Source organism: Bacillota bacterium, from assembly GCA_013177945.1.
Taxonomy (GTDB): Bacteria; Bacillota; DSM-12270; order Thermacetogeniales; family Thermacetogeniaceae; genus Ch130.
The window spans coordinates 1-55,451 of record JABLXW010000004.1; the positions used below are offsets into that span (position 1 = coordinate 1).

61 protein-coding genes, 3 tRNA genes, 1 rRNA gene and 2 pseudogenes (1 of these 67 running past the window's edge) are annotated in these 55,451 nt (G+C 58.1%); 5 read left to right on the forward strand and 62 right to left on the reverse strand.

Annotated elements, in window-relative coordinates; genetic code table 11:
* The 12 genes from HPY58_03325 to nadA all read right to left on the reverse strand — a co-directional run.
* Positions 1 to 83 (reverse strand): 16S ribosomal RNA (locus HPY58_03325); the annotation flags it as partial.
* 186 nt (positions 84 to 269) lie between these two features.
* Entirely contained in the window at positions 270 to 1,775 is a 1,506-nt protein-coding gene (lysS, locus tag HPY58_03330) for a lysine--tRNA ligase (GenBank protein NPV28687.1), read from the reverse strand.
* 19 nt (positions 1,776 to 1,794) lie between these two features.
* The gene (greA, locus tag HPY58_03335) at positions 1,795 to 2,271 is read right to left on the reverse strand and encodes a transcription elongation factor GreA (protein ID NPV28688.1); all 477 of its coding nucleotides are present in this window, start codon (positions 2,269 to 2,271) and stop codon (positions 1,795 to 1,797) included.
* A gap of 224 nt (positions 2,272 to 2,495) precedes the next feature.
* Positions 2,496 to 3,578 carry a shikimate dehydrogenase gene (locus HPY58_03340; protein ID NPV28689.1) on the reverse strand — a complete coding sequence of 361 codons (1,083 nt, stop codon included), beginning with the start codon at positions 3,576 to 3,578 and terminating at the stop codon, positions 2,496 to 2,498.
* 36 nt (positions 3,579 to 3,614) lie between these two features.
* On the reverse strand, positions 3,615 to 4,523 hold the full coding sequence (locus tag HPY58_03345) for a quinate 5-dehydrogenase (GenBank protein NPV28690.1): 909 nt from the start codon (positions 4,521 to 4,523) through the stop codon (positions 3,615 to 3,617).
* A gap of 46 nt (positions 4,524 to 4,569) precedes the next feature.
* The gene (locus tag HPY58_03350; protein ID NPV28691.1) at positions 4,570 to 5,055 is read right to left on the reverse strand and encodes a helix-turn-helix transcriptional regulator; all 486 of its coding nucleotides are present in this window, start codon (positions 5,053 to 5,055) and stop codon (positions 4,570 to 4,572) included.
* 178 nt (positions 5,056 to 5,233) lie between these two features.
* Positions 5,234 to 6,178, reverse strand: coding sequence for a tRNA dihydrouridine synthase DusB (dusB, locus tag HPY58_03355; protein NPV28692.1), 945 nt, complete (start codon positions 6,176 to 6,178; stop codon positions 5,234 to 5,236).
* 142 nt (positions 6,179 to 6,320) lie between these two features.
* Complete coding sequence (locus tag HPY58_03360; GenBank protein ID NPV28693.1) at positions 6,321 to 7,085, reverse strand: type III pantothenate kinase; 765 nt, start codon at positions 7,083 to 7,085, stop codon at positions 6,321 to 6,323.
* A 1-nt stretch (position 7,086) separates the two neighbouring features.
* Complete coding sequence (locus HPY58_03365; GenBank protein NPV28694.1) at positions 7,087 to 8,145, reverse strand: biotin--[acetyl-CoA-carboxylase] ligase; 1,059 nt, start codon at positions 8,143 to 8,145, stop codon at positions 7,087 to 7,089.
* A complete protein-coding gene (gene nadC / locus HPY58_03370; GenBank protein ID NPV28695.1) occupies positions 8,108 to 8,968 on the reverse strand; it encodes a carboxylating nicotinate-nucleotide diphosphorylase in 861 nt (286 codons plus the stop codon). Before nadC ends, HPY58_03365 begins: the two co-directional genes overlap by 38 nt.
* A gap of 20 nt (positions 8,969 to 8,988) precedes the next feature.
* Positions 8,989 to 10,596 (reverse strand): L-aspartate oxidase, encoded by a 1,608-nt coding sequence (gene nadB, locus HPY58_03375; GenBank protein NPV28696.1) that lies wholly within the window; start codon positions 10,594 to 10,596, stop codon positions 8,989 to 8,991.
* A gap of 53 nt (positions 10,597 to 10,649) precedes the next feature.
* A complete protein-coding gene (gene nadA, locus HPY58_03380) occupies positions 10,650 to 11,576 on the reverse strand; it encodes a quinolinate synthase NadA (GenBank protein ID NPV28697.1) in 927 nt (308 codons plus the stop codon).
* 182 nt (positions 11,577 to 11,758) lie between these two features.
* Here nadA and HPY58_03385 point away from each other — a divergent pair.
* Both HPY58_03385 and HPY58_03390 read left to right on the forward strand, forming a co-directional pair.
* A pseudogene (locus HPY58_03385) lies at positions 11,759 to 12,262 on the forward strand (metallophosphoesterase family protein).
* Positions 12,263 to 12,283: 21 nt separating this feature from the next.
* Positions 12,284 to 12,694, forward strand: coding sequence for a hypothetical protein (locus HPY58_03390; protein ID NPV28698.1), 411 nt, complete (start codon positions 12,284 to 12,286; stop codon positions 12,692 to 12,694).
* On the opposite strand, the gene HPY58_03395 is transcribed toward HPY58_03390, so the two are convergent.
* From HPY58_03395 to spoIIID, 33 genes and pseudogenes are all read right to left on the reverse strand, one after another.
* Complete coding sequence (locus HPY58_03395) at positions 12,687 to 13,055, reverse strand: aspartate 1-decarboxylase (GenBank protein ID NPV28699.1); 369 nt, start codon at positions 13,053 to 13,055, stop codon at positions 12,687 to 12,689. The two genes, HPY58_03390 and HPY58_03395, sit on opposite strands and share 8 nt — an antisense overlap.
* Positions 13,037 to 13,906, reverse strand: a complete 870-nt coding sequence (locus HPY58_03400; protein NPV28700.1) for a pantoate--beta-alanine ligase — start codon at positions 13,904 to 13,906, stop codon at positions 13,037 to 13,039. The genes HPY58_03395 and HPY58_03400 overlap by 19 nt, the downstream gene beginning before the upstream one ends.
* Positions 13,907 to 14,007: 101 nt before the next feature.
* Positions 14,008 to 14,817 (reverse strand): 3-methyl-2-oxobutanoate hydroxymethyltransferase, encoded by an 810-nt coding sequence (panB, locus tag HPY58_03405; GenBank protein ID NPV28701.1) that lies wholly within the window; start codon positions 14,815 to 14,817, stop codon positions 14,008 to 14,010.
* A gap of 21 nt (positions 14,818 to 14,838) precedes the next feature.
* Positions 14,839 to 15,735, reverse strand: coding sequence for a DUF2520 domain-containing protein (locus HPY58_03410; protein ID NPV28702.1), 897 nt, complete (start codon positions 15,733 to 15,735; stop codon positions 14,839 to 14,841).
* A 230-nt stretch (positions 15,736 to 15,965) separates the two neighbouring features.
* The gene (gene folK, locus HPY58_03415) at positions 15,966 to 16,469 is read right to left on the reverse strand and encodes a 2-amino-4-hydroxy-6-hydroxymethyldihydropteridine diphosphokinase (GenBank protein ID NPV28703.1); all 504 of its coding nucleotides are present in this window, start codon (positions 16,467 to 16,469) and stop codon (positions 15,966 to 15,968) included.
* A complete protein-coding gene (gene folB / locus HPY58_03420; GenBank protein NPV28704.1) occupies positions 16,466 to 16,846 on the reverse strand; it encodes a dihydroneopterin aldolase in 381 nt (126 codons plus the stop codon). The genes folK and folB overlap by 4 nt, the downstream gene beginning before the upstream one ends.
* 25 nt (positions 16,847 to 16,871) lie before the next feature.
* Positions 16,872 to 18,095, reverse strand: coding sequence for a dihydropteroate synthase (folP, locus tag HPY58_03425; GenBank protein ID NPV28705.1), 1,224 nt, complete (start codon positions 18,093 to 18,095; stop codon positions 16,872 to 16,874).
* Between the two features lie 35 nt (positions 18,096 to 18,130).
* Positions 18,131 to 18,655 (reverse strand): HD domain-containing protein, encoded by a 525-nt coding sequence (locus tag HPY58_03430; GenBank protein ID NPV28706.1) that lies wholly within the window; start codon positions 18,653 to 18,655, stop codon positions 18,131 to 18,133.
* 139 nt (positions 18,656 to 18,794) lie between these two features.
* Positions 18,795 to 20,548, reverse strand: a pseudogene (locus HPY58_03435) (formate--tetrahydrofolate ligase).
* Between the two features lie 444 nt (positions 20,549 to 20,992).
* Positions 20,993 to 21,442 (reverse strand): nucleoside-diphosphate kinase, encoded by a 450-nt coding sequence (gene ndk, locus HPY58_03440; GenBank protein ID NPV28707.1) that lies wholly within the window; start codon positions 21,440 to 21,442, stop codon positions 20,993 to 20,995.
* 21 nt (positions 21,443 to 21,463) lie between these two features.
* Complete coding sequence (locus HPY58_03445; GenBank protein ID NPV28708.1) at positions 21,464 to 23,269, reverse strand: ATP-dependent metallopeptidase FtsH/Yme1/Tma family protein; 1,806 nt, start codon at positions 23,267 to 23,269, stop codon at positions 21,464 to 21,466.
* 77 nt (positions 23,270 to 23,346) lie between these two features.
* On the reverse strand, positions 23,347 to 24,747 hold the full coding sequence (tilS, locus tag HPY58_03450) for a tRNA lysidine(34) synthetase TilS (protein NPV28709.1): 1,401 nt from the start codon (positions 24,745 to 24,747) through the stop codon (positions 23,347 to 23,349).
* A 4-nt stretch (positions 24,748 to 24,751) separates the two neighbouring features.
* The gene (locus HPY58_03455) at positions 24,752 to 26,350 is read right to left on the reverse strand and encodes a SpoIIE family protein phosphatase (protein ID NPV28710.1); all 1,599 of its coding nucleotides are present in this window, start codon (positions 26,348 to 26,350) and stop codon (positions 24,752 to 24,754) included.
* A 168-nt stretch (positions 26,351 to 26,518) separates the two neighbouring features.
* A tRNA-Glu gene (locus tag HPY58_03460) sits at positions 26,519 to 26,594 on the reverse strand.
* 16 nt (positions 26,595 to 26,610) lie between these two features.
* Positions 26,611 to 26,687 (reverse strand) — tRNA-Met (locus HPY58_03465).
* A gap of 11 nt (positions 26,688 to 26,698) precedes the next feature.
* Positions 26,699 to 26,774, reverse strand: a tRNA-Met gene (locus HPY58_03470).
* Positions 26,775 to 26,839: 65 nt separating this feature from the next.
* Entirely contained in the window at positions 26,840 to 27,505 is a 666-nt protein-coding gene (hypB, locus tag HPY58_03475) for a hydrogenase nickel incorporation protein HypB (GenBank protein ID NPV28711.1), read from the reverse strand.
* A 3-nt stretch (positions 27,506 to 27,508) separates the two neighbouring features.
* The gene (hypA, locus tag HPY58_03480; GenBank protein ID NPV28712.1) at positions 27,509 to 27,850 is read right to left on the reverse strand and encodes a hydrogenase maturation nickel metallochaperone HypA; all 342 of its coding nucleotides are present in this window, start codon (positions 27,848 to 27,850) and stop codon (positions 27,509 to 27,511) included.
* Positions 27,851 to 27,926: 76 nt separating this feature from the next.
* On the reverse strand, positions 27,927 to 28,391 hold the full coding sequence (locus HPY58_03485; protein ID NPV28713.1) for a hydrogenase maturation protease: 465 nt from the start codon (positions 28,389 to 28,391) through the stop codon (positions 27,927 to 27,929).
* A complete protein-coding gene (locus tag HPY58_03490) occupies positions 28,391 to 29,704 on the reverse strand; it encodes a Ni/Fe hydrogenase subunit alpha (GenBank protein ID NPV28714.1) in 1,314 nt (437 codons plus the stop codon). Before HPY58_03490 ends, HPY58_03485 begins: the two co-directional genes overlap by 1 nt.
* On the reverse strand, positions 29,701 to 30,468 hold the full coding sequence (locus tag HPY58_03495) for an oxidoreductase (GenBank protein NPV28715.1): 768 nt from the start codon (positions 30,466 to 30,468) through the stop codon (positions 29,701 to 29,703). Before HPY58_03495 ends, HPY58_03490 begins: the two co-directional genes overlap by 4 nt.
* Before the next feature lie 13 nt (positions 30,469 to 30,481).
* Positions 30,482 to 32,383 carry a hypothetical protein gene (locus HPY58_03500; protein ID NPV28716.1) on the reverse strand — a complete coding sequence of 634 codons (1,902 nt, stop codon included), beginning with the start codon at positions 32,381 to 32,383 and terminating at the stop codon, positions 30,482 to 30,484.
* A 630-nt stretch (positions 32,384 to 33,013) separates the two neighbouring features.
* Positions 33,014 to 33,457, reverse strand: coding sequence for a DMT family transporter (locus HPY58_03505; protein NPV28717.1), 444 nt, complete (start codon positions 33,455 to 33,457; stop codon positions 33,014 to 33,016).
* 5 nt (positions 33,458 to 33,462) lie between these two features.
* Positions 33,463 to 34,383 carry a Ppx/GppA family phosphatase gene (locus tag HPY58_03510; GenBank protein NPV28718.1) on the reverse strand — a complete coding sequence of 307 codons (921 nt, stop codon included), beginning with the start codon at positions 34,381 to 34,383 and terminating at the stop codon, positions 33,463 to 33,465.
* 21 nt (positions 34,384 to 34,404) lie between these two features.
* Positions 34,405 to 34,764, reverse strand: coding sequence for a hypothetical protein (locus HPY58_03515; protein ID NPV28719.1), 360 nt, complete (start codon positions 34,762 to 34,764; stop codon positions 34,405 to 34,407).
* Complete coding sequence (locus tag HPY58_03520) at positions 34,761 to 34,997, reverse strand: sigma-70 region 4 domain-containing protein (GenBank protein ID NPV28720.1); 237 nt, start codon at positions 34,995 to 34,997, stop codon at positions 34,761 to 34,763. The genes HPY58_03515 and HPY58_03520 overlap by 4 nt, the downstream gene beginning before the upstream one ends.
* A 106-nt stretch (positions 34,998 to 35,103) precedes the next feature.
* Positions 35,104 to 35,637 carry a hypothetical protein gene (locus HPY58_03525; protein NPV28721.1) on the reverse strand — a complete coding sequence of 178 codons (534 nt, stop codon included), beginning with the start codon at positions 35,635 to 35,637 and terminating at the stop codon, positions 35,104 to 35,106.
* The gene (yabP, locus tag HPY58_03530; GenBank protein NPV28722.1) at positions 35,634 to 35,912 is read right to left on the reverse strand and encodes a sporulation protein YabP; all 279 of its coding nucleotides are present in this window, start codon (positions 35,910 to 35,912) and stop codon (positions 35,634 to 35,636) included. Before yabP ends, HPY58_03525 begins: the two co-directional genes overlap by 4 nt.
* Before the next feature lie 169 nt (positions 35,913 to 36,081).
* Positions 36,082 to 36,408: a hypothetical protein gene (locus HPY58_03535; protein ID NPV28723.1), complete on the reverse strand. Its 327-nt coding sequence runs from the start codon at positions 36,406 to 36,408 to the stop codon at positions 36,082 to 36,084.
* 62 nt (positions 36,409 to 36,470) lie between these two features.
* Entirely contained in the window at positions 36,471 to 37,268 is a 798-nt protein-coding gene (gene flgG, locus HPY58_03540) for a flagellar basal-body rod protein FlgG (GenBank protein ID NPV28724.1), read from the reverse strand.
* 223 nt (positions 37,269 to 37,491) lie between these two features.
* Positions 37,492 to 38,298: a flagellar hook-basal body complex protein gene (locus tag HPY58_03545; GenBank protein ID NPV28725.1), complete on the reverse strand. Its 807-nt coding sequence runs from the start codon at positions 38,296 to 38,298 to the stop codon at positions 37,492 to 37,494.
* Positions 38,299 to 38,462: 164 nt separating this feature from the next.
* Entirely contained in the window at positions 38,463 to 39,485 is a 1,023-nt protein-coding gene (locus HPY58_03550) for a rod shape-determining protein (GenBank protein NPV28726.1), read from the reverse strand.
* Between the two features lie 150 nt (positions 39,486 to 39,635).
* On the reverse strand, positions 39,636 to 39,884 hold the full coding sequence (gene spoIIID / locus HPY58_03555; protein NPV28727.1) for a sporulation transcriptional regulator SpoIIID: 249 nt from the start codon (positions 39,882 to 39,884) through the stop codon (positions 39,636 to 39,638).
* Positions 39,885 to 40,040: 156 nt separating this feature from the next.
* Between spoIIID and HPY58_03560 the strand changes: the two genes are divergently transcribed.
* The 3 genes from HPY58_03560 (at position 40,041) to HPY58_03570 (ending at position 41,748) form a co-directional block, all read left to right on the forward strand.
* Positions 40,041 to 40,241, forward strand: coding sequence for a ferritin-like domain-containing protein (locus HPY58_03560; GenBank protein ID NPV28728.1), 201 nt, complete (start codon positions 40,041 to 40,043; stop codon positions 40,239 to 40,241).
* Positions 40,242 to 40,307: 66 nt separating this feature from the next.
* Positions 40,308 to 40,607 (forward strand): spore coat protein, encoded by a 300-nt coding sequence (locus HPY58_03565; protein ID NPV28729.1) that lies wholly within the window; start codon positions 40,308 to 40,310, stop codon positions 40,605 to 40,607.
* A gap of 145 nt (positions 40,608 to 40,752) precedes the next feature.
* Positions 40,753 to 41,748 carry a P1 family peptidase gene (locus HPY58_03570; GenBank protein ID NPV28730.1) on the forward strand — a complete coding sequence of 332 codons (996 nt, stop codon included), beginning with the start codon at positions 40,753 to 40,755 and terminating at the stop codon, positions 41,746 to 41,748.
* A 13-nt stretch (positions 41,749 to 41,761) separates the two neighbouring features.
* Here HPY58_03570 and spoIID read toward each other — a convergent pair whose 3' ends face one another.
* The 17 genes from spoIID to HPY58_03655 form a co-directional block, all read right to left on the reverse strand.
* Positions 41,762 to 42,829, reverse strand: coding sequence for a stage II sporulation protein D (gene spoIID, locus HPY58_03575; protein ID NPV28731.1), 1,068 nt, complete (start codon positions 42,827 to 42,829; stop codon positions 41,762 to 41,764).
* Positions 42,830 to 42,963: 134 nt separating this feature from the next.
* Complete coding sequence (murA, locus tag HPY58_03580) at positions 42,964 to 44,226, reverse strand: UDP-N-acetylglucosamine 1-carboxyvinyltransferase (GenBank protein NPV28732.1); 1,263 nt, start codon at positions 44,224 to 44,226, stop codon at positions 42,964 to 42,966.
* Positions 44,227 to 44,358: 132 nt separating this feature from the next.
* Positions 44,359 to 45,123 (reverse strand): hypothetical protein, encoded by a 765-nt coding sequence (locus HPY58_03585; protein NPV28733.1) that lies wholly within the window; start codon positions 45,121 to 45,123, stop codon positions 44,359 to 44,361.
* Positions 45,124 to 45,243: 120 nt separating this feature from the next.
* Positions 45,244 to 45,681, reverse strand: coding sequence for a F0F1 ATP synthase subunit epsilon (locus tag HPY58_03590; protein ID NPV28734.1), 438 nt, complete (start codon positions 45,679 to 45,681; stop codon positions 45,244 to 45,246).
* A gap of 1 nt (position 45,682) precedes the next feature.
* A complete protein-coding gene (gene atpD, locus HPY58_03595) occupies positions 45,683 to 47,125 on the reverse strand; it encodes a F0F1 ATP synthase subunit beta (protein NPV28735.1) in 1,443 nt (480 codons plus the stop codon).
* A gap of 14 nt (positions 47,126 to 47,139) precedes the next feature.
* Entirely contained in the window at positions 47,140 to 48,003 is an 864-nt protein-coding gene (locus tag HPY58_03600; protein NPV28736.1) for a F0F1 ATP synthase subunit gamma, read from the reverse strand.
* A 27-nt stretch (positions 48,004 to 48,030) separates the two neighbouring features.
* Positions 48,031 to 49,566 carry a F0F1 ATP synthase subunit alpha gene (locus tag HPY58_03605; GenBank protein NPV28737.1) on the reverse strand — a complete coding sequence of 512 codons (1,536 nt, stop codon included), beginning with the start codon at positions 49,564 to 49,566 and terminating at the stop codon, positions 48,031 to 48,033.
* Position 49,567: 1 nt separating this feature from the next.
* Positions 49,568 to 50,131 (reverse strand): ATP synthase F1 subunit delta, encoded by a 564-nt coding sequence (gene atpH / locus HPY58_03610; protein ID NPV28738.1) that lies wholly within the window; start codon positions 50,129 to 50,131, stop codon positions 49,568 to 49,570.
* Positions 50,128 to 50,613 (reverse strand): F0F1 ATP synthase subunit B, encoded by a 486-nt coding sequence (gene atpF, locus HPY58_03615; protein NPV28739.1) that lies wholly within the window; start codon positions 50,611 to 50,613, stop codon positions 50,128 to 50,130. The genes atpH and atpF overlap by 4 nt, the downstream gene beginning before the upstream one ends.
* An 87-nt stretch (positions 50,614 to 50,700) precedes the next feature.
* A complete protein-coding gene (gene atpE, locus HPY58_03620) occupies positions 50,701 to 50,892 on the reverse strand; it encodes an ATP synthase F0 subunit C (protein NPV28740.1) in 192 nt (63 codons plus the stop codon).
* 171 nt (positions 50,893 to 51,063) lie between these two features.
* Complete coding sequence (gene atpB / locus HPY58_03625; GenBank protein ID NPV28741.1) at positions 51,064 to 51,744, reverse strand: F0F1 ATP synthase subunit A; 681 nt, start codon at positions 51,742 to 51,744, stop codon at positions 51,064 to 51,066.
* A gap of 123 nt (positions 51,745 to 51,867) precedes the next feature.
* Positions 51,868 to 52,164 carry a hypothetical protein gene (locus tag HPY58_03630; GenBank protein ID NPV28742.1) on the reverse strand — a complete coding sequence of 99 codons (297 nt, stop codon included), beginning with the start codon at positions 52,162 to 52,164 and terminating at the stop codon, positions 51,868 to 51,870.
* Positions 52,165 to 52,173: 9 nt separating this feature from the next.
* A complete protein-coding gene (locus HPY58_03635) occupies positions 52,174 to 52,428 on the reverse strand; it encodes an AtpZ/AtpI family protein (GenBank protein ID NPV28743.1) in 255 nt (84 codons plus the stop codon).
* A 74-nt stretch (positions 52,429 to 52,502) separates the two neighbouring features.
* Positions 52,503 to 53,612, reverse strand: coding sequence for a UDP-N-acetylglucosamine 2-epimerase (non-hydrolyzing) (wecB, locus tag HPY58_03640; protein NPV28744.1), 1,110 nt, complete (start codon positions 53,610 to 53,612; stop codon positions 52,503 to 52,505).
* A gap of 40 nt (positions 53,613 to 53,652) precedes the next feature.
* On the reverse strand, positions 53,653 to 54,003 hold the full coding sequence (locus tag HPY58_03645; protein NPV28745.1) for a nucleotide pyrophosphohydrolase: 351 nt from the start codon (positions 54,001 to 54,003) through the stop codon (positions 53,653 to 53,655).
* On the reverse strand, positions 53,966 to 54,478 hold the full coding sequence (locus HPY58_03650; protein ID NPV28746.1) for a cytidine deaminase: 513 nt from the start codon (positions 54,476 to 54,478) through the stop codon (positions 53,966 to 53,968). Before HPY58_03650 ends, HPY58_03645 begins: the two co-directional genes overlap by 38 nt.
* Before the next feature lie 13 nt (positions 54,479 to 54,491).
* A protein-coding gene (locus HPY58_03655) for a serine hydroxymethyltransferase (protein ID NPV28747.1) crosses the window boundary here: on the reverse strand, positions 54,492 to 55,451 show its 3' portion. The gene runs 288 nt beyond the window's last position; the window shows 960 of its 1,248 coding nt (coding positions 289-1,248); its start codon lies off the right edge, out of view; the stop codon is at positions 54,492 to 54,494.

Here is a 55,451-nt window from a genome sequence, read left to right on the forward strand (position 1 = left end):
GTTGAGTGCGGGACCGTTCGACTTGCATGTGTTAGGCACGCCGCCAGCGTTCGTCCTGAGCCAGGATCAAACTCTCCGTGGAATCTTTTCGAGGTGCCCTATACGGCTGTTCAGTTTTCAAGGACCTGGTTCTGGCGACTCAGAGCCGGTCAACAACCGGCTCCGGGTTTTTATCATAGCATACTCCCGTTCTCTTGTCAACTGCGTTCTCTTCTCTTCCTGCGGTTTTTTCTATTTTTTCTTCTTTATTTTCTGCACCCAGCCTTTCCTCATATTTCCCTCGGGCGCATGGTGGGAAAGAAGATAACATCCCGAATCGAAGGGGAATCCGTCAAAATCATGACCAGACGGTCAATCCCAATCCCAAGCCCTCCCGCAGGAGGCATCCCGAATTCCAGGGCATGCAAAAATTCCTCATCCATCATGTGCGCCTGTTCATCCCCCCGCTCCCGCGCCTCCAGCTGCTGCTGGAAGCGCGCCCGCTGCTCGAGGGGATCGTTCAATTCGGAAAAGGCATTTGCAATTTCCCAGGATATGATAAACAGCTCAAAGCGGTCTGTCAAGCGAGGGTTGTCCCTGTTCCGCTTCGCCAGCGGCGAAACCTCAACCGGGTGCCCCGTGATAAAGGTCGGCTGCACCAGATGTTCCTCGCAAAAAGCCTCAAAAACTTCGTTCAAGACGATCCCCCAGGCCGCCCCGGAGGGAACTTCCAACCCCAAATTCCGGGCCTGCCGGCGCGCCGCCTCATCGTCGAAGTGGCCGAAATCCTCACCGGTATACTTTTGGACCGCCTCGAGCATGGTCATCCTTCGCCAGGGGAGGGAAAAGTCAATCACCCGGCCCCCATACTGAACCTGAGTCGTCCCCAAAACCTCCTGGACCACTGTATTCAGGAGTTCCTCCGTAATCCGCATCATGTCTTCGTAATCTGCATATGCCTGGTAGAGTTCCAGCATGGTAAATTCGGGGTTGTGCTTTGTGGAAATCCCTTCGTTCCGGAAGCTCCGGTTGATTTCGAAGATTTTCTCGAATCCTCCTACAAGGAGCCGCTTCAGGTACAGCTCCGGGGCAATCCGCAAATAAAGAGTCATATCCAGGGCGTTATGGTAAGTAATGAAAGGCCGGGCTGCCGCTCCTCCTGCAACCGGATGCATCATCGGCGTTTCCACTTCGAGAAACCCGCGGGCTTCCAAAAAGCGGCGAATCGCACTGATGATCTTGAACCTGGTAAGAAAGGTCTGCTTTACCTGAGGGTTGACGATCAAATCCAGGTAACGCTGCCGGTAGCGCAAATCCACATCTTTCAGGCCGTGCCACTTTTCCGGAAGGGGATGGAGGGACTTGGCCAGAATTTGAAAAGATGCCACCTCTACAGAGATTTCCTGGCGCCTGGTGCGAAAGACCTTCCCCCGGACCCCGACAATGTCTCCGATATCGAGCCTGTTAAATAAATCGTACGCATCGGCCCCCAAACCATCCACCCGGGCGTAGATCTGGATCCGGCCCGAAAAGTCCAGCAGATCCGCAAAGCAGGCTTTGCCGTGGCTTCTTTTCCCCACCAACCGCCCGGCAAGCGCCACTTCCTTTCCTTCCATGGCAGGGAAGTTCTGAACGATTTCCCCGGCATGGTGGGTTACAGGGAACCTCCCGCCGAAAGGTTCAATCCCGCGCGCCCGCATTTCCTCCAGCTTTTCGCGCCTTGTCATGAGGAGATCAGATGCCTGGCCCTCACGAATGGTAGACATAATATTCCTCCCCTGCAGTCGCTGTAGCATCTCTTAAATCGTCGCCTGTTTACTTATGGATTTCAAGAATCTGATACTTCAAAATTCCCGCGGGAACCTTGACCTCAACCACGGCCCCCGTCTTTTGCCCCAAGAGCGCTCTTCCTACCGGTGAGGCATGAGAGATTTTGTTCGCGGCAGGATCTGCTTCCGCAGAGCCGACGATGGTATACTCGATCTCATCGCCGTATTCCAGGTCCTTTAAGCGCACCGTGGCGCCGATGGAAACGGTGTCAGTGGGAACTTCACTGGTATCGATAACCCGCGCGTGGCGAAGCATCTTTTCAAGAGTGAGAATCCGGCCTTCGACAAAAGCCTGCTCATTTTTTGCCTCTTCGTATTCGGAGTTTTCGCTGATATCGCCAAATTCAATCGCGGCCCGGATCCGGTCCGCGATTTCCCGACGCTTGACGGATTTCAAATACGCAAGCTCCTCCTCAAGCTTCTTGATCCCGTTTCCCGTCAAAAGAACTTCTTTTTCTGGCAATGCGCTCGCTCCCTCAAAGTGATTTTGCTCCTAAAATCTTATGAACATCACCTTTTTTTTATTCGGCCCCCACCATGACCAAAAAAAGGCGACAAGGAAATGTCTTGCCTGCCTTCCCTCAAATTAAAAATTAAAAACCCTATAGGACTAAGGAGTCCAGCCTGGGGCTGGACGCTGCTGTTGCACCTTTACCTACCTTATACGCTATTATATGTAACCTGCTTTCAACTTGTCAAGGATTTCGCGCGGGCAGCAGCGGCGCGGATCCTTTCCAGCTCAGCCTGGCTCAATGCGCGCTCAAAACTGCGGAAGCCTGCAAGCTTAAATCCGTGCTTCGCAGCAAGGCGGCTGATCTCCTCCACCTGGGCAACGGTGAGGTCGCGCCCCAGGGAGAAATTCTCGCACCTTCCTTCAAGCGCCAGAATCATCGTTTCGGCCATGCAGGCGTAGGCTGTTTTCGAAGGGAAGCCGAAATTGAAATTAAATTCCACATCCCCCGGCACCTCCACGACGCCCCCTTCGATGACGAGGACATCAGGGCGCACCTCCGCCACCCGGCGCGACACGTCGCGAGGGCGGGCAACGTCGCAGACCACCGCCCCCGGCTTCAAATCCCCGGGCTCGATCACGGCATCGACCGCAGAAGTTACGGTGATCACCACATCTGCGCCGCGCAGCGCCTCCCTTACATTTGTCGCCAGACGCGCCGCAACTCCCGTTTCGTACAAGATCTGGCGGGCAAGACGCTCCAGGCGGGAGCGCTGGCGGGCAACCAGAGTCAGGCGCCCCGCCTCCCGCGCCATGATTTTGGCGCAGACGCTTCCGATCGAGCCTGTTGCCCCGATGACCGCCACCTCAGCACGCGCCAGATTAATCCCCATGAATTCGGCGGCTTTCCGCGTCCCTTCGAGGGCTGTCGCGACGGTGTAGCTGTTTCCCGTTGTCACGGCAATCTTTAAATTCTTTGCGATAGTAACACCCGCGTCACCCACCACCGAAGTCATCGCTCCAAGCCCCACGATCCCGGCCCCCAGCCGTTCTGCCAGCCTCCCCGCTTCAATGATCCGGCGGGTCACGTAGGATGCGGGAAGCTCCAGCATCTGGCGGGAAGTAAGCGGACAGATGATAAACCACCCCTCGGTTTCAGCCCAGGGGGATTTCACCCCCCGGATCTCCGAGGCCTTGTAAACAGGAAAGCGCCTGACGATCCCCTCCACCATGCGGCCCGGCAAAAGCCTGAAAAACTTCAGCCTTTTCGTAATATCCTCGAGGTCGATGGGGTGAATGATAAAGGCAAATCTGACCATTTTTCGCCCCCTCTTCAAAGAGATGAAAAACTCGACCTAAGGAGTCTGCAGGTACTCCACGCGGGGTTTAAATCCGATTCTATCCAGGAGAGCACTGTAATCCTCCGGAGTAACTTCGGCCGTTGTTTTCCCCAAAAGGCTAATCAAAACCCCCTCCAGGACATTCGTTCCAAAGGAGCGGCCGCCAAACTCCGGGGTGGTGGTTACGAGAACAGCGGCCCCCCGCTCCCGCAGCAGTTCTACGTCGTCCCTGGTAACCGTATTCGTAATGACGATCTTCCCCGGGAGCTTCGGGGGCATGTACCTGCGAATGAAGTGGAAGTCGCCGGCGATGATGTCCGCATCCAGGTAATACCGCTCGTACTTCGCGGTCACCTCTTCCTGCTTTGCCCCAGTAGGATAGAGGTACTTAAAGGGAAGCTGGCTCAGAATGGGAAGCAGGAGGCGGGCAAGCATCTCCAGCGTCTTCAGGTTGTGAAGGGGAATCGGAATCCCCAGCGCGAAGATCAGATCCCCGAACGTCATCATGCATCCTGCCTCGGTCAGGGCTTCGGCCAGCCCGAAGCGGTCCACAGCGGAGACCATCAGCGCGCGCTTTCCCGCGAGGGACCAGCCCAACTCTTTTTGCAGATAAGGAACGACTTTTCGCTCCAGCGTGTTTTTAAGCCCGCTGCCGTCCACAATGGGAGTGAGCCGGGCGGCCGCCGCGATCTTTTTTGCTTCCCGGATCATCCAGCGCCGTTTTCCTGCAACCAGGTAAAGGTCGATCCCCCCCATCCCAAAGGCATCCACCTTGCCGTCCAGTTCGCGGATCATCTGGATCGCCCTGTTCATATCCCCGTCTGTACCGATGCGCTCGATAAGGAATTTCTCTCCTAGAAATTCCGCTTCCACCTTGTGGTCCCGCTTTGATGAGCCAAGGCTCACGCTGATAATGCGCTTCATAAACCGCCCCCGCTTTCTGAAATTTCCATGGCCTTACCGAAAAGATTCATCGAACCGCCAGGATCAGCTCCTGCAGGCGTTCCGGATCCACGTACTGATCCTCTGTCAGCGGCGTTTCTCCCAAATTAATGCCGAGCACCTCCTTGTCCAGCAGGGCTGCTCCCCAGTTAATCCGCTGCCGCGAACCGATCAGAATCACGACGTCGTAGGCCCGGACCCGGGCGATGAGATCCATCACTTCGTTGAACAGCTCCAGGCCGGATTTCTCTTCGACAAAACGCCAGCGCTCCTCATTGGTCATGATGAGATGGAAATCGACGCCAAGTTCTTCCAGCAGAGAAACAATTTCATCTTTGTTCTTGACGGGAAAACCAACAACGGCAATGCGGGCTCCCCTCCGGACCGCGCCCAGGCTCTCCAGCCTCGAAACAAAGCTCCGGTCCACTCCAACGCGGTCGGCAACTTCCTGTTGGGAAAAACCCTGGCTGCGCAGGGATAAGATCTGATTGAGGACGCGGCTGACCTTCTCCATGCTGACCAGCTTGTCCCCGATGCGGAAGAAATCGCGCAATCCCCACACCCTTTTCTGTGCACACTTTTGTGTACATTAATTTTAACAAAAACACCCTGCCGGAGCAAGCACAGAATTTTCAATTTAGCAATTGGCCGGGCCAACACACAGGAGAAATACGCCGGCCATGTTCACCAAATCAAATGGGATTGTGGGGAGCAAGAGAAGCAAGGGAGGCTTCTTTTAAAAAGGTGACGAGGAGGGTGCGGACTTCGTCCGGGGTTCTGGCAGCGTTGATTGCAGCACGCTTCTGGGCGGCCCCGGGAAGGCCCTTGAGGTACCAGGCAAGGTGCTTCCGCATCTGGGGGAGGGCCTTCTCCCCTTTGAACGAGAGAAACAGGTCGAGGTGGCAGAGGGCAAGTCCAATCCTCTCCGCCGGGGCTGACGGGGGAAGGAGTTCTCCTGTGGCCAGGAAGTGGACGGTGCGGCGGAAGAGCCAGGGGTTCCCCAGCGCGCCCCGCCCGATCATCACCGCGTCGCACCCCGTTTCTTCCAGCATCCGGAGGGCGTCCTGGGGGGAGAAGATGTCGCCGTTTCCGATCACGGGGATGCGAACGGCCTGCTTGACGAGGCGGATGATCTCCCAGTCGGCCTTCCCCGCGTAAAACTGGTCCCTGGTACGCCCGTGCACGGCGACGGCATCGGCTCCGTTCTCCTCCGCCAGGAAGGCAAGTTCAGGCGCGGTCACCTCCTGCGCGTCCCAACCCTTGCGCATTTTGACTGTCACGGGAACGGACACCGCCTCTCTCACGGCCCGGATGATTGCTGCAGCCCGGGGGAGATCCCGCATCAGGGCGCATCCCTCCCCGTTCTTGACGATTTTCGGGGTGGGGCACCCCATGTTGATGTCGACCAGCGCCGCCCCCCGGGCGACCGCAGCCCGGGCCGCCTCTGACATCTTCCCGGGATCCGAGCCGAAAATCTGCACCCCTACGGGCCCGGGCTCCCCCTCCAGATCGAAGAGGGAAAGGGTCCGGGCGTTCCGGTAGAGGATTGCTTCGCTGCTCACCATCTCCGTGTAAACAAGCGCGCACCCCGCCTGCCGGGCAAGGATCCGGTAAGCCTTATCGGTAAATCCGGCCATCGGGGCGGCAAGCACCGGATTGGCGAGGACAAGATCGCCGATTTTGAGCGAAAAATTTCTCCCGGGAAGAAGGCTGCAGAACCTGCCTGCATCCAAGGCAAATCACCGCACTCCAAACGACTTCTAAATTGCAGCGGCCTGTCTACTTGTTGCGCTCGTAGATGATCTTCAGGCCCCAGAGGGTGAGGTAAGGATCCACGTAGTCGACGGTCCTGGTTCCCTTGCAGATCAGTTCCGCCAGGCCTCCGGTAGCGACAACCACCGCCTCCCCTCCAAGCTCCTCCTTCATGCGGGAAACAATCTCGTCCACCTGGCCCACAAAACCGTAGTAAATGCCTGACTGCATGCTGGCTACGGTATTTTTTCCGATCACCTGGCGCGGCCGGACGATTTCGATCCGGGGCAGTTTTGCAGCCCGCTCGAAAAGTGCTTCCGTGGAAATGGCGATCCCGGGGGCAATGGCACCCCCCAGATACTCCCCTTCGCGGGAAATGGCACAGAAGGTGGTTGCCGTGCCGAAATCAACAACAATCAGCGGGCCTCCGTACCGGGCGTAGGCGGCAACGGCGTTCACAATGCGGTCCGCCCCCACCTCACGAGGGTTTTCGTACCTGATGGGCATCCCCGTCTTCACGCCGGGCCCCACAACCAGGGGCTCCTTCTTAAAGTAGCGGCGGCACATTTCGGTGAGCACAGGAGTCAACGGGGGCACCACCGAGGAAATCACAACGGCCTCAATCTGCTCGAAGGTAAGGTTCTGAAAGTCAAACAGGTTTTTCACCAGCATCCCCAGGTCATCAGCGGTCCGGCGCCGGTCGGTTCCGATGCGCCAGCTTACGATCAATTCCTGCGCGGTGAAAATCCCTAGCACGATATTTGTATTGCCCACGTCAAAGACGAGAATCACTTTAAAATCCTCCCTCCTGCTGCCCGCCCTCCCGGCACAAAGCAACTTCTCCGGCGGCACAGCGGCGCATCGTGCCGTCCGGCATGCGCAGAAGCAGGCTCCCATCAAGGTCTAAATCAACAGCTTCGCCGAAAAACTCCTCTTTCCCTTCATGCACCCGGACCCTCTTTCCCAGAGTTACCTGGTACGCCAGCCACCTCTCGCGCGCCCCGGCAAAACCGGAGCAGCAGAACAGATCGTACTCCTCCTCCAAAAGAGCTAAAAGCCTGCGGACGATGGGAATGCGCCGCAGCCTGCTCCCCGTAAGAATCCTCAGTGAAGTTGCCGTTTCCCGGAGATCCGGAGGGAAGTCCTCCCGCTCCTGGTTCACGTTGATCCCGATCCCCAAAACCAGGTAGTTAATCTGCTCCGCAGCGGCCTCCAGCTCCGCCAGAATCCCGCAAACCTTTTTCCCGTTGAATACCAGGTCGTTGGGCCACTTGATCCCCGGTTTCAAGCCCAGTTCCGCGTGGAGGGCGCGGGCGCAGGCCACTCCGGCAACAAGGGTAATTTGCGGAACCTGTGAAGGAGCAACAGGGGGCCGCAGGATTAAAGAAAGCCAGATGCCCAGCTCCGGAGGCGAAAACCAGGCCCGCTGCCAGCGGCCCCTCCCGGCGGTCTGCTCTTCGGCCACGACCACCGTCCCTTCGGGATAGCCTTTGCGGCCCAGGTCCTGGGCAACCTGGTTTGTTGAACCAACCTGCCGGAAGTGAAAGATCTGCTTTCCAAAGCGGAGGGTCTCAAGCCCTTTCCGGATCTCCCAGGGATAAAGGAGGTCCGGGGCGTCTTCAAACAGGTAGCCGGTGCGGGGGCTTCCCGTGATCTTATACCCTAAATCCCGCAAGTGCCTGATCTGCTTCCAGACCGCGCTCCTGCTCACACCGAGCTTCACGCTGATCTCCTCACCCGAAATGTAGCAGCCCTGGCTCCCTTCCAAAATGGCAAGGATCTCTTCTTTTCCCAACGGCACCAACTCCCGCCAATTAACCCGATTTCCTGGCCCCTTTAATTTCCCCAACATCCATGCTGATGTCCAGAGCAGGAGCGGAGTGGGTAATTGCGCCCACCGAAATAAAGTCCACCCCGGTTTCCGCCACCTCCCGGATCCGCTCCGCCGTGATCCCGCCCGAGGCCTCCAGGGGAACCCTCCCCCCGGCCAGCGCAACCGCCTTCCGGAGCAGGGGAAGCGGCATGTTATCCAGCATAATCAGGTCGGCCCCGGCAGCCAGGGCCTCCTCCAGCTGCTCCAGAGTTTCCACCTCGATCTCAATTTTAATGGTATGCGGAACTGCCGCCCGCGCCCGCCTGACGGCCTCGGCGATGCCTCCGGCAACTTTAATGTGGTTGTCCTTAATTAAGATTCCGTCGTAAAGCCCGATCCGGTGGTTGCAACCTCCGCCGATCCGGACCGCGTACTTTTCCAGAACCCGCAAACCGGGAGCGGTCTTTCTTGTATCCACAAGGCGCGCCCTGGTTCCTGCAATCAGTTCCACCAGATGCCTGGTTGCCGTCGCGATTCCGGAAAGCCGCTGCAGGAAATTCAAGGCAACCCGCTCCCCGGTGAGCACCGCCCGCGCCCTGCCCCGGACCCGGGCGATGATGCTCCCGGGCCTGATGAAACTCCCCTCGGGGATTTGCTCCTCTACCCTGATATCCGGATCGAGGACGCGAAAAACACGGGCGGCAACGGGAAGACCGGCCAGAACTCCCGTGCTCTTGCTGTGAATCACGGCCTCCGCTTCTGCTCCGGCGGGAACCAGAGAATCTGTCGTGAGATCTCCGGTGCCGATGTCTTCGGCCAGCGCCCGGTGCACCACCTCGTCAAGGATCCAAGCCGGCAGCAAGCCTCTCCCCCCTTTCCGGGTTAGATTTGAAAAACCAGATGCCTCAACCAGAAAAGGTCATCCCGGGCCGGAAAATCCTTCCGGAAGTGGCCGCCCCGGCTTTCCGTCCGGAGCAGGGCGGCAACCACCGTCAGGCGCCCCAGGGTCAAAAGATTCACCGCTTCGACGGCTTCCCGCAAGGGAGCGCTGGAGGGAATCTCCTCCGCCAGTTTCTCCAGCTCTGCTGCAGCTTCAACCAGCCCCTGCCCGGTTCGAATGATCCCGGCCTTTTCCCACATCACCGTCCGCACGCGGTCTGCGACCCTCCCCCAAAAGGAATCCTCCGGCAGGGAAGCATCAACTTTGCTTTTTCCGGCAAGATACGGGGGCAACTCTGGAATTCGCCGGCCCGTCTCTTCCAGGTAGCGAATCCCCGCAGCCGCAGCCCTTGCCCCGAAGACCAGCCCTTCCAGCAGGGAGTTGCTCGCAAGGCGGTTCGCACCGTGCACCCCGTTGCAGGCAACCTCCCCGCAGGCGTACAAACCAGGTATGTTAGTTTCCCCTTCGGTGTTTGTTTTAATGCCTCCCATGATGTAGTGGGCGGCAGGAGCAACGGGAATGTAGCCCTGCGCCGGATCGAGCCCGTAGCGCTGGCAGGTGCGCCAGATATTGGGAAACCGCGCCCTGAACCTGTCCCGGTCGAGGTGGGTGATATCGAGATAGACATGGTCCGCCCCGGTTTTTTCCATTTCAAGGACAATTGCCCTTGAGACGATATCCCGGGGAGCCAGTTCTGCCAGCTCGTGAAACCTGAGCATAAACCGCTCACCCTTCACATTCCGCAAAAAGGCCCCCTCGCCCCGCACCGCCTCGGAAATCAAAAAGCGCGGAGCGCCGGACAGGGCCAGCGCCGTCGGGTGAAACTGAACAAATTCCATGTCCATCAGTTCCGCCCCGGCACGGTAAGCAGCCGCCATTCCATCCCCGGTCGCGACGGCGGGATTCGTCGTGTTAAGGTAAAGCTGGCCCGCCCCGCCGGTGGCCGCAACCACGACCCCTGCCCGGCAGACCGTAAAACCCCCGGTCCCCGCATCCAAAACCAGGGCCCCTCCGCACCGCCCTGTGCGGGGCTCCCTGATAAAATCCACGAGAAAACAGCCCTCTTTAAGGGTGATGTTCTGCTCCCTGCGGCATTCCCGGATCAGGGCCTGGGCGATCTCCTCTCCTGTCGCATCGCTTGCATGGAGGATCCTCCGCCGCCTGTGGGCACCCTCCTGCCCCAAAGCCCAGGCATCCCCCTCACGGTCGAAGCGCACCCCCAACTCCACAAGCTCCATCACCCGCACCGGACCCTCGGTAACAAGAATTTCTACGGCGCGGGGGTCGCAAAGCCCCGCCCCTGCCGCCAGGGTGTCCTCCAGGTGAAGTACAGGGGAATCGGTTTCATCAATTGCAGCAGCAATTCCCCCCTGGGCCATCTCGGTGTTGCTGTCCTCGGCCCGCTGCTTTGTGAGCACAAGAACCGAACCGAACTCCCGCGCCTTGTAGGCGGTAAAAAGGCCGGCGATGCCGCTCCCGATAACCAAAAAATCAGCTTCGTAAGAAGGGAGCTGGTCCAGTTCCAGAGCAAAAAGATACCGGGGGGTCACGGAGCATCCTCTCCTTAAAAAAATCCTCTTGCCTTCGCAAGAGGAGAGAAAGTTCACGCAAGCTCGAGCATCCGGGTGAGAGCTTTCCGCGCCCGGTCCCGAATTTCAGGAGCCACCTCAATCCGGGGCGCAAGGTCCTCCAGCGCCCACTTCACCTTTTCCAGGGTAGTCAGCTTCATATTGGGGCAAACCATATGGGGGGCGGCGGGGTAAAAAGACTTGTCGGGGCAGGCCTTCTGCAGGGGGTAAAGCATCCCCTGCTCTGTTCCGACAATAAAAGCGGAAAAGGGAGCCTCTTTTGCGTATTTGAGCATACCCCCTGTACTTGCAACGTGGTCCGCCAGGCGGATGACTTCAGGCCGGCACTCAGGGTGAACCATAACCACCGCACCGGGATGGCGAGTTCGCGCTGCTTCGATCTCCCCGGCCGTGAGGCTGTCGTGCACGTGGCAGTAACCGTCCCATAAAATCAAGTTACGGCCGGTTTTCCGGGCAAGGTAGAGCCCGAGATTCCGGTCAGGAACAAAGAGAACCGGTTTCTCTTTGGGGAGGGAGGAAATCACCTTTACCGCATTAGACGAGGTGCAGCAGACGTCGCTTTCCGCCTTGACCTCCGCCGAGGAGTTTACATAGGTGACAACAAGGCAGCCAGAAACCTCCGCCTTCTTCGCCCGCACCGCGGCGGCTGTGGCCATGTCGGCCAGGGGGCAGCCCGCCTCCTCCTCGGGAAGCACAACGATCTTATCAGGAGAAAGGATCTTGGCGCTTTCTGCCATAAAGTAGACGCCGCAAAAAACGATAACATCGGCATCGGTACCTGCAGCCTGCTGGGCCAGCTGCAGGGAGTCCCCAACGAAATCGGCGACATCCTGAACCTCGGGGCGCTGGTAAAAGTGAGCCAGGATGACCGCCCTCCGCTTTTCTTTTAATTCTCTGATTTCCCGGCTCAGCTCGGCAATCTTTGCTGTTTCCTCCCTCATTTCTGAACCCCTCTCCCCCATTTGCCAGGTTTTTCCCGGCATCCGCAAAAACGAAGATTTTCTTTTATCTTACGCAAAACAACAGGCACCGTCAAGCAAGAGGAGGATGAGGAAGGACTTCCGCCTTTTCTGGGCGAATCTCAAGGATAAAGATCATTTCCGGGAAAGGAGCGGAGAAGAGATTGCGTCTCGGTCTGGTCAGCGACACCCATGGTGAACTGAAAAACCTGAGGGAAGCGCTCAGGCAGCTAACGCAGGTGCACAACGTAGAGAGGGTTGTACACCTGGGGGACGAATGGGAGGACGGCGAGGTTTTCAAAGAGGTGCCGGGAATCGAGGTGCTGATGATTCCTGGAGTTTACGCCCCGCAGTACCGCGACCCGGCCCTTCCCAACCGGGTGATCTGCAATTTCGAGGGCTGGGAGGTGCTTTTCACCCACGCTCCTGAGGTTCATGCCAACGACCTTCCTGAAGACCCGGACCCCCAAGAACTGGCCGCCGCCCAGAAAATAGACGTGGTGGCCTCCGGCCACACCCACATCCCGGTGCTTGAAGAAAGGGAGCATGTGCTCTGGATCAACCCCGGCCACCTGAAGGCCGAAGATAAAAAAGGGTACGCTCCCAGCTACGGGGTGCTCGAATTCCGGCCCGGTGAAATAGAAGCAAAAATCATTGATCTGGCAAGCCAGAAAACCCTGATCCAGCAGGTGTTCACCAAAAAGAAAATCACCGTGCAGGCATCCGGCCTGAAATTGAGGGCGATCCTGAACAACACGGAAACCGCCCGGAAAATCTGGGACGCCCTCCCCATTGAAGAGAAGGCAAACCTCTGGGGGGAAGAAATCTACTTCCCGATTCCCGTTGCAGCCGAGCTGGAAAACGGCCGGGAAACGGTTCGGCTGGGGGAGATCGGATACTGGCCGCCGGGCAAGGCGATCTGCTTCTTCTTCGGACCCACGCCCGGGTCAAAGGGGGATGAAATCCGCCCGTACAGCCCGGTCACCGTAGTCGGGAAACTGGTCGACGACCCCAAGGCATTGAAAGCGGTAAGGGAAAACGAAACTGTGAAAATAACCCGCCTCTGGCAGTGCCAGCAGAACCCCTGCTTCTCTACCTGAGGGCATCCTCCGGCGAGACAACCCGGTTTTGGGAATCCACAAAGACGATCCGGGGGCGGTAATTTCGCGCATCTTCTTCGGACAGCTGCAGGTAAGACAAAATGATCAAAACGTCGCCGGGCTGCCCGAGTCTTGCCGCCGCGCCGTTCAAGCAAACGATTCCCGAGCCCCGGGGGCCCTCGATGCAGTAGGTTTCGAATCTTGCCCCGTTGTTGTTGTTCACAACCTGCACCTTTTCGTAGGGGAGAATGTCCGCTGCATCCATGAGATCCCGGTCAATGGTAATGCTCCCCATGTAATTCAGGTCTGCACCGGTGAGCACCGCCCGGTGGATTTTGGATTTTAACATGGTTCGGAACATGGCCCCACCTCCAGGTAAACGTTATCGATCAGCCGCGTTTTTCCGACCCGGACTGCCGCCGCCAGCAGAACAGGCCCCTCCAGCAGAAGCAGTTCCGCCAGAGTCTGGCCGTGACAGACCTCCACATAATCCACCTCGATCAGGGGGGAGGAGGCAAGAACCTCCAGGATTCTTTTCCGCACCTTTTGAGGGTCGCGCTCTCCCTCAAATATCAGCCGGCGCCCTGCTTCCAGGGCGCGCGGCAAAGCTCGCGCTGCCTCCCTTTCCCCGGGGCTCAAATAGACGTTGCGGGAGCTTAATGCAAGACCGTCCGCTTCCCGGACAATCGGGCAGGTAACAATTTCTACCGGAACATTCAGGTCCCGGGCCATTCTTTTAATCACCAGCGCCTGCTGGGCATCTTTCTGGCCAAAGTAGGCCCGCGTCGGCTGGACGATCTGGAAGAGCTTCATGACAACGGTGGCCACGCCCCGGAAGTGGCCGGGACGGGAACGGCCGCACATCTTTTCCGTAAGAGGGCCCGCAACCTCAACATATGTGGAGTACCCCTCCGGGTACATCTCTTTTTCATCAGGCACAAAGACATAATCAACCCCCTCCGGCCGCGCCAGTTCCAGATCGCGTTCCAGATCCCGGGGGTATATGGCAAAATCCTCCTGGGGCCCGAACTGCAAGGGGTTGACAAAGATGCTCATGACAACGACGTCGCAATCGGCGCGGGCTCTTTTCACCAGGCTCAGGTGCCCGGCGTGGAGGTACCCCATCGTGGGGACAAAGCCAATGCTCCTTCCTTCTCCTCGCAGACCTAAAGCGATTCCCTGCATTTCCCTCACACCCGTAACAACTCGCATCTCGCAGTCCGCACCTCTTCTATCCTGGAATCGTTAACCGGCCCCGAAGGCCTGAGAGCGAGCAGCAACCTCCGAAGGCCGCTCGCGCTTGAAATTCCACCTTACCCGGCGAAGTCATAGCAGTGCTCTGGCCCCGGAAACTTCCCCTCCCTGACTTCGGCCTGGAAGTCCCGGATTGCAGCCGTGATCTGCTCGCATAAATTGGCGTACTGCTTCACGAACTTCGGAACCTTTCTCCCCGTCAAACCCAGCAGGTCATGGGTCACCAGAACCTGCCCGTCGCAGGCTGGGCCTGCCCCAATGCCCAGGGTGGGCACCCGGAGCCGGGAGGTGACTTCGGCCGCAACCTTTGCGGGCACACACTCCAGGACTAGGGCAAAAATGCCTGCTTCCTCCAGAATCAGGGCATCTTCGATCAGGCGCCGGGCGGCCTCTTCAGTCCGCCCCTGGACGCGGTAGCCTCCCAGCTGGTGCACCGACTGGGGAGTCAGGCCCAGGTGGCCCATCACGGGGATCCCGGTCTCAACCAGGGCCCTGACCGTTTCGGCCCGCTCCCTGCCGCCCTCCAGCTTTACCCCCTGCGCCCCGCCTTCCTGGAGAAAGCGCCCTCCGTTCCGGATCGCCTCGGCGATGCTGACCTGATAGGACAGGAAGGGCATATCCCCGACAACGAAGGCCCTCCGGGCACCCCGCGCCACAGCCCTGGTGTGGTGGATTATTTCATCCATCGTGACGGCCAGAGTGTTTTCGTAGCCCAGGATGACATTGCCAACCGAATCTCCTACGAGAAGAATGTCAATCCCCGCCTCGTCAAGGAGGCGCGCCGTCGGATAATCGTAGGCGGTGAGCAGGGTGATCTTTTCGCCTTTTGCCTTCATCTCCTGCAAGGTCGCTGTTGTCACACGTGGCATTTTTTACTCCTCCTCTTTTCATCAGGTGTTGAGCGGGCCGCCGAGAACCCCTTCAAAAAGTGCCCTGATCGCCGCAGCCTGTTCGTCCCCTAGCGTCCCCTTCGCCCGGGCCACCCTCACGGCAAAGAGCCCGAGGGTTGCGTAAACCCGGAGTTGTTCGGGCATATCTTTAAAAGCAGCAAGGTGCTTTTCAAGCGTGCCCCGGTCCCCCCGGGCAATAGGCCCTGTTAAGGCATCTGGAATCCCCAGGGCGCGTACATTATTGAGCGTTCCCGCAACCAGAGGAAGAAGCGCAGGGAGCCGCAACTCCGGCGGAATCCCGGCTGCCGCCAGGAGATCCAGGCTGCAGGCAAGAAGCCCGACCAGGTAATTGGAGGCCACGCAGGCCGCCGCGTGGTAAAGGACCTTCGCCCCGGCGTCGAGGAAGAAGAACCTGCCCTTTAATTTTTCCACAATCTCCCGGGCGAAGGAAAACCCCCGCGGGTCCCCTTCAATGCTGAAAAAGGAGCCTGGCAGCACCGCGAGGGCTTGCTCTACGCTGGCAAAGGACTGGAGAGGGTGGAGGGAAAGGGCAAGGGCGCCCTGCTCTGCCGCCGGCCTCAAAGCATCAGCGGTCAGGGCGCCGCTGGTGTGCAGGACGATCTGGCCGGGGCGAAAGGCCCCCACCCGGGCGAGTTCGGCAGCAACAGGTGCAATGGCATCATCGGTCGTGGTTAGAAAAAGCCCCTCCGCTCTCCGGGCGACCTCATCTGCCGAAAGGACCGGACAGTTCAGGCGCTTCGCAAGACTTTCCGCCGAAGCCCGGGTCCGGCTGGCGACCCCAACGATCTCGCAGCCGGCCCTCTGGAGCAGCAAGGCGAGCGCCGAACCAACTTTTCCTGCCCCAATGAAACCGAGTTTGAAAACCTTTTCTTCCATCCCCTTCACCAAACCCCGAAAAAATATAAAAACCTTCTGACCGAAAAGCAGAAGGCAGCAAAAAATTCTCCTTTTTACCCACCTTCCGTCTCAGTCCTTCTCAGGTACAAGCGGATGGTTGCCTGGAACGGCTCTCAGGGCGTTCTCCCCGGTATAGCTCCCTCCCGTTTCTATCCGGGGCTCCGCCGCAAGAAGCCTTTGTTCGCGTTAATTTGTTCGCGTTAATTATATCACAAGGGGAGGCCCTGAAACAACCTGATCTTTTCCCCGGGTGCTTTTTCGTGAAACTCCCTGAGATGCTCCCGCGTTGACCTCCCGTCCGGGTGGAGCAAATCCGGAGCGATCTCATGCAAAGGAACCAGCACAAAATTGCGCTCGTACATCCGGGGATGGGGAAGAACCAGTTCCGGAGTTGCAAGGGTCCGGTTGTCAAAAAGCAAGAGATCGAGATCGATGACGCGGGGGCCCCACCTGATCTCCCGCTTTCTGCCGAGAGTGTTTTCGATCCCCTGAAGGACGCGGAGCAGGGCAAAGGGATCAAGGTCTGTTTCGATTTCGACCACCTGGTTGAGAAACCAGCCCTGATCCAGGAAACCCACCGGCTCTGATTCGTAAAGAGAGGAGGTGCGGGTAATCCTGATCTGGGGATGAGAATCCAGTTCCTGGCGGGCGCGGCCGAGATTGGCAGCCCGGTCACCCAGGTTGGAACCGAGCCCCACATAGGCGCGCTTCATCTTGCCCGGGTCCGCCCTCTCCTGACCTCGACCCCCACATAAGAAAAAATGCCGCCGAGCGGAGCATGGGGCTTTTTCACCCGCACCAGCACTTCTTCCGCGGTGTATTTTCCGAGAACCGCCTGGGCAATCCGCTCCGCCAGGGCCTCGATCAGGTTGTAGCGCTCCTCCTGAACAATTCCCCGGACCAGTTCAAAGACCTCCTGGTAGTCGATGGTTTCTTCAAGCTCGTCAAGGCGCGCTGGAAAGTTCAGGTGGCAGGAAATTTCCACATCCACAATGAACCGCTGGCCCAGCTCCTGCTCCCCGGGAAGCACCCCGTGGTAGCCGTAAAATTCCATCCCGTTCAAAATGATTTTATCAAGAGGCTGCTGCATCGTGACCACCTTTCCCCATCCGGGATCAACTGCGCAGGATGGCGTCCGTCATGCGCGCCACCCGCACCATCTCCTTCACGTCGTGGACGCGTACAATGGCAGCACCCTGGCTGATCCCCCACGCAACTGTGGCCGCCGTCCCCTCCAGCCTTTGATCAACGGGAAGGTTCAAAGTGTTCCCGATTACCGATTTTCTGGAGGTGCCGAGCAGAATCGGCTTCCCGAGGGAGCGGAGTTCCCCCAAGCGGCGCAAAACCTCCAGGTTCTGTTCCGTTGTTTTTCCAAAACCGATTCCGGGGTCGATAACGATCTGTTCGGGCCGCACCCCGGCGGCCTCGGCAATCTTGATGCTGCGCCGGAGGTAGCGAATGATATCCCCCATCAGATCCCGGTACTCGTAGCCGTGCTGGTTGTGCATGAGGATCACAGGAACATCATGGCTTGCGGCAACTTCCGCGAGATCGGGATCGTACTGGAGGCCCCAAACATCATTGATCATGTGCGCACCGGCCTTGAGGACGGCGCGGGCCGTCTCGGCCTTGTAGGTATCTACAGAAATGGGGACTTCCAGCTCCTCCAGGAGCTTCTCGAGGACCGGCATAATCCTCCTGATTTCCTCCGCTGCGGGAAGAGGCTCCCAGGACCGCGCCCGGGCGGAGTCGCCGTAGGCGGCCGGATTTGCCTGGAGGCGGGTCGACTCACCCCCCAGGTCGATGATGTCCGCCCCTTCTTCAACCATCCTTCTGGCATGGGCAACAGCCGCCTCAACCTCGGTAAATTTCCCCCCATCTGAAAAGGAGTCGGGTGTAACGTTGAGAATCCCCATGATCAGGGTGCGCTCTCCTAAAGGGAGGGAAAGGTCGCGGCAGCGCAAACGGATGGCCTCTTTTCGCTCCAGGTTATCCAGAACATCCTTAATCTCCTGGGCAAGGCGGGACAGGCCAAAGGGCTGCATCCGGAGCTTCTGGCAGAGCTGGTCATACTGCTTCAAGGTTCCCATGAGGAGCACGTCGGTGGTCTCCACAGCAAGGTGTACGGCCTCCCGGTGGATCGCTGCTTCTCCTCCCCGGGAGAGCATTTCCTGCTTCAGGATGTTGGCAGCCCGGGTGGGCAGGTTTTCAATTCTGAGGACACGATGCACCGCCTTCGGAACCATCCAGGTGACACCCCCGGCATCGGCCCCAACTGCCCGGATGGCGCGGCGCGCCTCTTCCCGATCGCTGATCCCTATCACCCGAACGTTGTGCAGTTCGTAATATTCCATCATCCACCACCCCCGCCGGGCTAGTAAATCAGAACAAGATTGCCCGTTTCCATGGTGGGAAACTTGTAGCACTTATCCTGGACGCTGCACTCGTGGCAGGCGCGCGAAAGGTTATCGGCCCTGTGGAGGATTTCCCCGAGCCTGGTCATCTGGGTGCGCTGCTCGCGGTGCTCGTAAATGGCCTGGGTAATCACCCTGATTTCCCCGGGCGTAAACCCCGCTCTGGGAAGAATCTGTCCGGCCAGCTCCGCTCCCAGCGGGGCGTGGTCCTCCCCGCTCTCGTACTCCTGCCAGCGTCCGATATCGTGCAAGATCCCTGCCGCGTAGATTACCTCCTTGGCCGCATGCGGACCGCTCAATTGATTTTCCTGAATGAACTGACGAAGATCTCCCGATTCCAGCATCAGAATGTAGGCGATCCTTGCCACATCGACGAAATGCTGGAGGTCGTGTTTGCAGAACTCCCGGTCTCTTTCCGCCCTTTTATTTTTCCCAAGACACTCCTGAAATAAAGGATCCCGAACAATCGCGTCTATCCTCTCCATACCAACTCTCCTTAATTTTTTAATACGACACTATTATAACCAGAACTTTTTTCACCCTGCAACAGAATTATCCTCCTCTCTCAAGCAAAAAAAGCCCCGGGTGCAATACCCGAGGCTTTTAGAAATTCTCTGTTGGCTTTTAGAAGAGGCCCTTCACGACACCGGTCTCCACATCGACATCGATTCTCCGGAAGGCCGGGTCGGAGGCGGTGCCGGGGATCAGCCTGATCTCGCCGCAGACGGGCACCAGGAACTTGGCGCCGGCGAAGACCAGGACGTCGCGGACCGGCAGCATCCAGCCCTTGGGTACGCCTTTCAGGTTCGGGTCGTGGGTCAGGCTCAGGTGGGTCTTGGCCACCATCGTGTAGAAGTCGGGGTACCTCTTCTGCATTTCCCTGGCCTTGGCTTCCGCAGCGGGCTGCCAGATCACGCCGTCGGCGCCGTAAATCTCCTTCGCGATGAGCTCAACCCGCTCCATGAAGGGCATTTCCAGCGGGTAGAGGAACTTGAAGTCGACCTCTTCCTCGCAGGCGTCGATGACGGCATCGGCAAGCTCCAGCGCGCCGTCCCCGCCGTAGCGCCAGTGGTTGGACACCGCGCAGCGGGCTCCTGCCTGCTCGACGATCCGCTTGATGAGCTTGTGCTCTTCTGCGGTGTCGGTGGGGAAGCTGTTGATGCAGACAACCGGCTTGACCCCGGATTTCTTGACGATGCCGATGTGGTGCAGCAGGTTCTCGCAGCCCTTCTCGACGAGCGGGAGGTTCTCGGTCTTGTAGGCCTCATCAAGCGGCCGGCCGGGAACCACAGCAGGTCCTCCACCGTGCATCTTCATGCTTCTGACGGAGGTGACAATGATCGAGACGTTGGGCTTGAGTCCGCTGTGGCGGCACTTCACGTTCCAGAACTTCTCGAATCCGATGTCGCAGCCGAATCCGCTCTCGGTGCAGTGGTAGTCAAACAGCTTGAGGCCAACCCGGTCGGCAATGATGGAGGCTGGCCGACGGCGATGTTGGCGAAGGGCCCGGCGTGCACCATCACGGGCTGGTACTCTGCAGTCCAGCAGAGGGTTGGGTTGATGGACTCCCGCATGATGGCGGTCATGGCGCCGGCCACTTCCAGGTCTCCGGTCGTGATCGGGTTCCCCTGGCGGTCGTAGGCCACCACGATCCGCTCCAGGCTCTCCCGGAGGTCCTTGAGGTCGCGCACCATCGCCAGGATGGCCATGATCTCCGAGGCCACGGTGACCATGAATCCGGACTGCATCAGGAAGCCGTCCATCTCGGTGCCGAGACCGACAATGATGTTCCTCAAGCACTGGGCGCCGAGGTCCATCACCCATCTCTGCTCGATCTTCTTGGGATGGATGTTAAGCCGTCGCAGGCCGCGCTTTGCCAGCTCTTCATCGGTGTAGTTTGCCTCGTGCTGCATCCGGGCGTTGAGGGCGACCATCATCAGGTTGTGGGCGTTCATGATGTTGTTGATGTCGCCGGTCAGGCCCAGCGAAAACTCGGTCATCGGGATGAGGAGGGCGTTGCCCCCGCCGGCTGCGGTACCCTTGATGTTGAAGGTCGGGGCGCCTGAAGGCTGGCGGATGGCGCCGCCCACGCTCTTGCCCCGCTTGGCAAGGCCCTCGATGATCCCCAGGGTTGTCGTGGTCTTGCCCTCGCCCAGGGGGGTGGGTGTGATTGCGGTAATCTCAATGTACTTTCCGTCAGGCTTGTCCTTCAAACGCTCCAGGATCTTCATGTAGTCGAGCCTGGATACCCTGCCGTAGGGAATGACCTCGTCTTTTTCCAGCCCCAGCTTATCGGCCACTTCATAGGGTTTCGGCATGTTTTTCTCGGCTTCTACGGCAATCTCCCAGTCCGCCATCTTTGTTGAATCCCAAGGCATTAAATATCATCCCCCTTTTGATTAATGTTTTACTTGAGTGAATTCCAAAAAAACTTCTGGATAAAACCCCCGGCCCCTGCCGGTAAAACCTCCCGAGCAACACCCCCCCTTTTTTTTAAAAAAAACTTACATCCTGGTTACAGCCTCTTCCCGAAAGGTTCTGGTGTAACCAATAAGGCGCCCCGCATGCTCTGTGGACGGCAAAAAAGAACCCCTGCTCCGGCCTGTCCACTTGCCGCGAAGCAGTAAAATTAAACGTATCGACCATTTTGAAGATCTGAGCTGTGAAATCTTGAAGGGTATGGGAAGGATTAAAAATGCTGGCTGGTGGGGAAAGTAATGCAGCAACCCCTTTTGCAGTCCACATAGTGCTTTTAATATATTCGCCGTTGCTTTATATTTTCCTGCTGACGCTATAGAAAAAAAATTAAAAACCCCCTGGTTCTATTCGTAAATCCAGGGGGCAAGGCTCAACGAGTAATCGAACAGCTCTTCTTCCCGGAAAAACAACGGAATTTCCCGCGCCGCGCTGGCCGGGGAATCAGAGCCGTGCACAAGATTCCGCCCGATATCAATCCCGTAGGAGCCCCTGATGGTTCCCGCCGCCGCGCGGGCGGGGTCGGTTGCGCCCATCATCTCCCGGACCAGGCTGATGCAGTTGCGGCCCTCCAGAACCATTACCACAACCGGGCCCGATGTAATAAACTGCACCAGCCCCTGAAAAAAGGGTTTATCCCGGTGTTCGGCGTAGTGCCGGGCCGCAAGCTCCGGAGTAATCCAGACCATCTTCAGGCCCACAATTTTCAGGCCCCGGCGCTCAAAAGCCCTGATCACCTCCCCAACCAGCTGGCGCTGGACCCCATCAGGCTTCACCATGACAAAGGTTCTTTCCACCAGACGCTTCCCCTTTCTCTTTTAAGCCTCTTGCATCAAAAGCTGAAATTCGCTTGCTTCAATCGTCTCCTTTTCCAGGAGAGTGTTTGCAACCAGATGCAGTTTATTGATGTGCTGCTCCAACAGGCTTTTCGCCTTCTGATAGCACTTCTCGATGATCTGGCGCGCCTCCTTATCAATGGAGAAGGCGATGGCTTCGCTGTAGTTCCGGTCGCGCGCCAGGTCCCGCCCCAGGAAAACCTGCTCCTGACGGCGCCCGAAGGTGAGGGGGCCGAGTTCCTCGGACATTCCGTATTCCGTGATCATCTTCCGGACGAGCTCGGTCGCCCGCTCCAGGTCGTTCTGGGCGCCGGTGCTGATTTCCTTGAGGACCAGGCTCTCCGCAACACGCCCTCCCAGGAGGGTGGTGATTTCATCCAAAAGCCGGGACTTCGTCACGTAGTGGCGGTCCTCGGTGGGCAGGAGCAGGGTGTAGCCCCCGGCCCTCCCCCGCGGAATGATGGAAATCTTGTGCACCGGATCGGTGTGGGGAAGGAGGCTCCCCACCACCGCGTGCCCCGCCTCGTGGTAGGCCACCAGCCTCTTTTCCGTTTCGCTCATGACGCGGGACTTCTTTTCGGGCCCCGCGATCACCCGCTCGATGGAGTCCTCCAGTTCCTTCATGGTGATCTTCTTTTTGCCCCGGCGGGCCGCCAGCAGGGCGGCCTCGTTCACCATATTGGCGAGGTCGGCGCCGGTGAAGCCCGGCGTCCGGCGGGCAAGAACCTCCAGCTCCACATCTTCGGCGAGGGGTTTTCCCTTCAGGTGCACCTGGAGGATCTCTCGCCTGCCCTGGAGATCGGGGCGGTCCACAACGATCTGGCGGTCAAAGCGCCCTGGCCGCAGTAGGGCGGGATCCAGAATATCGGGCCGGTTCGTTGCGGCAATGATGATGATCCCCTCGTTGGCGCTGAATCCATCCATTTCAACAAGCAGCTGGTTCAGGGTCTGCTCCCGCTCATCATGGCCCCCTCCCAGGCCGGCGCCCCGGTGCCGCCCGACCGCGTCGATTTCGTCCACAAAAACGATGCAGGGGGCGTTTTTCTTTGCCTGCTCGAAGAGGTCCCGCACCCGGGCGGCTCCCACTCCGACAAACATCTCCACAAAGTCGGAACCGCTGATGCTGAAGAAAGGGACCCCCGCTTCCCCTGCCACCGCCCGCGCCAGGAGGGTTTTCCCCGTCCCCGGGGGGCCATAGAGGAGAACACCCTTCGGGATCTTTGCACCCAGTTCGTTGTACTTCTTCGGATCCTTGAGAAATTCGACAATCTCCTGAAGCTCCTCTTTTGCCTCATCAACCCCGGCAACATCGGCAAAAGTAACCTTCCTCTTGTCAGGATCGAGCAGCCTGGCCCTGCTGCGCCCGAACTGCATCACCCGGTTGCCGCTCCCCTGGGTTTGCTGAAGCATAAAAAAAACGAAACCGACGATTAAAATTATGGGGAGAAGGGTCGAAAGGAGGCCTGCCCACCAGGGCGTCCCCTGATGCGGCTGGTAATCAACAACCGTCTCTCCTGCCAGCACCTTTTCCGCAAGGAGCTGGTGGAGGTTGGAGTCGTGAAAGGGAACGTAGGTGGCAAATTCCTCACCCTCCCTGGTTACTCCCTCAACATGGTAACCGTCCTCCCCATTCCCGGTTAACTTCACGCTTTTGATTTTCCCGCTTGCCAGAGATGTATAAAACTGATTATAGGACCAATCCTTGGGATGGGACTGGGGAGGTACTGCCAGCTTAATTGCCATAACTGCAAAGAGAACGATGACCAGATAAATTAATAAGTTCTTCATGACCCGGCCCACTTTACCCCTCCTCTCGCAAGGATAAAGAGCAAACTCTTCCAGGATTCAAATTATTGTAACACAATTCAGCAGCTTTCTTCAATTTCTTTGAGAACTCGTAAGACGAGAACACGCCTGGTCTGAGGCGTTACTCTGGCCTCCTCGCTTATCCTGTAACCCACCACCCAGTAAACCAGGCCGTTGGAGGCCACAAGGGGGACGCGTTCCCGCTCGGGCCGGGGAATTTTCAGGTCGCTCAACAGCTTTTTGATCTTTTTCGTTCCTCCCAGGCCCAGAAGCCGAATCCGGTCGCCGGGCCGCCGCGTCCGTACATACAGGGGCAATTTTATTTTATCATAATCGAAGCAAGCCTGGTACCTCCCGTGCGGCATGAAAGCATAACCGCCTGCCCGGACTTCTGCGTGAAAGGTCAGGCCCAGGGAGGGAATATCCGTTCTTCCGGGTATCTCCAGCTTCTGAAAAACATCTTTCAATCCGGAAACTGCTCCGGCAGCCCGCTCCATCGCAAAAAAGCGGTAGCTTTTCCGGAGCCTGACCCCGTGTGGCAGGTGGATTTCTCCCCCCGTGGGCCCATTCGCGAGAAAGGCAAGGGAATCCTCGAGGTGCTGGAAGCCGAGGCCGCGCAAATCCCCGCCCGCAGCCCGGAATGCCGCACGGAGCAGCCGGCGCCGGAGGGCAAGGGGAAGATGGAGAAAGACCGGGAGGGGAAGCTCCACCTTTCCGGATTCACAACGCGCCAGACTCTTCAGCAAACCCGCGCTAATCTTTTCCAGAAAGCGGTTCTCCTCCTCCATAATGCCTGCCAGCCTCAAGACCGCCCGGTTGATGCCGGGGTTGAATTCCCGCCGCAAATAAGGCAAAAGTTCGTGCCGGATCTTGTTCCGGAGGTAAAAAGTTTCCAGGTTGGAGGGATCGGTGCACCAGGTGAGGCCCTGCTCCCGGCAATAGGCCTCAATCTCCTCCCTTGTTGCCTCCAGGAGGGGGCGGATGATCATCCCGCGCCGGGCCGGGATTCCGGCCAAACCGGCAGGCCCCGTGCCGCGCAGAATGTTGAAGACAACCGTCTCAACCTGATCATCCGCATGGTGGCCGACCGCGATCCGCTGGGCACCTGCCTGGCGCGCCACGTGAAAAAGGAACCGGTAACGCGCCTGGCGCGCTGCCTCTTCGATCCCCAGCTTCCGGAGGGAGGCGAAACGCGCCACCCGGCAGTAGCCTGTGGTAACGGGAATTCCCCAGCTGTGGGCGATCCTCTGCACAAAGGCGGCCTCCACCCGGGCGCCAGGGCGCAGCAGGTGGTTCAGGTGGGCGACATGCAGTTTAAGGGAATAATCAGGAGCCAGTTCTTTCAAGATATGGAGCAGGGCCAGGGAGTCCGCTCCTCCTGACACCCCGACAACCACTGTCATTCCCTGCTGAAGCAGCCGCTTCCGTTCGATAAAATCTCGCACCCTTGCCTGAAGCATCTTTTCACTCCAGTTCCGATTCTCTAAAAAAGCGCGCCACAAGCACTGTCATGTCATCCCGGTGCTCCGGCCCTCCGGCCCTGAGGGCGCGCTTTAAAACCAGGTCGGCAACCGCCTGGGGATCGTCAAGCTTCAACTCCTTAAGATAAGTATAAAGCCATTCCCCCGGCATGATGCCTTCCTGATCCGCCTCCGTAACGCCATCTGTTGCCATCACCAGGAGATCCCCGGAGGAAATCTTTCTCCTCAAGAGCTGGACCTCAACCTGTTCGAGGATCCCGGCGGGCCAGCAGGGAGACCTGATCACCTCAACGTGCTCCCCTCTTTTCAGGAAGCTGGGAGGTGCCCCCGCCTTCAAAAAATCCAGAGTTCCGGCTTCAAGCTCGACCAGAGCCAGATCAATCGTTGCCGCGCTTTCTTCACCGCCCCGCAGGAAGAGGGCGGTGTTGACGATCCCTGCAGCGGTTTCCGGATCGACTCCGTTCCCCAGCAATTGTTCGAGCATTTTCACCACAATCCTGCTTTCCCGCGCGGCGTTGATCCCCGTTCCCATTCCGTCGCTTACGGTGAGCAGGAGGCGGTGAGGCGCCAGCCGGGCAACGGCAAGGCTGTCGCCGCACAGGGGCTCGGCGGGTTTAGAGCGCTGGGAAAAACCAATTTCTGCCTGGAGGGGCGCAGCGGGATCGCTCTCCCTCCTTCCCTTCCCAAGCCAGGGGAGCAGGAAAGGAGAGCCAAGGTAAAAAACCAGGGCCGCAAGGAGGCCGGCCGTAAGGTGCCCGGAGAGTTGCTCCGGGCTCCCGCACACAAAGGAAAAAAGGAGGTTCGCCACAAAGAATCCCAACAGGACGCCGCAGCGGCCGAAACCCTGGAGCAGCCCCGAAAAAAAACCGGTTCCCGCGTAGAATCCCGCTCTTGGAAGGACCAAAAAAAGGTCGCCCCCCAGAAACAACCCCAGCAATACACCGGCGCCTGCTCCCCAGCCCGCCCCCCAACCCAGCGCCACCACCAGCAGAATTCCCCGCGCTCCAACCTCCCTGAGCATCGTCGGGCCAAGCGGGAGATCTCCCAGGCCGCATAAAATTAAAATCAGCCCCAGGAGCGCCTTGAACTCCCGGGGACGGCCCCTGACCCCTTTTAGAATGCAGGCAAAAGGAATGGTCAGGAGCCCGGCCAGGAGGGACTCACACAAGATTCCCAAAAAAGCCCCGTGCTTGAGCCCCGGGTAAAGAAAAAAACAGCCCTTGACAAGGAGGTTGACTCCCCCGGCAGCCGCCGCGGGAGGCAGAAAACCCTCGCCGGAAAAACCTCTTACCCGGCGCGCCAGCAGGACTCCTCCCGCGACCGCAAAAACACCCGCCAGGGGGGGAACCGGGGCCTCCGACCCGCCCTGCATGATGATGCCGAGCAGCACCCCTCCCAAAACAGGCCAGGGGGTTTGTTCAGAGGCCACAGCGGAAGCAACCGCAAAGGAGGAGGCAAAGGGGGCGAGGCCGCCCAGGAGAAAGCGGCCGGCAGCTAAACCCAGAACGAATTGCAGGCAGTACTGCAAGATGGAGCTTTTCCCGAACTGCTTGAAAAGCGCGCGCAGGCTTCCGGCCTTCATTCTTCCCGATCTCCCGACAAAGGTTTGGGTTTCGTCCTGACTATTATAATATACAGAAACGCAGAAACAAGGAATTTTATGGATGAAGGGGCGAGAAAACTGCCGACAAATTACCGACAAATTAAAAGAAAAAACCCCCACTCTTTCTTCAGGTGGGGGCTATTTTTCTGGTGACCCGTAGGGGATTCGAACCCCTGTTACCGGCTTGAAAGGCCGGTGTCTTAGACCACTTGACCAACGGGCCCCTGATCTCCGTTTAATGGTAGCGGCGGAGGGATTCGAACCCCCGACACTGCGGGTATGAACCGCATGCTCTGACCAGCTGAGCTACGCCGCCATAAGAAGTTTTGGTAGCGGGGGCTGGATTCGAACCAGCGACCTTCGGGTTATGAGCCCGACGAGCTGACCACTGCTCCACCCCGCACCGGCTGACACACATAAATTATGCCCGAAAATAAAGGAACTGTCAAGAGGTATCTCCCGCGCCTTTCACGCTTTTTGCTTTTTGATTTTTACCTGTTCCTTAAGCCAGGAGAGCCAGGGAGAAAATCCCGTGTTTTCCCGGGCGGAAATCCGGAAAATCTCGAGATCCGGATTGATTGCCCTGATGTCCTTTTCCAAAAGGGAAAGGTCGCAGTCGGTGTAAGGCAAGAGGTCGATCTTGTTGATCAGGACAACCTGCGCCTGCCTGAAAATTAAAGGGTACTTCAGCGGCTTGTCGTTGCCTTCGGCAACGCTCAAAACCACGGCGCGGGCGTCCTCGCCGAGATCGAACTCCGCCGGGCAGACGAGATTTCCGACGTTTTCGATGATCAGCAGGTCGAGTCCCCCGAAATCAAAATCCTCCAGGGCGGGCCTGATCATGCGGGCATCCAGGTGACAGGCCCCGGCGGTGTTGATCTGAACAACGGGAACGCCGTACGCTTCGATCCGCTCCGCATCCCGCGTTGTATAAATGTCCCCCTCGATCACCCCCAGCTTCAGGCTCCCTGCCAGATGCTCAATGGTGCGCTCGAGGGTGCTGGTTTTTCCGGAGCCGGGGGAACTCATGAGATTCAAAACAAAAATTCCATGCTTTTGAAAAAAAGTCCGGTTCTCGCGGGCAACCTCTTCGTTCTGCTGCAGAACCGGGGCAGCCAGCCTCACCTTAACCATCGCTCAGTCTCCTTCGTAAAAGTCGATGTAGAGCTCCCTTCCCCCCACCAGCTTCACCTGGGGGCTGGAGCAGGAAGGGCACAAAAATTCATAATCTTTAATTTCAAAGGCATGCTGACATTCTTTGCACTCTCCTCTTACAGGCTCCTCTTTAATTTCCAGGACCGCGCTTTTGAAAAGATCCTCCTCCTTAAAGACTTCAAAGGCAAACTGCAGAGCCTCAGGGACGGCCATCGTCAGCTTCCCCACAACCAGCTGGATTCGCGTAATCTTTTTAATCCTGTTTTCTGCGGCACTGGCGCGCAGGGTAGCAACCACATTTTCCATCAAAGAAAGTTCGTGCATCTGGTTCCCCGCCTTCAAGATCTCTTGCGTGCGCCACCACCATTTTAAGCGAAACCGTCCGGGCGCGCAACCCCTGCTAAAGCAGGCGCGCGATTTCAGCCAGGACGCGGTCCCGGGCGCGCGGCACTGCAGCCGCAACCTGGGGGGAAAGCCCCTCCTGAAACGGCTCTTCTGAAAGAATTTCCACCCCTACGATCACAAGCTGGGCGGGGATTTTTTCCAGCAGCCTCCCCATCTCCACGGCATCAATTACATTGATCCCGTGGGAAGAGAGGGGCATCACTTCCCGCGGGGGGAGAAGAGAGGAATCGAAGCAGTGGACGGTGCCCGGCGGCGCCCCGCTCCTGACCGCATCTACGATGATCACCCGGTCTGCTCCCTCCCAGAGATCAAGGAGATTGAGGCCGGGGCAACCGGCCTCAATCACTTTTACTCCGTTTGGAAGCTGGCGCTCTTTTAAGCTCCGGACCACGTGCAGGCCCACGGCGTCGTCTGACGCGTATTGATTGCCGCAGCCGATCACAAGGATCCGGTGCTGCATTACTCCTCCCGGCGGATCCTGACCTTGATGGAGTGGGTGGCGCAGGACTGGCACGGGTCGTAGTTGCGCACCATGATCTCGCACTTGAGAGTCAGTTCTTCGTCGGAAAGGTGGAGCAGCTTGGGCACAAATTCTTCAAAGTCTTTTTCCAGGTTGTAGACGTTCCGGGCCGTCGGCGCCACGATGTCCCACTTCTGGACAACCCCGTCCTTGTCAATCCGCCCGCCGTGGCAGCAGATCCCGCGCGCCGCCTCCGTGACGGCGTAGGACTCGCCGGCCTTGTATTCGAACTTCGGCTCCTCGTACTTGGGATCGCCGAGTTCATCGATCAGCTCAATGGAGGCGTCAATGGAGTGCACAAGTTCGATCCCGCGTGCCACAATGCTCATGAACGGGTTGAAGCAAGGAGCCGTAAAGCCGACTTCCTTCGCCGCAGCCTTGGCGTCGGCAGAAAGCTGTTCGAAGTTGTTGTTGACCCGCGGGAGCGGACCGACCATGAAGGAGTCGCGGCCCTTGATGATGGCATGCTTGCAGTTGCAGCTGGGGACGTGCTTCTCGATGATCCAGACGGGGTACTCCCAGTCGGGGACGTTGAGCCCCTCGGTGGAGACAAGGCGCCCGTCGTTAATCGCGTACCTCTTGTCATCGTGCAGCGAAACGTGCTCGCACTTCCGCACCAGATCCGGGTACGGCGGCTGGGAGGCGAGCTTGGCGGCAAGCTTCACCGTTTCGAACGCAAACTCCTTGGCAGCCTTCAGGCGCTCTTTCAGCTTCCGGAGTTCGGAGCCTTCAGGAACCGCGGTAAAACCGCCTACCGTCGAGGCAACCGGGTGCACCTCGCGCCCGCCAACAATGCAACTGATGTCATTGCCGAGGCGCTTCAACTGCAGCGCCTTGCCCACGATGGGAAGAAGTTCAGAGTTCCCCGCCATGGCGATGACGCTTTCGTAGCCCAAAAAGTCAGGCACCGCCAGGCAGTAAACGTGGAGGGCGTGGCTCTGAATCCAGTCGCCGTAGTGCAGCAGCTCCCGGAGCAAAACAGTCTGCTCGCTGACCTTGACACCCATCGCCCGCTCCACAGCACGCACTGCCGCAAGGTGGTGCGCATGCGGGCAAATGCCGCAGATCCGCTGGACGATCTCGGGAACCTCTTCGGCTTTCCGGCCTACGAGGAAGGCTTCAAAGAATCTGGGCGGCTCCCAGACCTCCCAGCGGGCCTTCTTTAATTCTCCGTTCGGGCCGATGATGATGTCGATCGCCCCGTCTCCTTCTGTCCGGGCAATGTAATCAACAAAAATTCTCCGGTCGCTCATACAGCCTCAGCTCCTTTTCTAAACTCCGGCGTGTTCCCCGCGTACTTCAGGAACTTCCGCCTCACGTCGTCACGCGTAAGACCGAGTTCCGTGAGGAACGTCTGCGCGAGAGATGCCGCGTTGGCATCATTTGCCGGCCCCCGGCAGCCCTCACACGGCCTGTTCAAGCTGGGGCAAAGGGCGCCGCACCCAGCAGCGGTAACGGAACCCATGCACGGCTTTCCTTTGTTTACGAGGAGGCATACATTCTCCTTCAGCTTGCACTCATTGCAGACGCTGTGGGGCCTGAAGTGCGGGTTGACACCCAGCAGGGCGCTCTTGATCAGCTCCACCATTTCCCCAATATCGATCGGGCAGCCCCTCAGGTATGCGTCAACTTTGACATAATAGTCAATGCCGTAGGCCGGGATCGACTTGATGTCCCAGAGTTCAGTATAGACTCTTTCTTCCGCCTGCCGCTGGGTGCCGGCAAAGTTCTTGATGGAGGGGAGTCCACCTGTGCAGGCACAAGCTCCCATCGCTACGAGAACCTTGCATTCTTCGCGGATTTTCTTCAATTCCAGCAGTTCTTTGGGGGAAGTAACGGCGCCTTCCACAAACCCGATGTCGTACGGCCCCTCGTGGTTCTCCCGCTTGGCCATGACAAAGTAAGCAATGTCCACAGCCCCCAAGACATCCAGCAGGTGGTCCTCAATGTTGAGAAGCTCAAGCTGGCATCCTGCACAGGAACTGAACTTGAAAACTGCAATCCTTGGTTTTGCCACCTGGCACACCTCCTTAAAAGATCTCTTCGGGGAGGTCTTTGATATCCGCGTACTTAAACACGGGGCCATCCTGGCAGACAAAGACCGGACCGATCTGGCAGTTGCCGCACTTCTTAATTCCGCAGCTCATGCGGCGCTCGAGGGAGACGTAAATCTGCTCCGGACTGAAGCCCCGCGCCAGGAGCCCCCGCACCACAAACTTCATCATGATCTCGGGACCGCAGGTGATCATGATGGTGTTTTCGGGTCTGGAGGCCATCTTGTCGAACAGGGTGGTCACGACACCGATGTTGTGGCCCCACTCAACTCCCGGCGGGACGTAGTCCACCGTGAGATAAAGCCGCGTGTTCGGGATCTTCCGCCACTCCTCAAACTCATCGGTGAAGAGCATGTCATTGGGAGTGCGGGCGCCGTAAAGGATTTCAAAATCACCGTACTGGTCGCGGCGCGCCTGGATGTACTTGATTACAGGGCGCAAGGGGGCAAGACCGATCCCTCCGGCAACCAGGAGCACGTTCTTGCCTTTCATTTCCTCGACAGGCCAGCCCACACCGTAGGGTCCCCGGATCCCGACAATGTCCCCGACCTGGAGCTTGGCAAGGGCATTGGTGACGTTGCCCACCGCACGGATTGTATGATCAAAGGAATCCTTCACATCCGCGCAGGAGCTGATGGAGATCGGAGCCTCTCCGATTCCGAAGATGCTGATCATATTGAAGACGCCGGGATCGTAGGTGTAGGCCTCCTGAACCTTGGCATCCACAAAGGCGAAGGTGTAGGTGGTAGTGTCCTTCGTCTGCGGCTTGATCGCCTTGATGACCGCTTTCTGCGGCTCCCAGGGGCTCTTCTCGGGGGTGATCTTCTTGATCACGGGGGTGAAGAGTTTTACTTCCTTGGGCGGGTTGGGATTGGCCTGGATCGCAGCAACAATTTCAACCGGATCGATGGACTTGATGCAGGTGGAAACGCAGCGCCCACATCCCACGCAGCCGGGTGATCCTTCAAACTGCTGGCTGAAGTAGGCTAATTTGTGGAAAATCCGCTGCTTGATCCGCGCCGCCCGGTCGGGACGAAAGATGTGGTCAAGCGCAACCCGGGAGAACTCGTAGAACATGCAGGAGTCCCAGGTCCTCGGGCGCTCCCCGGATTTGAGCGTGAGGTCGACGTAGTCCTTAACCCCGAAGCAGAAGCAGGTGGGGCAAACAGTGGTGCAGGTGCCGCAGGCAAGACATTCCTCTTTAAGTTCTTCCCACTTGGGATGCTCAACGTTCTGATGGAGGAGTTCGCCCAGGTTTTCAGCATCGATCCGCCGCGTGATCTTCTGCTGGCAGGCCCGCAACGCCTTATTCCTGGCAATCAGGTCGTCCGCGGAGGCGGCCGCCAGACCTGCAGCCAGTTCTTTTCCTGCTGCGCTTCCCACTTCGACAACGTACCTGTCGCCTATATCCGTCAGGGCAAGATCAAACCCGGCATCCATTGCCGGCCCCGTATTGAAGGAAGAGCAGAAGCCGTTTTCGCAGGGCGCCACACAGTTCAAGCCGATGATCACGGTGTTTTCGCGGCGGGCCTTGTAATAGGGATCGGGATATGTCCCCAGAAAAACCTTATCCAGGCTGAGCAGAGCGTTAACATCGCAGGGATGAACCCCAAAGAGAACCTGTTTCCCTACTTTTTCGCCCTCTCCCGCAATCTCCACCGCCCCGTCAAATTTAAAAAGGGTCTCAACCGGCCGGTGGAAATACTTCTTCGGGGGCAGGATTGTGGTGTCGTAATCAAGGCGCAAATCTTCCGCAGCAGCAATAGGGCCAAAGACAAACTCCGTGTCCTTTGCAACGGGGCCGAAGACTTCGTAATCAGCCTTTAGCTTTGCCACAAAGCCGCCCAACTCTGCTTTCGGGAGCACAAATGCTTCCACTGGCAAAATACACCTCCCACAAAAATTAGATGTGAACTACTCCTCCTCGCAAAGAAGGAGCTTCCTGCTTCATCGAGGAAACCTCTCCCGCAGGCGTAACTTCCCGCAGTCCCTGCGGTAGCCCGCCCCTCTCCTCTCCCTTAAAGCAAATTTTCTAAGGAGATTCCCCGGCGGGAATTAAAGAGCACTACTTCTGGAATCCCCCCCTCTCACCTCCTACTGCCAGTTCTCCAAACAATTCCCCTTCACCTGAGTCTGGGCAGCATGAAACAACGCAGGGCACAAAAAAGGGGCTGCAATGTATTGTCCGTCCGGTGGGAAAAACGTGCGGTAAAGGAACCTGAGCTGAACAAAGACTGCCTTAGATTTATTCTACATGCAGGGGTAAAATCCTCCTGAAAATTTATCGATCTACCTCAAATTTGATTCGACATTTTTTCTGGAAATCCTCGTTTATGCAGTAAAAAGTACAAAATAAGCCGGATGGTTGGGGGAGGAGGCAAAAATGATTTCCCGCCTTGGGATTGCCTGCACCCGGGAGGGTGGTGATGGGATATATGGGACTGGGAAGGAAGGTGCTTTTGCTGCGGATTGATGAGTAAGGAAGGGTGCCTTTAAGCCCTATGAGATCTAGTTCAGCATCAGCTTCGCACCTGTCGCAAGGAGGGCAAGGCCGAGAACCTTCCACCAGGTAAAGGGAACCGCCTTCAGGCCAAAGAGGCCGAAGTGGTCGATCACAAGAGCAGTAGAAACCTGGCCGACGATGATCAGGGTTGTGGCAACAGCCACACCCAGCTTGGGGATGCTGGCTACAACGGCGTAAATGATCAGGACTCCTAGCAGTCCCCCCAGGTAAGTGTACCAGGGGGCCTGCGCCCAGCGGCCCAGGTCTCCCCTGCCCAGCTGGAAAAGAAAGAGTAAAATGATCAGGGTCAGTGTTCCCGTAACGTGAACGATAAAGGTGGCCTCCAGAAGGCCGACGACCTTGCTCAGGGCGGAATTTAAAGACCCCTGAAGGGCCATCGTGATCCCTGCGATGAGGGCAAAGAACAGGGGAAGCAGCGCGAGAGACACGGAGACTATGACCCCTTCCGCGGCTGGCTTAATTCCAGAATGATCCCGTGCAGGAGATCAGCTTCGCTGACGGTGATTTCCGGAATCTGGAGATAACCTAAAATAGCCCATAAAATGGTAGTCCCGGCCACAATGATATCAGCCCGCTCCGGCTGGAGGCCGGGCACGTTTTTTCTTTCGTCTTTATTCTTCGCCGCGAGGTGAAACAATATTCTCTCTACCGCATCTCTGGTGAGACGGTAGCCGTGCACCCGGTCCGGGTCGTAGGTCGCCAGCGCCTGGTCCACGGCTGCAAGGGTTGTAATCGTCCCTCCCACTCCGATGAGGTTTCGCTCCCGCCGGAGCGCGATCTCGTCCAAAACGGCCTTCATCGGGGCAAGGAGTTCGGAGAGCAAAGCCGGCCGCTCGGTAAGCCTGACCGCGCCCAGGGGAACGCTGACACAGCGCAAACCAGAGGCAGGCGCCCCGGGCCGTGCCGGGAAAGTGAACTCCGTGCTTCCCCCGCCGATGTCCACCACCACCCCCTCTGCAACCCCGGGCAGGGCGCGGCAAGCGCCCAGGTAGCTGAGATAAGCCTCTTCTTCCCCGCTGATGACATCCACCTCAAATCCCGCTTCCTCTCTGACCTGTTTTAAGAACCCGGGTGCGTTGGGGGCCTCCCGCACGGCGCTGGTTGCCACCACCCGCATGCAGGAAACCCCGTACCGGCGGGCCAGGGCCCCGAACTCCTGAAGGGCGCGCAGGGTCCGGGCAACAGGCTCGGGCCGCAACCCCTCCCCCCTTGCCACACCCTCCCCGACGCGGGTCATCCGCAAAGCAAAAAACCTGGGGATAACCCGCCCCCCTTCAACCTCTGCAATGAGCAAACGGGTGGAGTTGGTGCCGATATCAATTGCCGCAAACCTTTCTTTTCCTGCAGCCTGCACCGAAAACCGCTCCTTAATGAATCAGTCGCCGTAAGGGTTCTGCCCGTAATTTTTGGGGCGGGGCTGGACCCTCCCGGGAACTGCAGGAACAACCAGGACCTCGCCCGGCTTCACCAGCCCGAGATGCCGGCGCGCCGCCTCCTCGATGTAGGCGTCGCTCCTGTAAAACTCAAGCTTCTCTCGAATCTCCCGCTGTTTTTGCAGAAGCGCCTGCTCTTCCCGGCGGAGCCGGAGCAGCTCCCTCTCCAGGCCCCAGATTTTAAGCTGCAGGGGAAGCAGGAAAAGGGCGCAGAGAAACCCCGTCATGATTAAAAAGAAGAACCGCCGCTTCCAGAGCAACCTCCGGCCTTTGTGATCCAGTTTTTTCCTGCGCCGCCTCATGTGGTTTCTTCCTCCGCTTCATCCTCTTCCCGGAAAAGACCCAGGGATGTAGGAATGATGATCACAACCTCATAACCCTTGCTGCGCGCCCGGTTCAGAAGGGTGGCAACCGTCGTGGCGTTGATGCCCATCTGCTTTGCAATTGCCTCATTGCTGTACCCCAATTCTTTGAGAACAACCGCCTGCTTTTCCCGAAAGCTGAGCCTTTCGGCGCCGCGAATCTCAAGATGCACATGCTACCCCGCCTGTTTATCCACATTTTGTGGATATATTGTGGATAAATTTTGTACAAAATTATTCTCTTTAAAAATAAAAAATCCTCCTTGGGCGGCTGGAAAATTACAAGGCGGGGGGTTCGGGAGGGGGGGCAGGCGGCCTGCGAAACTTCAGAGCCCGCACCGCCTCCTTAATCTTCCGGCGAACCAGGCGCAGGAAAAAGAGCTCCGGCAGCCAGCACAGCCTGATGAAACCGAGCGCCAGCTGGAGGGTAAACCGGGCCGGCAGGAAAAGGAGATGAAGGGCCAGGCCAAGCACCCGGAGGCAGAAACGGAGGAGCCTGCCGCACCGAAGGAAAAAATGAAAAAGAACCACCCTGACCCGGGGGCTGAGATATTTCAGGTAAGCTCCCAGGCCTGCCGGAATAATGAGGAGCGTGTAAAAGCGCACCTCCCCGCCGGTTGCTAAAAAAAGAATCCCGAAGACCAGGGCGGCGCAGAGGACCCAGAAGAAAAAATCCGCCACCTGGGTGCAAAACCAGCCCGGGCGCAGGACCGACCGGAGGACCCGGTAGCAATCAAAAAGGAGCCCGATTCCAATCCCGGCACCCAGATTCAAAAAAAGAACGAGAAAGTCCCGGGCCACCGTTTCGTTCATTTGAGGAGGCGCTCTAAAATATTTTTCCCTTTTGCCTTCAGCTTCTTCCCCCGGTGCTCGCTGTATTCAAGCGAGGTGATCAGCCCCTGAACCATCAGCTCCCCGGCGGTCAAATCCAGGTGGGTGATGTGCATCCCTTCCCCCCGCAGGATAAGCAGCCCGATTTGGGTTTCGAGGACAATCTCCCCTGCATCGAAGCTCACAACCTGCAGGACCCCCGTCGCTTCCAGCCTTTCCCGGTTCGTTATGGTGACTTCCTGGTTCGTTCCCGGCATCTCCCGCCCCTCCTCTCCCCTTTGTTTTAAAGCAAAAGCCGGCCCCTTTACCTTCCATATTATGCCTCTAAACCCCTGAATATAACTTTCCAGCCGTCAGGAGCGGAACGCAAAAATAAAAGAGAACCGGAATCAATCCGGTTCTGAATTCCAGGAAATCTGGAAGCCTTTAGCTTTCCTTTCCTCCGGGCCGGCGCAGCTGTTCGTAAAGAATCTTCCCGATCCCGGAAAAACCCCGTCTGGCCAGGAGCAGGGCGTACTGCTCATCCAGCAGATCTTCGTAGATCGCCCTTTCAGAGCTTTTTTCCAGCAAGCCTCCACGCGGGATTGTCTTCCGCATCGCCCTTAAAAGGTAATGCCAGAAGATGCCCTCAAGCTCCTGACAGGCTTTTTTCAGCCTTTCGTCTTCCGGTTTCTCCCCGGCACCATGCCGCACTTCCGCGCTCCCTTCAGCGCTTCGCGGCAAATCTGGAGGGTGCAACGCACCGACCGCCATTTATTTCCCACCCCTCACAGGGCACGCAACGCCCGAACTCCCAACAACCGGCGCGGGAGAAGCTAGCGGCGCAGGTTGTTAGCGATCTGCAGCATCTCATCCGCCGCCTGAACCGCCTTCGAGTTTAGCTCGTAGGCGCGCTGGGCGGTGATCAGGCTCACCATCTCCTCAACCACCTGGACATTTGACGACTCCAGGAAGCCCTGCTCCACCGTAACATTCTGGGAACCGTTTTCACCCACCTCTTGAGGTTCTCCGGAAGCTGCAGTTGCCCTATAAATATTGCGACCCAACTTTTCCAGCCCCGCGGGGTTTATAAACTGAACAATTAACAGTTTATCCACCTCCTGCGGTTTAGAATCCTCTGAAGACAAGTAAGTAATTGTTCCGTCTGCGGATACACTTATTTCTTTAGCCTCTGGTGGAATTTCGATGTCGCCGTCCTCACCCTGAACAAGATAGCCATCGGTGGTAACAAGGCGGCCTTCTCCATCAAGCTTAAAGCTTCCATCACGGGTGTACAATTCTTCATCTCCAGGACCTTTAACAACAAAAAACCCCGGGCCTGACAGGGCCAGATCCAGCGGATTTCCGGTCGGCTGGAGGCTCCCCTGCTGGAAGATCGTGTGGGAGCCTGCAGCTCTCACCCCAAGCCCCACATCAATGCCTGTGGGAGCGCCGGCGGCCCCCCCTTCAACGGCCACGGGCCTCCTGATCGTTAAATACAAAAGATCCTGAAATTCAGGCCTGACACGCTTAAAAGCAGTGGTGTTGACATTTGCCAGATTGTGGGAAATAGTGTCGATGTTAAACTGCTGCGCGGTCATCCCGGAAGCAGCAGTATAAAGCGCCCTCAGCATAAAGCTCCAACCCCCTCTAAAAACCTCTTCAAACAGTTTCTCCCCTGATTTCTCTTCCCGGAAAGGTAATTCGTCCATCAGGTTTCTCGTGGCGAACCTTCGGGAAAGAAAGGCTTGAGGAAAAGACGACCCGGGCACCTCGGTCGGTCGGTGCCGGAGGGGGCTCCTGTCAAGCAGTCCGCCCCGAACTCTCATCTGGCTGGGCCAAAAAAGCAGCCTCTCCCTATCTCACGCGTCCGACTTCATTCACCACCTTTTCCAGGGTGCTGTCAATTGCCTGCACCACCTTCTGGTTCGCTTCATAGGCACGCATCACGGCAATCAGGCTGGCCATCTCTTCCACAGGATTCACGTTGGAGCCTTCCCGAAACCCCTGCTTTACCTCGTAATCCACTCCCGCAACGGGCTGGGGCTCCCCCTGGAAAAGAGAGTTGCCGACCTTTCTCCAGCCTGCCCCTGCGCCCCCGGGCGGCCCCGCAACCAGCGCCAGCCTGGGGATCTCCTGCCCGGCCGCATTAACCGCCCCGCGCAAAGAACCATCTGGGCCCACCTCAAGCTTTCCGTCCGAAACATAGATTTCCTCCAGCTGCCCGTTGCGCTCCCCCAGGACCGCAAGGTTTGCCGTTGTAACAAGGCGGCCGGTCCCGTCAAGCACAAAACTCCCGTTCCTGGTATAAAAAGTCTGCCCTCCGGCGTCCCGGACCGCAAAGTAGACATTTCCCCGCAGGGCGAGGTCCAGCGGATTTCCCGTCTCCTGCCAGATTCCGGGGCGGTAAGATGTGGCCACCGCGTCTACGACAGATCCCGTTCCCAGGGTCCCAATCCGGGGGGGAGCCTGCAACCCTGCACCGAGCTCGCCCCGAACCCGGTCCCGGCAGCGGACAAGGAGCATCTGAGGAAAGGATCTGAGGGCCACCTCGTCCCGGCGGTACCCCGGCGTGCCGGCATTGGCCAGATTATGGGAGATCACGTCGGACTGAACCTGTTTTGCCATCATCCCTGCTGCTGCAGTGTAAAGCCCCCGCACCATTTTCTCACCCCCTTGACTGCCAGTTTCCCTGGATACTAAATACTACCTTTTTCAACGAAATCCTGCAAAAGCAAACAAAAAATTCCTTCAAAAGTCCCAAGCCGAAAGAGAAAAAAGGCGGCAACCCGGTCCGCCGCCTTTATGCTGCTCCTTCAGGCCTGCACTTACACTACCCTCCGTGAGTTGCGCGTGTTTTGCAGAATGTGCAGCATTCCCAGAGCCTTCCCCGTGCCCAGGGCCACGCAGGAAATGGGATCCCGGGCAACATGCACCGGGAGGCCGGTCTCTTCGCTGAGCAGGCGGTCCAGGCCATGGAGCAGGCTTCCGCCCCCGGTGAGAACGATCCCCTTGTTAATGATATCGGCAGCCAGTTCCGGAGGCGTCCGCTCCAGCACTTCCTTCACCGCGCTCACCACCTGCTCAACCGGCTCCTGGAGGGCCAGGTAGCTCTCCTCCGCCGTTACCCGGATCGTCTTCGGAAGCCCCGAAACAAGGTCGCGGCCCCGGATTTCCATTCCTTCGCCCGGCTCCTTCGCCCGGGGGTAAGCAGTCCCGATTTGAATCTTAAACTCTTCGGCGGTGCGCTCTCCGATCATCAGGTTGTACTCTTTGCGGATGTACCTGATTATCGCCTCATCAAACTTGTCCCCCCCGACCCGGAGGGATTTGCTGCAAACAATTCCTCCCAGGGAGAGAACCGCGACATCGGTCGTCCCGCCCCCGACATCCACAACCATGTTTCCGCTCGCCTCGGAAATGGTAATCCCTGCCCCGAGCGCGGCGGCCAACGGCTCCTCAATCAGGTAAGCCTGGCGCGCCCCGGCCTGAAGCGCCGCCTGCCTTACGGCCCGCTCCTCCACGCTCGTGACTCCGGAGGGGATGCAGACCATCACGCGGGGGCGGAAAAAAAGGCGACGCCCCACCGCTTTTTGAATGAAGTACCGCAGCATCCGCTCCGTAACATCGTAGTCGGCGATGACGCCGTCCCGGAGCGGCCTCATGGCCACGATGTTTCCGGGCGTACGGCCCAGCATCTGGCGGGCCTCTTCACCGACCGCGATCATCTTTCCTGTATTTTTATCGATCGCCACAACCGAAGGCTCATTTAAAACGATTCCCTTTCCTTTCACGTAAACGAGTACACTTGCCGTGCCCAGATCAACCCCGATATCATCCACCCAGAACATCCTTCCGCCCAGTCCTTTCCTCAAATAACAGTGCCTGTCCTTCTCATTTCGAAAGAGAAAACAAGGTTCTCCGTTTTCTTCGACATTTTTTTCCGAAATCCTGTCATTATCTTCAAAATTTTCTTTATCAACTTCCGCCTTTTCAAACCTTCAGTCGCCCCGGTACTTTTTGCGGGTCGCCTCTCCCCCCCTGATGTGGCGCTCGGCCTTGTTGAGCTCCAGAATATTTCTCACCTGAAGCGCCAGCTGGGGGTTGATCTTGGGAAGCCGTTCTGTCACATCTTTATGAATTGTGCTCTTGCTGACACCGAAAACCTGGGCAGTCTGGCGCACAGTAGCTGCTGATTCCAGGATGTAGTGGCTTACCTCCAGGACCCGGCGGCGGATGTACTCTTGCATTCTGATCCTCCCCTGGTTCCGAGTTTAGTACATTTATATGAACCGGGAAGGGAAAAAGACTAACGGGACAGGCCGGAGAAGACGAGTTAATTTTGCATAATCTGAAATCGATGCGTGCATACTACAGTTGAAAAGCTCCAAAAGGAGGTGAGGATGTTGGCCAAACTTACTTCGAAAGAGCTAGGTTTAATTGAAGACAGCCTGCGCCAGGAGCAACTCATGATTCAGAAATTCGGTTTTTATGCCAATCAGGCAACTGATCCAGAAATCAAGAGTCTGTGTCAGAACCTGCGCGATATGCACCAGCGCCACCTGGACACCCTGATGAGACACCTGAACGAGGCGGCAACGCTCTAAGACGGCAGGAAAAAAGGAGCGGTGCAGGCCAAAGCAGCACTTCAACCACCAGAAAGGAGGATAAAAATGCCTGAGCATAGAATAAGCGACCAGATCTGTGCAGAGGATCTCTTATCAAGCCAGAAGTTCCTGATGGGCAACTACAACACCGCCATCTACGAGTCGGCCAACTCTGACCTCCGGAAAGATTTCATGGAAATTCACCGGCAGGAGCAAGACGGCGCCCAGAAGGTTTTTAACTTTATGAATCAGAAGGGCTGGTACAAGCCTGCTGCTGCCGATCCCAAGATGATCTCCGAGGCGAGGTCAAAAGCCCAGCAACAAATGGGCGCGCAGGGCGGCGGTGCCGCCGGTCGTTTTATTTAACAGGAACGTCGTTTTAAGTGTCCTCAATCAAAATCAAGGGGAGTTAAGCTCCCCTTGATTTTTTAATGGGCTTGATGCTCCAACAGGAGGACTTAAAAGAAATTGCGAGAAAGAGTAAGAAAACACCGCGCCGGGAGGTGGTTTGATGCCGGAAAGCTCCGGCGGACTGTTTCGAAACATCACCGATGTGCCCGGGATACTCCTCGGCCATGCCTCGGATTATGAAGCACTGACAGGCTGCACCGTGGTGCTCTGCCCCGAAGGGGGAACAGGGGGTGTCGCGGTGAGGGGTGCTGCCCCGGGCACCAGAGAAACAGATTTGCTGCGCCCGGGGTGCCGGGTGGAATTGGTGCACGGCATTGTTCTTGCAGGGGGCAGCGCTTTTGGCCTCGACGCTGCCTGCGGCGTCGTCCGGTACCTGGAGGAGAGGGGTTGCGGGTACGATACGGGGATCGCCCGGGTCCCCATTGTCCCGGCAGCAATCATTTTCGACCTGCACATCGGCAGGAAAGATGTCCGCCCCGACCGGGAAATGGGATACGCCGCCTGTCTCGCCGCGGCCAGGGGAAAAATCTCCGAAGGATGCATCGGAGCGGGAACCGGCGCTACGGTGGGCAATCTCCTGGGGCCCTCCTTTGCCACGAAAGGGGGTCTGGGGTCCTGGTCCCAGCGGCAGGGAGACTTAATCGTGGGAGCGGTTGCAGTCGTCAACGCCCTGGGAGATGTCGTACACCCCGTTACGGGAGAAATTTACGCAGGACTGCGCCACCCGGAGCGCGGCGTCTTCCTGAACACGAAGCAGTTAATGGCAAAGGGAGAGGTGGGCCGGATCTTTCCCGGAACGAGCACGGTCCTGGGCGTTGTAGCAACAAATGCTGCGCTCAACAAGGAGCAGGTCAACCGGGTCGCCGCCCTCAGCCACCTGGGACTGGCGCGCACCATCAGCCCGGCCCACACCGGATACGACGGTGACGCCGTTTTTGTCCTGGCGCGGGGTGAGGTGCAGGCAAACCCGGACCAGGTGGGGATCCTGGCTGCGGAGTGCATGGCTCATGCCATCATCCGGGCGGTGCGGGAGGCCTGGTCCCTGGGCGGGATTCCGGCAGCCTGCGACCTCAAAAACCGGGGCTCCAAAAAATAAAAACACCGCTGACTTACCGCCGGCCTTTGCCGGAAGCAGAATTGCGGTCAGAAACTTTCAGCTGGACGCCCCGGTAGTAGTAGGTCAGAATCTGCCGGTATGTCCGCCCCTGCAGGGCAAGGCCCTGAGCACCGTACTGGCACAGGCCTACGGCGTGGCCATACCCGCGCGTGGAAAAAATTACCTGGTTTCCGGTCGCCCTGACGGTGAAATCGGTTGACCGCAATCCCAAACTTTCCCTGAAATCAACCCCTCTGAAGACCCGGGTCCCCACCCTTACCTTCTTGACCCGGCCGCTCCGGGTCCGTTCCAGAACCTGGACCGGCCCCCCCAAACCCTGCCCCGCAGGAACGGCGCTTTCGTTCAACCCCAGGCGGGCAAAAAAATCCTGAAGAGATAAGCTCGCAAGAACCGGCTGCATCCGGTGGGGGGGGTCCCAGGTGCAGGGAACTCCTTTCAAATAAGGGACCTCGCGGCCCCAGACTTCAACCGCGTCTTCCGTCCCCTTCCCGCCGCAGCTTGCATGGTAAACCGGGTCGATCAACCGATCCTGATAAACCAGCACCTCCCCGGTTGTGGCCCTGACCGCATCCGCGATCCGCCCGTAGTAAAAGTGAAAGCGCACCAGGCCCCACCTCCTGCGCATTTCGGCGCGGGGAATCCAGGCCTGGCAGTGGCCGGGATCCGCGCAGAGGTGGGCGCCGGGGTGTTTTTCATCACGGCTCCCGGAGGTGAGGCGGTGCAGGGCGTAGGTTCGCGCAGCAACAGCCTGAGCCTTCAAGGCTTCCGGGTGAAAAGAGGCCGGCATTTCTGCAGCAACAACACCAATGAGGTATTCCTCAAGCGGGAGGGAAACCACCAGGTCCGGCTCGATTTGCAGCCGGATCTCAGGCCCCCGTGGCCCGGTGCCTGACGGGAGCTTTTCCCGGCTGCAACCCCGCGCCAGCAGTGCGGGAAGCCCAACCAAAATCAAGGCGAGCATAAGGACGGCAAAGCCCAAGCGCCTGCAACCCAAAATAAAACAAAACCTCCCCGAAGGCGGACATTTCCCTGTTACCCTATTTATGAAAAAAGATGGCATGTTAGACCGGAATAAAAAAGTGCGGCTCGCGCACAGGCCTCCGGAGTGCCGCCGAAGGCCGGCAATGCCCGCACGGGATCGCAAGGGAGGAAGATTACTGGACCGTCCAGCCAAAAGCGGGAGCAAGCGGTTCGTTAGAGGCTGGCGGCCTGCTCCGTGAGCCGCCGGATGCGGGCTCCCAGGCGCCGCAGCTTCTCCTCAAAATCTTCGTAGCCCCGGTCCAGGTGGTGAACACAGCTGATCTCGGTTTTCCCCCATGTTTTCAGGGCGGCGATCACCAGCGCCGCCCCCGCCCGGAGGTCCGGCACCTCCACCCGCGCCGGGTGGAGGCACTTGACCCCCCGGATCAGGGCTGTCGCACCGGAAACTTCAATTAAGGCCCCCATCCGGCGCAGCTCTTTTGCATAGAGAAAGCGCTCCTCAAAAACAGTTTCCACAATCCTGCTGGTGCCGGCCGCCGTCGTCAGGAGGGCGGCAAACTGCGGCTGCAGGTCCGTGGGAAAACCGGGGTACGGAGAGGTCCGGATCCGCAAGGCGGTAAGCTTGGGGGGAGCGGCCACAAAGAGCTCGCCATCCCCCACTTCTACCGCCGCCCCGGCTTTCCGGAGCTTCTGAATGACGGAGCGGAGGTGCGCCGGGTTTGCTTTGAGAAGGCGCACCTGCCCCCCTGTTGCCGCTGCCGCAACCATGTAGGTTCCTGCCTCAATGCGGTCGGGAATCACCGTGTGGACTGCCCCCTGCAAAGAGGGTTTTCCCTCAATTCGTACCACCCGCGTTCCCGCCCCCGCAACCTTTGCCCCCATTTTATTCAAGAAGCGCGCCAGGTCCTCAATCTCCGGCTCCGCGGCGGCATTGAGCAGGGTCGTGGTACCCCGGGCGCAGGCAGCAGCCATCATGATGTTTTCTGTGGCGCCAACGCTGGGAAACTCAAGGCAAATCTCATTTCCCGTCAGGCGTTCGGCGGTTGCCGTGACATACCCTTTTTCAACTGTAATTTCCGCTCCTAAAGCGGCCAGCCCCTTCAGGTGCAAATCAACAGGGCGCTTTCCGATGGCGCACCCCCCCGGGAGGGTCAAACGCGCCCTCCCGCACCGGGCGAGCAGGGGCCCCATCAGCAAAAAAGAGGCCCGCATTTTTCTTGCGTGCTGGTGAAGCCCATCTGTAACCTGCAGCTCCCGGGCCTGAACCGCAACCTGGCACCCTTGCATCGACACCTGGGCCCCAAGCTCCTCCAGCATCTGGATCATAATCCTGGTATCGGTCAAACGCGGCACCCCACAAATTACACACCGCTCCGGGGTGAGGAGAGAGGCAGCAAGAATCGGCAAACTGGCGTTTTTAGAGCCGCTGATCTCTACATCTCCGGCCAGACTGGTGCCACCTTCGATCAAGAGCATATCCTCCAAAATTTCTCCTGCTTCGTAAACTGCAAAAATCCCGATTTAAAGCAGGATCCACCTCCTGAACCCAAAATTTCATCATAATTTGAGTAATTCGCCGTTTCAGGCAGGAATCCTGCCCGAAGCTCCCTAATACTCACTGGATATTAATGGAGTTCCCAGATAAACAAAGGTCGCACCAGAACCGGGAGGAGAGGCAAGCGCAACATTGATGTTTACCTTTTTCCTGCCAGCCCGCACCGCATCCGAAAAAAACGGGGTATAGCCCACGAGGCTCAGGTACTTTTCGGTCTCCAGGGAACCGGTAACGCTCCCCCCCAGATCGCGAAGCACCCCTTCTCCCCACACCAGCCGGGCTCCAGGCTCAAGCCTGCAGGGGAGCCTCCCCTTCACGGTAAGGTACAGCCCGTGCTCGCTCCCAAGACCGAGAGAGGCAAGGGCCCTTCTGAACCTTTTCTCCCAGAGCAGGGAACCCTGCCCGCCAGGCGGCACGTGCGCCTTCAGCATTACATAAACCAGATCATGCGGGCCGGCCTTGCTCAGCTTCTGCAGGGTAATGCAAACATCGGCGCCCCCAGCAAGACGCGCCCGAAAGCGCATCCCCTCACCCTGCAGAGTATGCACCGGACTGAGGCTCCCCCCCGAGATCCCCAGAGCACCCGGGAGATTCAGCTCTTTCCAGATCTCCTCCGCTTCGCCCCTTTTCCTGGCCACAGCCCAGCCTTCCAGATCGAAACCGTCAATTTCGACCCCTTTCCGCTCCAGCAGAGCGGCAAGCTCAGGAAGACAGGGTTTTTCCCTGCTCCCCCGGCCTTCCCCCGGCAGGAAAAAGGTCAACAAAACACCCAGGATCACAACAAAAAGCAATCCCTTTTGCGCCGCTCCCTGCTTCAACTGCCCTCCCCCCTGATGCCATTTTCTTCCTAATATTTTTGCCCACCCCCTCGGGCTTTATTCCCAAAATAAAAAAACCTGGCGTAAACCAGGTTCTCAAAGGGGAAGAAACTACAGTAATTACAGTGGATCCTTCGCCTCGTATGCGGCGGCCTTCAAGCGTGCCAGGGCGCGCCGGAGCGCCAGTTCGGCGCGGACGTAGTCTAAATCCGTCTCTTTCTCGCGCAGGCGCCTGAGCGCCCTGTCCCGCGCCTGCTGCGCCCGGAGCACATTGATATCCTCTCCCCGCTCGGCGGTGTCGGCAAGAATCCGCAGGGTGTTTTCCTTTACTTCAAAGACCCCCGTGCTGCAGGCAACCCAGTGGAATTTTCCCTCGCGGCGGTATTTGATCACACCGATTTCCAGGCCTCCAAGAAAAGGGGCGTGGTTCCGCAAAATCCCCAGGAAACCCTGGGCTGCCGGAATCACGACAGCCTCTACCTCTTCTTCCACAACAAGGCGCTCGGGGGTGATGATCTCCAGTTTAAAGGTTTTTCCCTTCTTCGCCCGTTCTGCCACCTCAGCCGACAGCCTCCAGTTCCCGGGCGCGGGCTACGACCTCATCGATGGTGCTTGCCATGTAGAAGCACTGCTCGGGCACCTCGTCATGCCGGCCCTCGAGAATTTCCTTAAAGCCCCGGACGGTCTCCTTAATCGGCACGTAGACACCAGGCCGGCCGGTGAAGGCCTCCGCCACAAAGAAGGGCTGGGACAAAAAGCGCTGGATCTTCCTCGCCCGGGCCACAATAACCTTGTCTTCCTCCGACAGCTCATCCATCCCCAGAATCGCAATGATATCCTGGAGGTCCTTGTACCGCTGGAGCACCTTCTGGACACCCCGCGCCACATTGTAATGCTCTTCCCCGACCACTGCCGGGTCTAAAATCCGCGAGGTGGAATCGAGCGGATCAACGGCGGGGTAGAGACCGAGTTCGGCGATCTGGCGGGAGAGAACGACGGTCCCGTCGAGATGGGCGAATGTTGTGGCCGGCGCAGGGTCTGTCAGGTCGTCTGCAGGAACGTAAATCGCCTGGACGGAGGTGATCGATCCCTTCCGCGTGGAGGTAATCCGCTCCTGCAACAAGCCCATATCCGTCGCCAGGGTAGGCTGGTATCCCACCGCAGAAGGCATCCGTCCGAGCAGGGCGGATACTTCGGAACCTGCCTGGGTGAAACGGAAAATATTGTCAATGAAAAGGAGCACGTCCTGGCCTTCCTCATCCCGGAAAAATTCCGCCATCGTCAGCCCCGTCAAACCCACCCTGAGCCGCGCTCCCGGCGGCTCGTTCATCTGGCCGAAAACCAGGGCGCACTTCTCGATAACCCCGGACTCCTTCATTTCCAGCCAGAGGTCGTTGCCCTCCCGGGTTCTTTCCCCGACCCCGGAAAACACGGAAAAGCCTCCGTGCTCGTACGCGATGTTCCGGATCAGCTCCATGATGATAACAGTCTTCCCTACCCCGGCGCCGCCGAAAAGCCCGATCTTTCCTCCTTTCGCAAAGGGGGCGAGGAGGTCGATCACCTTGATCCCCGTTTCCAGCATCTCCCGCGCCGGGCGCTGCTCCACCACCGATGGGGCAGGGCGGTGGATCGGGTAGTACTGTTTGGCTTCAACAGGACCCAACTCGTCAATCGGCTCGCCCAGGACGTTGAAGATCCTCCCCAGGGTCTCCCTTCCCACCGGAACCTTAATGGGGGCCCCCGTGTCGAGGGCGCGCATCCCCCGCCGCAGCCCGTCCGTCGAAGACATCGCAACACACCTGACCGTATTGTTGCCCAGGTGCTGCATCGCCTCCAGGGTGAGATTGATCTCCTGCTTCAGGGTTGCCCTGATCTCCTTATCCTGGTCCTCGCTGGTAATTTTCAGGGCGTTAAAAAGATCAGGAAGCTGGCCGGGAGGAAATTCAATATCAACTACAGGTCCGATTACCTGAACCACACGGCCGTAGTTCTCCCCATTCACCTCATCAAACCTCCTTATCCTTTCAGTGCTTCCGCGCCGCCGACAATTTCAGCGATCTCCTTCGTAATTGCTGCCTGCCGGGCTTTATTAAACGAAAGGGTCAACTGCCGGATCATTTCCCCTGCGTTTTCTGTGGCGTTGCCCATCGCCAGCATCCGCGCCGCGTGCTCGCTTGCCTTCGCCTCCAGCAGGGCAAGGTAAAGCTGGCTTTCAATGAAACGGGGCAAAAGCATCTCCAGCACAGCCTCCGGGTCCGGCTCAAAAAGGTAATCCCGCATTTGCTCCCGCTCCCCTTCTTCGAAGGTGAAGGGTTCCACGGGCAAGAGCCTCGCAACCACAGGCCGCTGCCGCCCGACAGAAATAAACTCGGTATAAATGAGGTTGATCTCATCCAGAATATTTCCTTCGTAAAGGCTGATTAAAGTGCGGGCAATCCCCTGCGCCTGGGCAAGGGTAGGGTCATCCCCAAGGGCGAGGAATTCCGCCAGAAAAGTGAAGCCCCGGCGCCGGAAATAATCCCGACCCTTGCGCCCTACAACAATCAGCCCCTTTTCCCCTTCCTCCGCGAGCTGCACCTGCGTCCTGCGGATGACGTGGGCGTTGAAGGCGCCGCAAAGCCCCCGGTCCGAGGTGAAAACAACGTAGCCGACGCACCGGCGCTCCCGGGGCACAAGAAGTGGGTGGGTTACCTCCTCCAGGGTGCATACCACCCGCCTGATCATTTCCCGGATCTCCCGCGCATAGGGCCGGGCTGCTGCAACTTTATCCTGGGCGCGGCGCAGGCGCGCCGCGGCAACCATTTCCATTGCCTTTGTAATCTGCTGGGTGTTTTTAATGCTCCGGATGCGCCGTTTGATGTCCCGCATGTGCTCCGGCATGGAGTACTGTCACCACCTTGAAATTTCTCAGGCAGACTTCTGGATTGCAAAGGCGGCGCCAAATTCTCCCTTGAACTCCCTGATCGCTCTGTTCATCTGGTCCATCAGCTCATCTGAAAGCGCCTTTTTCTCTCTAATTTCCGCCAGGATCCCGGGGTAGCTGCTCCTCAGGAACCGGAGGAATTCCCGCTCGAACTCCCGGATCGACTCTACAGGAAGATCATCAAGAAAACCGTTGACCCCTGTATAAATCACCGCGATCTGCTCCTCGACGGGCATCGGCTGGTACTGCCCCTGCTTCAGAAGCTCGGTCATTCTTTCTCCGCGCGCCAGGCGAGCCAGCGTAGCCTTATCCAGGTCGGAACCGAACTGGGCAAAGGCGGCCAGTTCCCGGTACTGGGCAAGGTCCAGGCGAAGCCTTCCGGCAACCTGGCGCATCGCCCGGATCTGGGCAGCCCCCCCGACCCGGGAAACGGAAATTCCCACGTTGATCGCGGGCCGGATCCCTGCGTAGAAGAGGTCGGACTCCAGGTAGATCTGCCCATCTGTAATCGAAATGACATTAGTCGGAATGTAGGCGGAAACGTCCCCCGCCTGGGTCTCAATGATCGGCAGGGCAGTGAGAGAGCCCCCGCCCATTTCGTCGCTGAGCTTTGCCGCCCTTTCCAGCAGGCGGGAGTGAAGGTAAAAGACATCGCCCGGGTAGGCCTCCCTTCCCGGCGGGCGCCGCAGGAGGAGGGAAAGCTCCCGGTAGGCCACCGCGTGCTTGGAGAGGTCATCGTAGACAACCAGGACATCCTTGCCGTGGTTGTACATGAACTCTTCGCCCATCGCGCACCCGGCATAAGGCGCGAGGTAGAGGAGGGGAGCCGGATCGCTGGCGGTTGCGGAAACCACAATGGTGTAGTCCATTGCTCCTGTTTCTTCAAACTTTTGAATTACCCCGGCCACAGTGGAAGCCTTCTGCCCGATGGCCACGTAAACGCAGATCACGTCCTGGTCCTTCTGGTTGATGATCGTATCCACCACGAGGGCGGTTTTTCCCGTCTGGCGGTCCCCGATAATCAGCTCCCGCTGTCCCCGCCCGATGGGAATCATGGAGTCAATGGCCTTCAAACCGGTTTGCAGGGGCTGCTTGACCGGCTGGCGCCGGACGACGTTGGGAGCCGGGGATTCCACAGGACGGAAGCGGTCGGTCTCGATCGGCCCTTTCCCATCCAGGGGCTGCCCTAAGGAATTCACAACCCTCCCGATGAGAGCGGGCCCCACCGGGACCTCCACAATCCTTCCCGTGCTTCTTACAACATCCCCCTCTTTGATATGGGCATAAGGCCCCAGCAAAACAACCCCGATGTTATCCTCCTCCAGGTTGAGGACCATCCCGTAGATATCCCCCGGAAAAAGAAGCAGTTCCCCCGCCATGGCATTTTCCAGACCGTAGACGCGGGCGATTCCATCCCCAACCTGAATCACCGTTCCCACATCTGCTACTTCGATCTCCGTCTGGTAGCGTTCAATTTGCGTTCTGATGAGGGAGCTGATCTCTTCGGCACGAATGCTCACTCTATCCCACCTCTAGCTTTCCTAAAGACTTTTGCGCGAGGCGCGCACCCAACAGCTCCAGGCGTTTGGTGACGCTCCCGTCGAAAACCCGGTCGCCCACCTTCACAACCAAGCCGCCGATCAGTTCGGGCCGGGTATCTACCCGGAGTTCGATCTTTTTCCCGGTAATTCTCTCCAGGGCAAGGCAAAGCCTGGCTTCCAGCTCCGGGTCGAGGGGAAAGGCGGTCTTTACCTCGGCAACGGCAATATTCCGCTCGGCCCTCAGAAGGGCAAAATAAGCCTCGGAAATGGCCTCCAGGTAACGCTCCCGGCGCTTGTCGATGAGGAGTTCGAGAAAACCCAAAACCAGGCGCGAGACGCGGTTCTCCCAGAGTTCCCGGACGATCTCTTTCTTGCGCCGGATCGAAATCCGCTGGTGCCCCAGCAGCTCCTTGAGGTCCGGCTCCTGCCTGAGAAACCCGACCAGAAGCCGGAGGTCGGCTGCCACCTCATCGAGCCTCCCGTGTTCCCGCGCCACGTGAAACAAGGCATCGGCATACCGCCGCGCGAGCGCCTGCTGAATCAATGCAATTCCCCCACCTCATCGAGAAACTGCTCCACCAGGCGCGTGTGGTCCTCCCTGGTCACCGTACGCCCGAGGATTTTTCCCGCGGCCATCACGGCAAGGGCGGCAACCTCCTGGCGGAGGGCCTGCACTGCCTCGTCCCGCTCCCGCTGGATTTCGGCGCGTGCCTTTTCCAGCAGCGCCGCTGCCTCATCGCGGCCCTGCTCAAGGAGGCTTGCCCGCGCCTCTTCGCCGGCTTTTACGGCGCGCGCCACAATCTCCTGCGCCTCCTGCTCGGCTCCCGCCAGTTTTTCGCGGTACTCGGTTAATAAGGCTGCTGCTTCACTCCGGGCCTGTTCCGCCTCCTGAATATTGCGCGCAATTTCGGCCCGGCGGTGATCGAGAAACCGGAGGACAGGTTTATAAAATAAAAGATACAAAATTGCGAGAATCACCAGAAAGTTGATGATTGCCCAGACAAAGGTGTGCCATTCTATTTCCACTTTTCGGTCCCCTCCGTCTCGCGTGAGTAGGCCGTTAACCCGAGGGGCGTTTGAGCCACGCCCCCGGGCATCCCTCCGACCTGAAATCTAACCCATTTTCCCGAGCAGCATAAAGGCAATCAACAAACCGTAGATGGTCAAGGCTTCCATAAAAGCCATCGCAATAATGAGCGTTGTCCGGAGCTCCCCGGTAACCTCCGGCTGGCGGGCAATTCCCTCCATTGCTTTCCCTGCCGCAGTACCTTGCGCCAGGGCAGGACCGATTGTAGCAATCCCCATCACAAGCGCTACTGCCAACGCGATAATGGCGGAAGTCACGATTTCCTCCCTCCTTTCTCTCCAGAAAAAACTTTTAGTTCCCAGCTCTCACATCCCGTTCGATTCAGCCCGGTTTTCGGAACCGGTGCTTTTTTGCCTTCCGGGACTTCCAGATTATGGGAACTTTTATCTTCAGTGGGCCTCAGCGGTGGCATTGGCAATGTAAATTGCGGTGAGGGTTGTAAAGACCAGAGCCTGAATAAAGCCAAAGAGGAGGCCCAGCATCTGCATGGGAATTGGTGAAAAATAAGGCGCAAGGCTGAACAAAACCGCGACCACGGTTTCCTCTCCAAAAATATTACCATAAAGACGGAGGGAAAGGGATAACGGCTTGACAAATTCCTCAATGATGGTCATCGGGAGAAAAACGGGAATTGGCTCGATGAAGTGCTTCAGGTATTTTAAACCCTTTTCCCGGACGCCGGCGATCTGGACCGAAAAAAACACCACAATGGCAAGCCCTGCCGTAACACTCCAGGTGCTTGTAGGCGGCCTGAAACCCTTGACGTGGCCGGCCCCGGGCAAAACGCCCGACCAGTTGGAAAAGAGAATAAAGAGGAAAAGGGTGGCCAGCAGAGGGAAGTACCGGCGCGCCTTTTCTGGCCCCAAAATGCCGCCGAAAAAGTTGAGCAAGGCTTCCACGGTGAACTCGACCAGGTTTTGAAGCCGGCCCGGCACCATGTTCAGGCGCCTCGTGACAAAGAGGCAGATGATTAAAAGCACTCCCATAATCGCCCACATCGTTGTGACATAGCTCGTAACGGGTAAACCAAAGATAGAGAACAGAATATCGCTCCCGTGACTCCCGTGCATTTTTGACCCCTTTCTCCGTCTTTTTCATTTATGAAGACCGGGCAAGGCCCGGGAATCAGGCCTGATGTCAGGTTACCAGATCCGCCTGTTTTCTGCAACCCCCGACAGGACAAAACCGAAAAACTACTTTTTCGGGGCTCTGGAAGTTTTCCGGCTCTTCAGGTACCGCAGGATAGATATGTGCATCATGACCGTGAGCCCCGCCGCGGTCCCTGCAAGCATCCACATGTTCCGGTAAACCGCAAAGAGCGCGGCGATATTAATAAAATAGCGGACAATATAGCAGTTGATGATCGCCAGCATCCCCTTATCCGGCGGCTGGCCCTCGTTTTTTTTAATCACTCTCTTCAAATAGTAATGGTTGAAAACACTGACGCACGACCCCCACAAAAAGCCGATTAAAAATGATTTCAGGAGCACCGCGGTTCATCACTCCTTGCCCCCTTCTCGGAGTGATTGGTTGATCAGCCGGAATACGCCGCGGAAACCTGCTGCAACCCCAAAAAGGGAAAAAATCATGGTAAGCCAGGGATTTGTATAATGAATCCAATTTTGTAATAATTTGTCCAGGTAGTGCCCCATATAATACCCGATAAAAACAGATGCCGCCATCGTAATCCCGATATTGGTCATCAACCCCAGAGCACGCCATACCGAGGCACCTGTACCCCTTTTCTTAACCAAAGACGCTCCACCCTTTTAGCAAAACGAAGGTTCACATTGTTATTCGCCTTAACAACTCAAATTCCTTCCTTGCTTCAAAAAAATCTTCGAGGTTCAGGTTTAAAATCGGCCGGCGGAGCAGCCAGATCAAAATACGAGAGGAGAGCCTGGACGATGCGCCGGGCAGCCCGCCCATCCCCGTAGGGGTTGACAGCGTTCGCCATTTCCCTGTAAGCTCCTTCATCTTCAAGCAGGCGCGCCACCTCCTGCTCCACCCGGGCGCGGTCCGTTCCCACAAGCCTGGCGGTCCCCGCGGCGACCGCCTCGGGCCGTTCTGTCACCTCTCGCAGGACGAGCACCGGCTTGCCAAGGGCGGGGGCCTCCTCCTGAACCCCCCCCGAATCGGTGAGAACGAGGTGCGCCCTCTTCATCACGTGAACAAAGGGGAGGTAATCAAGCGGCTCTGTAAAGTAAATCCTCTCTGCCCCCGCGAGCACCCGGTTGACCTCCTGGCGCACTCCCGGGTTTTTATGCACGGGAAAGATGATGCCGAGATCCGGGAAGCGGCGGAGAATCTCCCGCAGGGCCAGGTAAACCTCGCGCAGGGGTTCCCCCAGGTTTTCCCGGCGGTGGGTGGTTAAGAGAATGACACGCCGGTTTTCTTCAAAAGGGCGCGCCAGGTCCGGCTCAAGCCGGTACGGCCGGGCCAGGGCGAGATGAAGGGCATCAATAACCGGGTTTCCGGTTACAAAAATCTTTCTTTCGGAGATACCTTCTTTAAGCAAAGACCTCCTGGCGGTTTCCGTAGGGGCAAAGTGAAGATCCGCCAGGTGAGAGGTTAAGACGCGGTTGACCTCCTCGGGAAAGGGAGCGTATTTCTCGTACGTCCGGAGCCCTGCCTCCACATGACCCACCGGAATCTGATAATAAAAGGCTGCCAGCGCCCCGGCAAAGGTGGTTGTGGTATCCCCCTGAACGAGGACAAAATCAGGCCGCTCCTGCGCGAGAACCCTCTGGAGCCCCTGCAGGGCGGCCCCGGTGATATCAAACAGATCCTGACCCGGGCGCATCAGGGCCAGGTCGTGGTCGGGCTGCAGGTTGAAGGTGTGCAGGACCTGATCCAGCATTTCCCGGTGCTGCGCCGTCACCACGACCCGGCTCTCAACAACTGCATGGCACTGCAGCTCCCTGACGACAGGCGCCATTTTAATTGCCTCGGGGCGCGTTCCGAAAATGCTTAATACCTTAACTTTCTTTCCCCGTGTCACTTTTCTCTGTTTCCCACTCCAGCCTAAGATAGTCCTTTTCAATCAGTTTCCTGACATGGCGTTCCAGGGCCGCCCCGATGTCCGCCCCATACTTTTCCTCCAGCACAAAGAGCAGGGAGACTGCCGTCTGCGCCACATCCAGCAGTTCGCGCAGGATCAGGTTAACCACCCGCTCCTCATCCAGGGTTGCGCGCTCCCCGCTCAACCCCCGGAACTTTCCGATCGCCTGGGCAAGCTCCCCGGCCTCCTCCATCAACTTGAGAGCTGTTGATTCAAGAGTGGGAGAAAGATTATTCAGGCGCGGGAGCGCGATCGTTTTCATCTTCAGGTCCAATCTGGTCCTCCTCTCCCTTGCGTTGCTGTCCGAAACAGACAAGGCGGACCCCCGCCTCGGCAAAAATGTTCAGGGCAAGCCGGTCGGGGTAATCCCCTTCGAAAAAGACCTCCCTGATCCCTGCATTGCAGATCATCTTTGCACACAGGATACAGGGCTGGTGCGTGATATAAAAGGTTCCCCCCTTAATGCTGATCCCGTGCAGTGCCGCCTGGATAATGGCGTTCTGCTCCGCATGCAGGCCGCGGCACAGTTCATGGCGCTCTCCCGAAGGAACGTGGAGCTTCTCCCGCAGGCAGCCCACATCAGTGCAGTGGGGCAGGCCCGCCGGGGCCCCGTTGTATCCGGTGCAAAGAATGCGCCGCTCTTTCACAATAATCGCACCCACCTGCCGCCGCACGCAGGTGGAACGCCGGGCAACCACCCGCGTGATTTCCATGAAGTATTCGTGCCAGCTGGGCCGACCCAAACAGCTCCCTCCCCTATTCAGAATAAAGGGGAAAACTGGAGCAAAGGGAGCGGACGATCCGGCGCGCCGCCTCCCGCTTCGCTTCTTCACCCGGATAGGAGATCACATAGTGAATCGCCGTCGCAATCTGCTCCATTTCCTTTTCCTTCATCCCCCGCGTTGTGACGGCAGGAGTTCCAATCCGGATTCCGCTCGTAACCTGGGGGCTCTGGGGATCAAAAGGAATCGTGTTCTTGTTGACCGTAATCCCCACCTCATCCAGCATTGCTTCCGCTTCTTTTCCGGTCAAATTTTTGTTGCGAAGGTCAACCAGGATCAGGTGGGTGTCGGTCCCTCCGGAAACGAGGTTGAAACCGTATTCTTTCAGAAACCCGGCGAGGGCGCGGGCGTTCGCCACCACCTGGCACTGGTATTCCCGGAAATCCTCGGTCTGCGCCTGCTTCAGGCAAACGGCCTTTGCCGCGATGACGTGCATCAGGGGGCCCCCCTGGGTCCCGGGGAAAACCGCCTTGTCGATTTCGGCAGCATAGCGGGCCTGGCATAAGATCAGCCCCCCGCGCGGCCCCCTCAGGGTTTTGTGGGTGGTTGAAGTTACAAATTCGGCGTGAGGAACCGGGTTGGGGTGAAGGCCCGCTGCCACCAGCCCGGCAATGTGGGCCATGTCTACCATGAGGTAGGCCCCGACCTCTCTCGCAATTGCTGCAAAAGAGGCAAAATCGATAATCCGGGGGTAGGCGCTTGCCCCCGCAATAATCAAGCGCGGGCGAACGGTGCGCGCCAGCGTCCTCACCGCATCGAAGTCAAGAAAACCGTTTTCGTTCACCCCGTAAAAGTGGGCCTCGTAGTAGGTGCCCGAAATGCTTACAGGGCTCCCGTGCGTGAGGTGGCCGCCGTGGCTCAGGTTCATCCCCAGCACCCGGTCCCCCGGCTTGAGGACCGCATAGTAAACGGCCATATTGGCCTGGGTTCCTGA

What these genes read in the sequence shown, in the direction of transcription:
- HPY58_03485 (NPV28713.1), bottom strand. Translation starts at nt 28,391, where the DNA reads ATGCAGCACCGGATCCTTGTGATCGGCTGCGGCAATCAATACGCGTCA.
- HPY58_03350 (NPV28691.1), bottom strand. Translation starts at nt 5,055, where the DNA reads ATGGAGAAGGTCAGCCGCGTCCTCAATCAGATCTTATCCCTGCGCAGC.
- folB (NPV28704.1), bottom strand. Translation starts at nt 16,846, where the DNA reads ATGCAGCAGCCTCTTGATAAAATCATTTTGAACGGGATGGAATTTTAC.
- nadA (NPV28697.1), bottom strand. Translation starts at nt 11,576, where the DNA reads ATGAGGGAGGAAACAGCAAAGATTGCCGAGCTGAGCCGGGAAATCAGA.
- yabP (NPV28722.1), bottom strand. Translation starts at nt 35,912, where the DNA reads ATGCCGGGAACGAACCAGGAAGTCACCATAACGAACCGGGAAAGGCTG.
- HPY58_03365 (NPV28694.1), bottom strand. Translation starts at nt 8,145, where the DNA reads ATGTTGGGGAAATTAAAGGGGCCAGGAAATCGGGTTAATTGGCGGGAG.
- panB (NPV28701.1), bottom strand. Translation starts at nt 14,817, where the DNA reads ATGCCACGTGTGACAACAGCGACCTTGCAGGAGATGAAGGCAAAAGGC.
- HPY58_03545 (NPV28725.1), bottom strand. Translation starts at nt 38,298, where the DNA reads ATGGTGCGGGGGCTTTACACTGCAGCAGCAGGGATGATGGCAAAACAG.
- dusB (NPV28692.1), bottom strand. Translation starts at nt 6,178, where the DNA reads ATGGCCGGATTTACCGATAAGGCTTACCGGATCCTTGCCCGGCAGGCG.
- HPY58_03340 (NPV28689.1), bottom strand. Translation starts at nt 3,578, where the DNA reads ATGGTCAGATTTGCCTTTATCATTCACCCCATCGACCTCGAGGATATT.
- HPY58_03490 (NPV28714.1), bottom strand. Translation starts at nt 29,704, where the DNA reads ATGAGCGACCGGAGAATTTTTGTTGATTACATTGCCCGGACAGAAGGA.
- flgG (NPV28724.1), bottom strand. Translation starts at nt 37,268, where the DNA reads ATGCTGAGGGCGCTTTATACTGCTGCTTCCGGGATGACCGCGCAGCAG.
- HPY58_03345 (NPV28690.1), bottom strand. Translation starts at nt 4,523, where the DNA reads ATGAAGCGCATTATCAGCGTGAGCCTTGGCTCATCAAAGCGGGACCAC.
- wecB (NPV28744.1), bottom strand. Translation starts at nt 53,612, where the DNA reads ATGGCGCCTGTCGTCAGGGAGCTGCAGTGCCATGCAGTTGTTGAGAGC.
- HPY58_03565 (NPV28729.1), top strand. Translation starts at nt 40,308, where the DNA reads ATGCCTGAGCATAGAATAAGCGACCAGATCTGTGCAGAGGATCTCTTA.
- atpB (NPV28741.1), bottom strand. Translation starts at nt 51,744, where the DNA reads ATGCACGGGAGTCACGGGAGCGATATTCTGTTCTCTATCTTTGGTTTA.
- HPY58_03395 (NPV28699.1), bottom strand. Translation starts at nt 13,055, where the DNA reads ATGTTCCGAACCATGTTAAAATCCAAAATCCACCGGGCGGTGCTCACC.
- spoIIID (NPV28727.1), bottom strand. Translation starts at nt 39,884, where the DNA reads ATGCAAGAGTACATCCGCCGCCGGGTCCTGGAGGTAAGCCACTACATC.
- HPY58_03430 (NPV28706.1), bottom strand. Translation starts at nt 18,655, where the DNA reads ATGGAGAGGATAGACGCGATTGTTCGGGATCCTTTATTTCAGGAGTGT.
- HPY58_03550 (NPV28726.1), bottom strand. Translation starts at nt 39,485, where the DNA reads ATGTTCTGGGTGGATGATATCGGGGTTGATCTGGGCACGGCAAGTGTA.
- folK (NPV28703.1), bottom strand. Translation starts at nt 16,469, where the DNA reads ATGAAGCGCGCCTATGTGGGGCTCGGTTCCAACCTGGGTGACCGGGCT.
- HPY58_03600 (NPV28736.1), bottom strand. Translation starts at nt 48,003, where the DNA reads ATGCCGGAGCACATGCGGGACATCAAACGGCGCATCCGGAGCATTAAA.
- HPY58_03455 (NPV28710.1), bottom strand. Translation starts at nt 26,350, where the DNA reads ATGAAGGCCGGAAGCCTGCGCGCGCTTTTCAAGCAGTTCGGGAAAAGC.
- HPY58_03525 (NPV28721.1), bottom strand. Translation starts at nt 35,637, where the DNA reads ATGAACGAAACGGTGGCCCGGGACTTTCTCGTTCTTTTTTTGAATCTG.
- HPY58_03400 (NPV28700.1), bottom strand. Translation starts at nt 13,906, where the DNA reads ATGCGAGTTGTTACGGGTGTGAGGGAAATGCAGGGAATCGCTTTAGGT.
- HPY58_03410 (NPV28702.1), bottom strand. Translation starts at nt 15,735, where the DNA reads ATGGAAGAAAAGGTTTTCAAACTCGGTTTCATTGGGGCAGGAAAAGTT.
- atpE (NPV28740.1), bottom strand. Translation starts at nt 50,892, where the DNA reads ATGGGGATTGCTACAATCGGTCCTGCCCTGGCGCAAGGTACTGCGGCA.
- HPY58_03570 (NPV28730.1), top strand. Translation starts at nt 40,753, where the DNA reads ATGCCGGAAAGCTCCGGCGGACTGTTTCGAAACATCACCGATGTGCCC.
- tilS (NPV28709.1), bottom strand. Translation starts at nt 24,747, where the DNA reads ATGCTTCAGGCAAGGGTGCGAGATTTTATCGAACGGAAGCGGCTGCTT.
- murA (NPV28732.1), bottom strand. Translation starts at nt 44,226, where the DNA reads ATGCTCTTGATCGAAGGTGGCACCAGTCTGGCCGGAGATGTAGAGATC.
- spoIID (NPV28731.1), bottom strand. Translation starts at nt 42,829, where the DNA reads ATGCCATCTTTTTTCATAAATAGGGTAACAGGGAAATGTCCGCCTTCG.
- hypB (NPV28711.1), bottom strand. Translation starts at nt 27,505, where the DNA reads ATGGTTAAGGTGAGGCTGGCTGCCCCGGTTCTGCAGCAGAACGAAGAG.
- HPY58_03535 (NPV28723.1), bottom strand. Translation starts at nt 36,408, where the DNA reads ATGGCGGTCGGTGCGTTGCACCCTCCAGATTTGCCGCGAAGCGCTGAA.
- lysS (NPV28687.1), bottom strand. Translation starts at nt 1,775, where the DNA reads ATGCTACAGCGACTGCAGGGGAGGAATATTATGTCTACCATTCGTGAG.
- hypA (NPV28712.1), bottom strand. Translation starts at nt 27,850, where the DNA reads ATGCACGAACTTTCTTTGATGGAAAATGTGGTTGCTACCCTGCGCGCC.
- HPY58_03515 (NPV28719.1), bottom strand. Translation starts at nt 34,764, where the DNA reads ATGAGGCGGCGCAGGAAAAAACTGGATCACAAAGGCCGGAGGTTGCTC.
- HPY58_03445 (NPV28708.1), bottom strand. Translation starts at nt 23,269, where the DNA reads ATGAAGAACTTATTAATTTATCTGGTCATCGTTCTCTTTGCAGTTATG.